43 protein-coding genes are annotated in these 56227 nt (G+C 37.0%); 32 read left to right on the forward strand and 11 right to left on the reverse strand.

Going from position 1 to position 56227, the window contains the following annotated elements; translation table 11 throughout:
• Nucleotides 1–127 precede the first annotated feature (127 nt).
• A complete protein-coding gene (locus ACRD7B_RS16500) occupies nucleotides 128–1105 on the forward strand; it encodes a FecR family protein (RefSeq protein WP_430825702.1) in 978 nt (325 codons plus the stop codon).
• A 72-nt stretch (nucleotides 1106–1177) separates the two neighbouring features.
• Entirely contained in the window at nucleotides 1178–2644 is a 1467-nt protein-coding gene (locus ACRD7B_RS16505; protein ID WP_430825703.1) for a DUF5686 family protein, read from the forward strand.
• Between the two features lie 105 nt (nucleotides 2645–2749).
• Here ACRD7B_RS16505 and ACRD7B_RS16510 read toward each other — a convergent pair whose 3' ends face one another.
• Nucleotides 2750–2989: an acyl carrier protein gene (locus ACRD7B_RS16510; RefSeq protein WP_430825704.1), complete on the reverse strand. Its 240-nt coding sequence runs from the start codon at nucleotides 2987–2989 to the stop codon at nucleotides 2750–2752.
• A 203-nt stretch (nucleotides 2990–3192) separates the two neighbouring features.
• On the opposite strand from ACRD7B_RS16510, the gene ACRD7B_RS16515 reads away from it, so the two are divergent.
• Nucleotides 3193–4359 (forward strand): BamA/TamA family outer membrane protein, encoded by a 1167-nt coding sequence (locus ACRD7B_RS16515; RefSeq protein WP_430825705.1) that lies wholly within the window; start codon nucleotides 3193–3195, stop codon nucleotides 4357–4359.
• A gap of 66 nt (nucleotides 4360–4425) precedes the next feature.
• On the forward strand, nucleotides 4426–4935 hold the full coding sequence (locus ACRD7B_RS16520; protein ID WP_430825706.1) for a DUF4494 domain-containing protein: 510 nt from the start codon (nucleotides 4426–4428) through the stop codon (nucleotides 4933–4935).
• 59 nt (nucleotides 4936–4994) lie between these two features.
• On the opposite strand, the gene ACRD7B_RS16525 is transcribed toward ACRD7B_RS16520, so the two are convergent.
• Entirely contained in the window at nucleotides 4995–6218 is a 1224-nt protein-coding gene (locus ACRD7B_RS16525) for a transaldolase family protein (RefSeq protein ID WP_430825707.1), read from the reverse strand.
• Nucleotides 6219–6388: 170 nt separating this feature from the next.
• On the opposite strand from ACRD7B_RS16525, the gene ACRD7B_RS16530 reads away from it, so the two are divergent.
• From ACRD7B_RS16530 to folK, 14 genes are all read left to right on the forward strand, one after another.
• A complete protein-coding gene (locus tag ACRD7B_RS16530; RefSeq protein ID WP_430825708.1) occupies nucleotides 6389–7606 on the forward strand; it encodes an L-serine ammonia-lyase in 1218 nt (405 codons plus the stop codon).
• Between the two features lie 82 nt (nucleotides 7607–7688).
• Complete coding sequence (locus tag ACRD7B_RS16535; protein ID WP_430825709.1) at nucleotides 7689–8129, forward strand: NfeD family protein; 441 nt, start codon at nucleotides 7689–7691, stop codon at nucleotides 8127–8129.
• A gap of 24 nt (nucleotides 8130–8153) precedes the next feature.
• The gene (locus ACRD7B_RS16540; RefSeq protein ID WP_430825710.1) at nucleotides 8154–9074 is read left to right on the forward strand and encodes an SPFH domain-containing protein; all 921 of its coding nucleotides are present in this window, start codon (nucleotides 8154–8156) and stop codon (nucleotides 9072–9074) included.
• Between the two features lie 322 nt (nucleotides 9075–9396).
• Nucleotides 9397–12567 carry a SusC/RagA family TonB-linked outer membrane protein gene (locus ACRD7B_RS16545; RefSeq protein WP_430825711.1) on the forward strand — a complete coding sequence of 1057 codons (3171 nt, stop codon included), beginning with the start codon at nucleotides 9397–9399 and terminating at the stop codon, nucleotides 12565–12567.
• Between the two features lie 27 nt (nucleotides 12568–12594).
• Complete coding sequence (locus tag ACRD7B_RS16550) at nucleotides 12595–14241, forward strand: RagB/SusD family nutrient uptake outer membrane protein (protein ID WP_430825712.1); 1647 nt, start codon at nucleotides 12595–12597, stop codon at nucleotides 14239–14241.
• A 496-nt stretch (nucleotides 14242–14737) separates the two neighbouring features.
• Entirely contained in the window at nucleotides 14738–17908 is a 3171-nt protein-coding gene (locus tag ACRD7B_RS16555; protein WP_430825713.1) for a SusC/RagA family TonB-linked outer membrane protein, read from the forward strand.
• A gap of 17 nt (nucleotides 17909–17925) precedes the next feature.
• Nucleotides 17926–19536, forward strand: coding sequence for a RagB/SusD family nutrient uptake outer membrane protein (locus ACRD7B_RS16560; protein WP_430825714.1), 1611 nt, complete (start codon nucleotides 17926–17928; stop codon nucleotides 19534–19536).
• 66 nt (nucleotides 19537–19602) lie between these two features.
• Nucleotides 19603–21474, forward strand: coding sequence for a hypothetical protein (locus ACRD7B_RS16565; RefSeq protein ID WP_430825715.1), 1872 nt, complete (start codon nucleotides 19603–19605; stop codon nucleotides 21472–21474).
• A 481-nt stretch (nucleotides 21475–21955) separates the two neighbouring features.
• Nucleotides 21956–22366 (forward strand): hypothetical protein, encoded by a 411-nt coding sequence (locus tag ACRD7B_RS16570; protein WP_430825716.1) that lies wholly within the window; start codon nucleotides 21956–21958, stop codon nucleotides 22364–22366.
• A 13-nt stretch (nucleotides 22367–22379) separates the two neighbouring features.
• Nucleotides 22380–27101 (forward strand): T9SS type A sorting domain-containing protein, encoded by a 4722-nt coding sequence (locus tag ACRD7B_RS16575; RefSeq protein ID WP_430825717.1) that lies wholly within the window; start codon nucleotides 22380–22382, stop codon nucleotides 27099–27101.
• A gap of 330 nt (nucleotides 27102–27431) precedes the next feature.
• Complete coding sequence (locus tag ACRD7B_RS16580) at nucleotides 27432–27932, forward strand: RNA polymerase sigma factor (protein ID WP_430825718.1); 501 nt, start codon at nucleotides 27432–27434, stop codon at nucleotides 27930–27932.
• A 94-nt stretch (nucleotides 27933–28026) separates the two neighbouring features.
• Entirely contained in the window at nucleotides 28027–28746 is a 720-nt protein-coding gene (locus ACRD7B_RS16585) for an SDR family oxidoreductase (protein WP_430825719.1), read from the forward strand.
• Between the two features lie 42 nt (nucleotides 28747–28788).
• Nucleotides 28789–29139 carry a FolB domain-containing protein gene (locus ACRD7B_RS16590; RefSeq protein ID WP_430825720.1) on the forward strand — a complete coding sequence of 117 codons (351 nt, stop codon included), beginning with the start codon at nucleotides 28789–28791 and terminating at the stop codon, nucleotides 29137–29139.
• Nucleotides 29140–29148: 9 nt separating this feature from the next.
• The gene (folK, locus tag ACRD7B_RS16595) at nucleotides 29149–29520 is read left to right on the forward strand and encodes a 2-amino-4-hydroxy-6-hydroxymethyldihydropteridine diphosphokinase (protein ID WP_430825721.1); all 372 of its coding nucleotides are present in this window, start codon (nucleotides 29149–29151) and stop codon (nucleotides 29518–29520) included.
• A gap of 91 nt (nucleotides 29521–29611) precedes the next feature.
• On the opposite strand, the gene ACRD7B_RS16600 is transcribed toward folK, so the two are convergent.
• On the reverse strand, nucleotides 29612–30385 hold the full coding sequence (locus ACRD7B_RS16600) for a hypothetical protein (RefSeq protein ID WP_430825722.1): 774 nt from the start codon (nucleotides 30383–30385) through the stop codon (nucleotides 29612–29614).
• 249 nt (nucleotides 30386–30634) lie between these two features.
• Here ACRD7B_RS16600 and ACRD7B_RS16605 point away from each other — a divergent pair, with 249 nt between their 5' ends.
• From ACRD7B_RS16605 to ACRD7B_RS16615, 3 genes are read left to right on the forward strand one after another with little or no spacing between them, the layout of a single operon-like run.
• Nucleotides 30635–32722 carry a tetratricopeptide repeat protein gene (locus tag ACRD7B_RS16605; RefSeq protein WP_430825723.1) on the forward strand — a complete coding sequence of 696 codons (2088 nt, stop codon included), beginning with the start codon at nucleotides 30635–30637 and terminating at the stop codon, nucleotides 32720–32722.
• Between the two features lie 15 nt (nucleotides 32723–32737).
• Nucleotides 32738–34129 carry a sigma-54-dependent transcriptional regulator gene (locus ACRD7B_RS16610; protein WP_430825724.1) on the forward strand — a complete coding sequence of 464 codons (1392 nt, stop codon included), beginning with the start codon at nucleotides 32738–32740 and terminating at the stop codon, nucleotides 34127–34129.
• A gap of 55 nt (nucleotides 34130–34184) precedes the next feature.
• On the forward strand, nucleotides 34185–34982 hold the full coding sequence (locus tag ACRD7B_RS16615; RefSeq protein WP_430825725.1) for a hypothetical protein: 798 nt from the start codon (nucleotides 34185–34187) through the stop codon (nucleotides 34980–34982).
• A gap of 204 nt (nucleotides 34983–35186) precedes the next feature.
• Here the strand turns inward: ACRD7B_RS16615 and ACRD7B_RS16620 are convergent, their stop codons facing one another.
• The 6 genes from ACRD7B_RS16620 to ACRD7B_RS16645 form a co-directional block, all read right to left on the reverse strand.
• Nucleotides 35187–36635 (reverse strand): monomeric [FeFe] hydrogenase, encoded by a 1449-nt coding sequence (locus tag ACRD7B_RS16620; protein ID WP_430825726.1) that lies wholly within the window; start codon nucleotides 36633–36635, stop codon nucleotides 35187–35189.
• Complete coding sequence (locus ACRD7B_RS16625; protein ID WP_430825727.1) at nucleotides 36635–36895, reverse strand: NAD(P)H-dependent oxidoreductase subunit E; 261 nt, start codon at nucleotides 36893–36895, stop codon at nucleotides 36635–36637. Before ACRD7B_RS16625 ends, ACRD7B_RS16620 begins: the two co-directional genes overlap by 1 nt.
• A gap of 8 nt (nucleotides 36896–36903) precedes the next feature.
• Entirely contained in the window at nucleotides 36904–38091 is a 1188-nt protein-coding gene (locus tag ACRD7B_RS16630; protein WP_430825728.1) for a SpoIIE family protein phosphatase, read from the reverse strand.
• On the reverse strand, nucleotides 38081–39805 hold the full coding sequence (locus ACRD7B_RS16635; RefSeq protein WP_430825729.1) for a [Fe-Fe] hydrogenase large subunit C-terminal domain-containing protein: 1725 nt from the start codon (nucleotides 39803–39805) through the stop codon (nucleotides 38081–38083). Before ACRD7B_RS16635 ends, ACRD7B_RS16630 begins: the two co-directional genes overlap by 11 nt.
• Nucleotides 39806–39813: 8 nt before the next feature.
• Nucleotides 39814–40062, reverse strand: coding sequence for a (2Fe-2S) ferredoxin domain-containing protein (locus ACRD7B_RS16640; RefSeq protein ID WP_430825730.1), 249 nt, complete (start codon nucleotides 40060–40062; stop codon nucleotides 39814–39816).
• A 169-nt stretch (nucleotides 40063–40231) separates the two neighbouring features.
• Nucleotides 40232–42031 (reverse strand): sigma-54 interaction domain-containing protein, encoded by a 1800-nt coding sequence (locus tag ACRD7B_RS16645; protein WP_430825731.1) that lies wholly within the window; start codon nucleotides 42029–42031, stop codon nucleotides 40232–40234.
• Between the two features lie 329 nt (nucleotides 42032–42360).
• On the opposite strand from ACRD7B_RS16645, the gene ACRD7B_RS16650 reads away from it, so the two are divergent.
• The 6 genes from ACRD7B_RS16650 (at nucleotide 42361) to ACRD7B_RS16675 (ending at nucleotide 48291) form a co-directional block, all read left to right on the forward strand.
• A complete protein-coding gene (locus ACRD7B_RS16650; protein WP_430825732.1) occupies nucleotides 42361–43041 on the forward strand; it encodes an energy transducer TonB in 681 nt (226 codons plus the stop codon).
• Nucleotides 43042–43495: 454 nt separating this feature from the next.
• Entirely contained in the window at nucleotides 43496–44161 is a 666-nt protein-coding gene (locus tag ACRD7B_RS16655) for an energy transducer TonB (protein ID WP_430825733.1), read from the forward strand.
• Between the two features lie 164 nt (nucleotides 44162–44325).
• Complete coding sequence (locus ACRD7B_RS16660; RefSeq protein ID WP_430825734.1) at nucleotides 44326–45312, forward strand: DUF4837 family protein; 987 nt, start codon at nucleotides 44326–44328, stop codon at nucleotides 45310–45312.
• A gap of 94 nt (nucleotides 45313–45406) precedes the next feature.
• The gene (locus ACRD7B_RS16665; protein WP_430825735.1) at nucleotides 45407–46423 is read left to right on the forward strand and encodes a tetratricopeptide repeat protein; all 1017 of its coding nucleotides are present in this window, start codon (nucleotides 45407–45409) and stop codon (nucleotides 46421–46423) included.
• 100 nt (nucleotides 46424–46523) lie between these two features.
• On the forward strand, nucleotides 46524–46718 hold the full coding sequence (locus ACRD7B_RS16670; protein ID WP_430825736.1) for a sporulation protein Cse60: 195 nt from the start codon (nucleotides 46524–46526) through the stop codon (nucleotides 46716–46718).
• A gap of 127 nt (nucleotides 46719–46845) precedes the next feature.
• Nucleotides 46846–48291 carry a sodium/proline symporter gene (locus ACRD7B_RS16675; RefSeq protein WP_430825737.1) on the forward strand — a complete coding sequence of 482 codons (1446 nt, stop codon included), beginning with the start codon at nucleotides 46846–46848 and terminating at the stop codon, nucleotides 48289–48291.
• On the opposite strand, the gene ACRD7B_RS16680 is transcribed toward ACRD7B_RS16675, so the two are convergent.
• Nucleotides 48269–49600: a glycoside hydrolase family 1 protein gene (locus tag ACRD7B_RS16680; RefSeq protein WP_430825738.1), complete on the reverse strand. Its 1332-nt coding sequence runs from the start codon at nucleotides 49598–49600 to the stop codon at nucleotides 48269–48271. The two genes, ACRD7B_RS16675 and ACRD7B_RS16680, sit on opposite strands and share 23 nt — an antisense overlap.
• Before the next feature lie 134 nt (nucleotides 49601–49734).
• Between ACRD7B_RS16680 and ACRD7B_RS16685 the strand changes: the two genes are divergently transcribed.
• Complete coding sequence (locus ACRD7B_RS16685; protein ID WP_430825739.1) at nucleotides 49735–50448, forward strand: phosphatase PAP2 family protein; 714 nt, start codon at nucleotides 49735–49737, stop codon at nucleotides 50446–50448.
• Between the two features lie 38 nt (nucleotides 50449–50486).
• Nucleotides 50487–51257, forward strand: coding sequence for a patatin-like phospholipase family protein (locus ACRD7B_RS16690; RefSeq protein WP_430825740.1), 771 nt, complete (start codon nucleotides 50487–50489; stop codon nucleotides 51255–51257).
• Here ACRD7B_RS16690 and ACRD7B_RS16695 read toward each other — a convergent pair.
• Nucleotides 51254–52450, reverse strand: coding sequence for a hypothetical protein (locus tag ACRD7B_RS16695; RefSeq protein WP_430825741.1), 1197 nt, complete (start codon nucleotides 52448–52450; stop codon nucleotides 51254–51256). The genes ACRD7B_RS16690 and ACRD7B_RS16695 overlap by 4 nt on opposite strands.
• Nucleotides 52451–52656: 206 nt before the next feature.
• On the opposite strand from ACRD7B_RS16695, the gene ACRD7B_RS16700 reads away from it, so the two are divergent.
• From ACRD7B_RS16700 to ACRD7B_RS16710, 3 genes are all read left to right on the forward strand, one after another.
• Entirely contained in the window at nucleotides 52657–53133 is a 477-nt protein-coding gene (locus ACRD7B_RS16700) for a hypothetical protein (protein WP_430825742.1), read from the forward strand.
• Between the two features lie 108 nt (nucleotides 53134–53241).
• Nucleotides 53242–55476 (forward strand): TonB-dependent receptor, encoded by a 2235-nt coding sequence (locus ACRD7B_RS16705; RefSeq protein ID WP_430825743.1) that lies wholly within the window; start codon nucleotides 53242–53244, stop codon nucleotides 55474–55476.
• A 25-nt stretch (nucleotides 55477–55501) separates the two neighbouring features.
• Nucleotides 55502–55843 (forward strand): heavy-metal-associated domain-containing protein, encoded by a 342-nt coding sequence (locus tag ACRD7B_RS16710; RefSeq protein WP_430825744.1) that lies wholly within the window; start codon nucleotides 55502–55504, stop codon nucleotides 55841–55843.
• Nucleotides 55844–56227 lie beyond the last annotated feature (384 nt).

Raw genomic sequence — 56227 nt, forward strand, 5'->3', positions numbered from 1 at the left:
TACTGTAATACTTTTTCTGTGTACTCATTTTTCTAAGATATTATTTTGGTCTTAATATCTCTAAAAAATCGTCCGTGTAAATTTAGCAACTCCAGGTAAATTGTTTTAAGAATGTCCTTTACATAGAATGATGAAAGAGAAAGATATAAATAAGGTTGATTGGCAATTAATTGCAAAAGACATTTCGGGAGAATTGTCCAAGGAAGAGCAATTGCATTTAACCGAGGAGCTGGTAGGTAATAGTGATTTGCACGATCAACTAAGTCATTTATGGGATGATGCTAAATATGCCCAAGAATTAAAGACTGTTGATACGGATAAGGCATGGAATCAAGTGAGAGAGAACATGCAGTCGACTAAAGGCGGCTTATCCATTTCTTTGAAACGTTTTATATCAGTTGCTGCTTCTTTAATTATAATATTAGCATCGTATTATGCCTTTAGCTTATACAATACGACTAACAATCAACAGACAATTATTGCTAAAAATGATCAGCAATCAATAAAACTAATTGATGGTACTGTAGTTGATTTAAATATTGGTAGTCGAATTCAATTCCCGAAGGAATTTGATGAAAGTAATAGAACTGTACAATTAGAAGGAGAAGCATTTTTTGACGTAACACGAGATGTAGAAAAACCCTTTATAATACAAACAAAGCAAATTCAGATAAAAGTACTTGGCACATCATTTAATGTAAAAGAAAGTACTTCAAATGGGGATGCCATCGTTGCTGTATCATCAGGTAAAGTTGAGGTGAGGCATGGAGATATGTTAGTAACGCTCGAAAAAGGAGAATCAGCTATTTTTGTTGCTGAAACAAACAAGTTATTGAAGCGGACGATTGAGAACGTTAATTATAAGGCATGGAAAACCAAGGAGCTTGAATTTGATAATGCCAAATTGAACGAGGTTTTTAATACAATCGAGAATGCCTATCACATAAATATAGAATTAGATTCAGCAATTTATGTCGATAGCATGGTGTTGAATGCTACATTTAGTCGTTACACTATAAATCATGTACTTGAGTCGGTATGTGCACCTTTTAATCTCGAATATCGCTTAAGCGAGGGCAAATATAAAATTACAAGTGTTCAATAATTCATGAGAAAATAGTAATTTAATGCACTTGTAAGTCCGTATTACCTGATGTATTTTAACTTATACTATTGAATGAAGAGGAGTTCAGATAAATGTATTGTATTATTGATCTGTTTACTGTGTGTTCACAGTATGTCTCTTAGTCAGGAAGTAAATCTGCGCTTCGATAATATAAAATTAGCTGCTTTTATCGATTCCATTACGGCAAAGTCGGAAATAGATATTGCCTATGATGTGAATGCCATTCCTGTTGATAGTGTCATATCTGTTGATTTTTCAAGAATTCACCCGTTTGAGGCTATAAAACAAGTATTAAGTTCTAATGAAGTACTTGTTACCTTTCTTAATAATCAGATTATTATTGGGAAAGCTTTAAAGACGGAGCGTGATGCTTATCTCAGGCTGAAGGGGAGGGTTATTGATAAGGTTGAAGGCAGTCCTTTACCAATGGTTAATATAACTGTTAAAAATAAGGTGCTTGGAACTATTACAAACAGCAATGGTGATTTTGAGTTTGTTATACCAAATCAACTTAATAAGGACACTTTAGCATTTTCATTTTTGGGTTATGATAATCATTTTATCCCAGTTGAGAGTATTGATAGTGTTTTGCTAGTACGATTAACGAGTCATGATATTCATTTACCTGAAATTGAGGTGAAGTATCAAGAGGTGAATGAGATATTATTTAACGTTCTTGAGAATAAAAAACAGAATTATTGGAATGAGCAAAGTCTGTTAACAGGTTTCTTTCGAGAATCAATACTGCAGGATGCGGAATACGTGCAGGTATCAGAGGCAATAATCGAGATTTCTAAACCAGATTATGGTAAGGCTTCAAGCATGGAGCGGGCTCGATTTATTAAAGGGCGTAAGCAAGATGATTTGCAGAAAATGGAAAATGTGGACTTTAAGCTCGAAGGTGGGCCATTTCAGTTTTCAAGAATTGATATAGCCCGTTATCTTGATTTTTTTCCAAAGGAAGAATCATTATATAAATACGAATATGATGGAATTGATTTTAGGGGAGATGATGTATTATACAAGGTGAAGTTCAAGCCGATAGACGATAATGGGGACTTATTGTACGAGGGTACATTTTTTATACATTCAAAAAGTTACGCCATTGTTCATGTCGATTTTAGTTTGACAAAACGCGCCATACGTTATAGTCGAAAGGCCTTAATTAAGAAAACATCAGGTAAAGTTAAAGCTCGCCCTAAGTATGCCGACTACTCAATTGATTATAGATTTGTCAACGATAAATGGATTTTGAATAAAGTAACTGGAGTCATTATTATTAATATCGTAGATAAAAGGCAGAAAATAAACTCTGATTTCAGGGCTATTTCCGAATTACTTATCAGTAATTGTATTGCTTATAAAGGTGACCGTTTTAAGTGGTCCGAATCCTTTAAAGAATCGTATGTTCTTGCTGATGAGATTGAAGAAACAGATATCGAGTTTTGGGGAAACTACAATATAATTAAACCCAACGAGGCCATCGAAAAGGTTTTTAAAAATAAGCAGGATAACTAGAAGGTAAAAATTAAGGCTGCTTTCAAAATAGTTGATGGGACGATAAATGAGTGGTTTATTGTCTGTTTTGAAAGCAACCTCATGGGATTGGTCATTGAAAAAATCTTATGCGCAATGTCTCTGCAGGTAATCAATTGTAGATTTTACAGAAGTTAATTGCACTATCTCGTCATTTTTTATTGCAAGATCAAATCTTGTTTCTAAGAAAAACAAGAAAAAATTCATGTCTAATTCGTCAGCAAATAGCTCGTCACGAAAAGAGGCATCCTCACTAATTCGCTCTTTTGGTACTCCGGTCTTTCTTAAAACCTTGTACAAATTTCGCCTTATCGCTTTAGCATTCATAGCTTATTGTTTTTTTGTTACATGTATAAGACAATTGTGATTACCTTTGGACGTATGCTTTTTTTGAATTTTTATTAAAAAAATTCAAATCTTACAAATTATTCTATTTAATCATCAGTGAGTGAGTGGGATATGGTGAGTTGTTGGGATGTTCTTTTTTTGAAAAAATATAGATAATAGTGTTTGGCATAAAGATTAAGAGGATGCATCTTGGGTTTTTAGTAATGATTTTAATCGTTACAAGCCATGTTTATGCTCAAGATGATACTTTGAGTTATCGCTTGTTAGATAATTTAGATTCTTTGCGATTTGCTAAAGTTGAACGTGAAGGTTTTAAGATAATGCCATATGTTGCACCTTCGTATACACCAGAGACTGACTTTCTACTTACAGCTGGAGGATTGATTACTTTCAAGGCACAGCGATGGAATAATTTGCTTAATACATCTTCGGTGCCTTTTTCTGTTGGTTATAGTTCAAATGGTTCCTTTACATTAAATATTCAAAATGTTATTTATTGGGCCGATGATAATATTAGAACCATTGGAGAGTTCATCATGAAAGAAATGCCTGATAACTATTGGGGGGTTGGTTACGAAAATGGTTTAGATGAAAGAACATCGCGAGAAACTACTTTTTATACGCGACGTTATTGGCGATTCAATCAACGTTTTATGTTTCGGACTAAAGGAGATATGTTTTTGGGCGGTATCATTGATTTAAATGGAACCAAAGCTTTTGACATGAATCCAGTGATGGAAATGGACGAGTATGTTTTACGAAGTGGTTCGGATGTACTAAACACGGGACTTGGTTTTGTGTTTGAATACGATTCAAGAGATTTTGTCCAGAATGCTTATAGTGGTAAATACTTTAGTGCGAGTATGGTTTTTTTTCAAGAGTATTTGGGCGGTAATACAAAATATCGTGTTTTTGAATTTGATTATCGGCACTATAAAACAATTAAGCGAAAACGAAGAACCTTGGCTTGGCAAGCAAAGTGTCGTTTTAATTTCGGGGGAGAAGTGCCTTGGTCGGATATGGCAATGCTTGGTGGTCCTTACAATATGAGGGGTTATACTTTGGGTCGTTTTCGCGACAAAAATTCAATGAGTCTTACTGGGGAATACAGGCATATGTTTAAACGGAAAAAACTAAATAAGAAAGGGAATTACGATAGTCGCTTTGGCTACGTTGTTTGGATGGCAGCTGGTTCTGTTATGCCATCGTTGGATGTACAAAATAATTGGTTGCCTAATGGAGGAGTTGGTTTAAGAGTGGAAATCCAACCACGCATGAATATTCGTATTGACTATGGAATTGGAAAGAGTGAAACGGGCTTTTATGCTACCTTTTCTGAAGCATTCTAAATATTTTTAACAACAGCCTTTCTTGAAAAATATTCTATTCTATCTTTGTGGGCTAAAATTTGAAATATGCAGAATTTGTTTGAATGTAAAGTAAAGTACGAGAAGATAGATGAACAGTCAGGAACTAATAAAAAGGTTAGTGAAACGTATCTGATTGATGCGGTTTCATTTACTGAGGCTGAATCGCGTATTTACAAAGAAATGGAGATGATGATTCGAGGGGAATTTATTGTAACCAATATTCGAAAGGCTAATTACACCGAGATTTTTCCAAACGACGATGGAGATCGTTGGTTTAAGAGTAAAATTTCGTACGTTTCCGTGGATGAAAATTCAGGAAAGGAAAAAAAGATTAGTAATCAGATTCTTGTGATGGCTAATGATGTAAAGCATGCTTTTGATAAAATACATGAAGGAATGAATGGTATGACTGTTGATTTTGATATCAATGCAATTGCCGAAAGTCCAATCTTAGATTTCTTTCCTTATTTCAAAGGTGATGAGGTGAATGAAGAAATACCTGCTAATCTTCGACCAATTGAGCGAGAAGAAGAAATAAGCTCAACTGAAGAGTAGGGAAATTAAAGAATATTTTAAGCACTGGATAATTTAGGTTTTTATCCAGTGCTTTTGTTTTATATGTATTTCTGAATACGCTTGTCCAATTGTGCCTGATCATGCATAAAGGAATATAGTCCTGCAATATTCAAAAGGCTATCAATGCCTATTTCTCGATTTATTATTTTTTGATTCCATTTCTTATGAATTGGAATTTTGCCATCCTCACGAAGTGTTTGGTGCTCCTTCTTATCCAATTTCGGGAATAAATCGTGACAACCATGGTTGTGAGCGTATTCTTCAAGTTCAGCTGCGGTATTTGGTAATTTTTCGTTTAAATGTAATACTATTTCTTTTTCATGATCTTGAGCCTGCCAAAGGTGCTTCAGTCTTAGCTTTTTTACATCATTTTCATCGAATAATTCCGGTTCAGGTATTTCGTTGATATGAGAGCCGTCAATATTTAGTTTGGCCTTTATTGCCTCATCGGCTACTTTACTCGGGATAGTAAAAATATCGGTGCCTAGCAAATGTTGCAATTGTTCTGGCGAACGAATGCTCGCCGCTATTAATTTTGTTTTGCTGATGTTTTTATTGATTAAGCTACGCAGACAGTGCTGAGTTTCTAAAGTGACCTTCTCTCCAATGTAAAGTCCTTCTCCTAGTTTGTTGTTTTTTAAATAGGCGCCCAAGCGGCCTAAGAAAACATTTGAATATTGGGCTTGCGCTACTACTGACGCAAAAATATTTTGCCGAACGCTAAAGTCAAGAGTGAAATTAACTGGTATGCCTTTGTCGTGTAATTTACGTGCACCAATTAAGCCAGCTGAAGTAAAAGGTACTTTAATGATGAAGTGTTTTGGGCAAATAGAATGTAGACTTGCACCGACTTCAGCAATTTGATTAATGTTGTGTGCGATATCGGTGTGAAGCTCAACGCTGACATTACAGTTGAATATTTTAACCAGACGTAGTCCATGAATGGCATTTAGGCAAAAGGCAATGTCTTGAATATTATATTCTCCTTTATTCTCTTTTATGTGTTTCGCAATAACAGGAATTGTGTTGTCATAAATGCCTTTTTGTACTTCATTATTCAACAATGTATTATTGGTTGTCAGTGCAGAGAATTCTTCAGCCCAGATTTTTTTAGCCGAAACTATATCGCCTGTGTCGAGCCATAAAGAAGTTCCGGAGTGGAGGTATTTGTCCCAGTAGTTAGAGGGTTTTGATTGAAACACAGTGTCGTTAAATTGTTCAGAAAGCTTAATGATTGTTGATTTGGGAATGGGGTATGACATGTTATTGAGGATTGGTGTTGTATAAAATTAGGAACTACTTTCTGAAAATCAAATAGTAAATTTCTGTTTTATAACATGATTAACTATATAGATAAAGATTTCATTAAAGTGATGAAAAGCATGTGTAATATCCATATTGCTCCTTAAATTTGACAAAAATATCAGTTGTTATGATGGAATCAATTCGCGAAATCTATAAGATAGGAAGTGGGCCTTCAAGTAGTCATACTATGGGGCCAAAGAAAGCTGCCGAAATGTTTTTGGAGCGTCAGCCAGATGCAGCCAGATACGAAGTGACTTTATTTGGTAGTTTAGCAGCTACGGGTAAAGGCCATCTCACTGATTTTGCTGTTGAGCAAGTATTTGCTGAAAGAGTTTTGAAGATTAATTGGCAGCCGCATGTTTTTTTGCCACGTCACTCAAATGCGCTTTCATTCACTGCTTTTAACGATATGGGCATTGAGTTAGATAGCTGGACAGCATACAGTGTTGGAGGAGGAGCTATTGTTGATGATTTCATACAAGAAGAAACATCTGCCATTTATGAATTAACAACTTTAGATGATATTTTAAAGTGGTGCGAAAGCAATGGAAAGCATTTGTGGGAGTACGTTGCTGAGGTTGAAGGGGAAGAGATTTGGTCTGAAATGGAGAAGGTGTGGACGGTGATGAAAGAAGCTGTTCAAACTGGTTTGGATGAAGAAGGTGCTTTGCCAGGTGCATTAAAGCTACCCCGTAAGGCGTCAGCCTATTATACAAAAGCTAAGAATTTTAGTGGACGCATGGAACGACGTTCAATGATATTTGCATATGCGTTAGCTGTTTCGGAACAAAATGCTGCCGGAGGAACCATTGTTACTGCTCCAACATGTGGAGCAAGTGGTGTATTGCCAGCTGTCTTGTATTTTATTCAAAAATATTACGACGCATCAGATAAAAAGATATTAAGAGCATTAGCTACCGCTGGTTTAATTGGTAATCTGGTAAAACATAATGCGTCAATTTCCGGCGCTGAGGTTGGTTGTCAAGGAGAAGTTGGTACAGCATGTGCCATGGCTTCGGCTGCTGCTACTCAATTATTCGGTGGTAGTATTTATCAAGTTGAATATTCTGCTGAGATGGGTATGGAGCACCATTTAGGTTTAACATGTGACCCTATTGCTGGTTTGGTACAGATTCCTTGTATCGAACGAAACGCTTTTGCGGCTGCTCGTGCACTTAATCATAACACCTATGTACTATTGTCCGATGGACGTCATCGTATTACCTTCGATGAGGTGGTTAAGGCGATGAAGCAAACTGGACATGATCTGCCTAATATTTACAAAGAAACTTCTACAGGTGGTTTAGCTGTTTTTCATCAAAATAAAAAAGAAGAAAAGGAGTAGTTATAATTCCGTAATTCTGCTGTTATTGTTTTGTAGTTGATGTTATTTCCGTAAATTTAAGTGCTAATTAAAACCTAACTTTATGGAAATATTATCTAATGTAGCACTGGTCTGGTTCATTGCCGGAGTCGTCTTATTGCTTCTCGAATTTGTAATACCTGGTGTATTTATTCTTTTTTTCGGACTTGGTGCATGGGTGACAGCTCTATGTGTTTATTTATTTGAACCATCTCTGGGGATACAGTTTGTCATCTTTAGTGTCACTTCTATTATTAGCCTTATTTTGCTTCGAAAGCTTATTTTGAATCGCATGACAATGAAAACCGTTCGAGGTTCAGATCCTGATGAGGAATTTATTGGTTATTCGGCCTATTGTATTGCCGAGATTGATGAAGGACTTAACGGTAAAGTTGAATTTAAAGGGACGAGTTGGTCCGCTGCATCAACTGCCAATGTCAAAGAAGGTCAGAAAGTGACTATCAAATCAAAAGAAGGTTTACAATTAAATGTGGAACCTGAATAATCATTAACTCTAAACTTTTAAATTATGGATGCTCCAACTATTGTAGCCATTGGTCTTGGCGTAGTTGTATTTATTATTCTATTATCTTGTATTAAAATTGTTCCTCAACGTTCCGCCTATGTAATTGAGCGTTTAGGAAAGTATAATGGAACCTTGTTGGCTGGTTTTCATTTTCTAATGCCAATCATTGATAAAGTTGCGTACAAGCACACTTTAAAGGAATCGGCCATTGATGTGGCTTCGCAATCATGTATTACAAAAGACAATATTGCTGTAGAAGTTGATGGTGTATTGTACTTGCAGGTAATGGATGCCAAGAAAGCTTCATATGGTATCGATAACTATGGCTTCGCTGCTATTCAAATTGCTCAGACAACGATGCGTAGTGTCATAGGTCGTTTAGATTTGGATAAAACGTTTGAAGAGCGTGAAACAATCAATACGAGTATTGTTAATGCGGTGGATAAGGCAAGTGATCCCTGGGGCGTAAAAATAGCGCGTTATGAAGTGAAGAATATTACGCCTCCACAGAGTATTAAGGATGCCATGGAGAAACAAATGCGTGCGGAACGTGAAAAACGTGCTATGATTGCCGAATCAGAAGGTCAGAAGCAAGCTAAAATAAATGTAGCAGAGGGTGATAAACAAGAGTTGATTGCACGTTCGGAAGGTGAAAAGCAAAAACGTATCAATGAGGCTTCAGGTAAGGCGTCGGAGATAGAAGCAATTGCTAGTGCCACGGCGAAAGGAATTAAAGAAATAGCTTTGGCCATAAATGAAAAAGGCGGCATGGATGCGGTGAACTTGCGAGTAGCTGAACAATACTTAGGCGAGTTTGGTAAATTAGCTAAAGAGAATAATACAATGATTATACCTTCTAACTTATCTGATGTCTCCGGTATTATTGCTACGGCAACTTCTGTTTTGAATCAGACGAAGAAATAACTTAATCGACATGTGATTTTTAGAGCCGAAGCTTAATAGTTTCGGTTTTTTTAAAAAAAAAACATGCGACCTGTTAAAAAGTGTCTAAAAGCATGTGAAATTTATGGTGATGTTTTTGTGATAAATTGATATTAATGTGGTGTATATATGTGAAAAATGTTTTAAAATAAGGACTTGGTAGTTTGATGTGTCAGTCTATAGCATCTGATCTTGATTTTTATAACTGTTAAAATTTGCTTAAAACACCTCGGTTTTGTTACATTTGCAGAGCAATTAAACACGTAATTAATTTTTATAATTTATTAATTAAAATCTTTAGTCTATGAAGAAAGTACTTTTAGCACTTTCGTTTGTGGTTATTTGTGGTTTGCAGTCATTAATGGCTCAAACAACAGAAATAACTGGAACAGTTACTGATGCAGGAGATGGGTTTCCTATCCCAGGAATTTCTGTATTTGTAAAGGGAACAACGGTTGGGACAGTTACTCGTCCTGACGGAACGTACGCTTTGGAGGTACCGGAAAATGCAGAAACTTTGGTTTTCTCATTTATTGGGATGAGTACCCAAGAAATTCTTATTGAAGGACGTTCAGTAATTAATGTGGCAATGAAAAGTGATGCCGAAGATCTTGATGAAGTTATTGTTGTAGCTTATGGTACCGCAAAAAAGTCATCTTTTACTGGGTCAGCAGGTGTTGTTGGAGCAGAAGAGCTTGAAAGTAGAACAGTTACTTCCGTAACTCAGGCCTTAGAAGGTGCTACAACCGGTGTGCAGGTAACTTCGGGTTCGGGTCAGCCAGGTAGTTCACCTGAAATTAGAATTAGGGGTATTGGTACTCTAAACGGTACGGCCGATCCCTTGTTTATTGTTGATGGTGCAACTTACGAAAATGGTTTGGAGAATATTGATCCGAATGACATTGCATCTATGACAATTCTTAAAGATGCATCCTCAACAGCACTTTATGGTTCACGTGCAGCCAACGGTGTTGTGTTGATAACAACTAAAAAGGGTAAATCAGGAGCTGGTTCAAAAGTTAATTTTAATGCTAGTGCCGTGGTTGGTGTTGTTACTCAGGCAATACCATATTATGAAACTGCAAACCCTTCGGAGTATTATGAGTTGATGTTTGAATCTTACAAGAATAGTTTAATTTTTGGTAAATCAAACATGGATCCTGCAGATGCTGCGATTAAAGCTTCAGCAGAGATTTACGATAAATTAAAGTATAATCCATTTAATGTAGCAAATGATCAAATTGTTGGTACTGATGGGAGAATTAATCCTAATGCAAGGGTTACAATGCCGGGCTTGAACTGGTATGAGCCTTTAGAGCAAACCGGTAAACGTCAGAACTATAGTGTTACAGCTAATGGAGGTGGTGAAAACCACGATTTTATGTTTTCTATTGGTCATCTTGATGAAACGGGGTACATAGTGAGTTCTAAGTATAAACGTACAAATGCTCGTATGGACGTTAATGTTACACCAACGAAATGGTTGAAACTGGGAACTAATATTTATGGTTATGCTACAGAAAAAGGATTAGCATCGGGTACTACTGGTAACACAAGCTATGGTAATCCTTTTTATTTCGCGCGTAATATGGGGCCTATTTATCCTGTATGGCTTGTTGATCCATCAACACATGAATATATTCATGATGTTAATGGTCAGCGAATCTATGACTTAGGTGGTGGTTATAATGAGTTTGAAATTAACAAACGCCCTGCCGCAGCAAACCCTGGTCGTCATATTATTGCTGAGCTTGATTATAATGATAATTTGGCTAAAACTAACGGAATTAGTAATCGCTCATATGCGACTTTCAACTTGTACGAAGGTTTGTCTTTTACCATGCGTTACTCATTGGATATTCTAAATTCTATTGATTCTGAATTTGAGAACGAGATTGTTGGAGATGGTGCACCTACAGGACGCTATAGCCAAGATAGATTTACAAGAACAACTGAAACATTCAATCAGATCGTAAATTACGCTAAGTCATTTGGAGAGGGGCATAATTTTGACTTTATGGTAGGCCATGAGAGTTATGATCGTAATTATTCAGACATGACAGGAATGAAAACTCAGATGACTGCCAAGGGGATTTATGAGTATGATAATTTTGTTACACCAACCGATTTATCAGGGTATTCATCCGATTATCGACTTGAAAGTTATTTGGGGCAGTTGAAATATAACTATATGGATAAGTATTATTTCTCAGCCTCATTCCGTCGTGATGGATCTTCTCGTTTTCACCCGGATGAAAGATGGGGTAATTTCTATTCGGTAGGAGCTTCTTGGCGAATGGATCAGGAACAGTTTATTCAGGATATCTCTTGGATAGATCAGTTAAAACTTAGATTATCGTATGGTGAGGTTGGTAATGATAAAATTGCTGGATATTACGCTTATCAAGCTAAGTATGGTTTTAGGCCAAACGCTGGTGAGCCAGGTTTAAATTGGTCTGATGTAGGTAATACTATTCTTACCTGGGAAACAAGTGCAAGTTATGATGCGGCATTAGAGTTTACTCTCTTAAATAATCGTATGCATGGTTCACTTGAGTACTATAGACGTAATTCAGTAGATTTATTGTATGAAGTGCCACTAGCCTTATCTCAAGGTTTAGCACAGCAGCCAAGAAATGCTGCGACAATGGCTAATTCAGGATTTGAAATTGGCATTGGAGGTTCTGTTATTAAAACGGCTAGCTTTACTTGGGATATTGACCTTCAAATGTCAACATTGAAGAATGAGATAACTGAAATTCCTGACCCATATATTGATGGATCTAAGCGTTGGTCAGAAGGACATTCTGTTTATGACTTTTTTACTTACGATTATTATGGTGTTAACTCTGAAACGGGTGCAGCTTTATTCCACGTTTGGAAAACTGATGATAAAACTGGTGAAACGGTTCCTCAGTACAATGAAGATGGATCGCCTGTATTATCAGAAAACTACTTAGATTCAGAGCAAGGATATACCGGAGACTCATCTATTCCTGATTTATTCGGGTCTATTGGAAATACCTTAAGTTACAAAGATTTCAGACTGACATTCTTGTTCACGTATGGAATTGGAGGCAAAATAATGGATTATTCTTATCGTGACTTAATGCATGAAGGTGAATATGGTAATGCTATTCATGTCGATCAGCTTAAAGGATGGAGAACGCCTGGTGAATCAAATGACATTCCTCGTTTGCAATTTGATAATAGTTATTTGGCTCCAACTTCAGATCGTTGGTTAACTGATGCAAGTTATTTATCATTTAAGAATATCAACTTAAGCTATAATTTCAAGCAGAAGTTTGTTAGTGATTTAGGTATTAAGAGTTTAAGGGCTTTTGTTACAGGGGAAAATTTATTTATTTCTACTGCTAGAAAAGGTATGAATCCACAGCAAAATTTTGGAGGTACTACTAGTAACGTGTATTTACCAAGTAGAGTTTTCTCTATTGGTGTTAATGTTGGATTTTAATTGAGATTGATTTAAAAAAATAAAGTTATGATGAAATATATTAATAAACTCATATTAGGGTTATTGGTTGTTGCATCTGTTGGTTGTTCTGATGATTTTCTAGAAACAAAACCAACTAATGCAGTTTCACCAGGAGATGCTCTTACTTCTCCAACCAGTTTGTTGGCGTCGTTAAATGGTATGCATAGAACTATGTACTCTCAATCTCCATTAGAAGTTGGTTCAACCAATTATACATATGCAGGAGAAGGTTTTATTATTCCAATGTTAGAATTTCCTGCAAGTGATGCTTTACATACTACCTCGGGTAATGGTTGGTTTAGAAGCCAGTTGAAATGGATTGTTCATACTAACCCTAATCGTGGTGAAGTTGAATGGGTGTGGCATCATTACTACCATATGATAGGTAGTGCCAATAATATCATTAATGCATCTGAAGATATATTTGAAGATGAGTTGATGTCTAGTATTCTTGGACAAGCCAAAGCTTATCGCGCTTATTCTTACTTTAGATTAGTTCAGCTATTTGCTAATAGTTATGCTTGGGGTAATCCATCTACGGATCCTGGGGTGCCAGTGATGTTAGAAACGGCATTGCCTTATGAAGGAAAACCTAGAGAAACGGTAGCGAAAGTGTATGAGCAAATTGAAAAGGATTTAACTGAAGCAATTGCTCATATGGAAAACGCTCAGAATATGCCAAATAAATCACACCTTAATATGAATACTGTTAAGGGTATTGCTGCGCGTGTTGCTCTTGTTAAAGGCGAATGGAGTAAAGCAGCAAGTTTCGCTAATGAGGCTAGAGCCGGTTATGAATTAATGGGAGAAGCTGAATATAAAAGTGGATTTAATGTGATTACTGGCACGGAAGTTATGTGGGCTGGTGACATTATTAGTGACCAAACAACATATTATCGTGCATGGTTTTATTTTATTGGGACTAACTTTAACGGTACACAAAACAGAACCAACCCTAAGATTATTAATACTGAGTTGTTTTCTCAAATCGCTGATACTGATTACCGTAAGGATTTGTGGTTACCATTAGCACCGAATACCGTTGATGGATGGTCGAATGACCCTAATTATAATGAGGATGAAAATTCGGATAGATTTTGGGCGGAGTATGATAAAGTTATAGAAACTTACGGAATGACAAGTCGTTTTGAAACGTATCCTCATATGTCGGTTAAGTTCTTAAATGCAAACCCTGGAACCATTGATCCGGATGATGTGCTGTATATGCGTGCTTCTGAAATGTATTTGATCGAGGCTGAGGCCTTAGCTCGATCCGGAGGAAGTGATGCTGAAGCTGCCAAGGTTTTATTTGACCTTGTTTCTGCCAGAGACGAAGCATACGTTCTATCTACTAATACAGGTGATGCCTTAATTGAGGAGATTAAACTACATCGTCGAATTGAATTATGGGGCGAGGGACGCCGTTGGTTAGATATGTTGCGATACGATGAAGAGTTAAATCGTGAGGGAACTATTAAGGATGAAGATGGAAACTTAATTGGAACTGGTGCTGATTCTGGTTTATATGCTGATGGTTACAAACAAGATAAGCCTTCGGTTAATGTTAATTGGATTTATCAGATACCGCAAGGTGAGATAAATGCAAATATTAATATGACTGAAGATGATCAAAATCCATCTGCACCTTTGTAGGTAGGTTTTCTTATAAAGAAATATTTTAATTAAGTGCAACTAGATTTTTCTAGTTGCACTTTTTTTATGGTGTAGTTCGTTATTATTAATAACGTTCAAGGATTGGTGCAAGAGGGGGAACAATCTCTCTACTTACTTGATGTTTTTATAATATAAAGTAAGTAGAGTTTTATTTTTGGTTCTAAACAAATTGTGGTAGCTAGGGTCTAAAGAGAGTTAATTGTTAAAAAATGCAAATTTATTTTAATTAAAAACAACATATTGATTCCTGTCGATTTGGAGGTGAAGATTTAAATATTCTTTTAATTTGTAACTAAAGCAGCTTTCAACGCGCTTAGACTGAAAGAAAAGTGTTGCTCGTCATAAAACAGCATGATGCTAATCATGGTTAAAATATGATGATAGCATACAATTATTGTTACTTTTTATTAATTTAGCGGCATAATTGTAACAAAACAATTAATTGTCCTATTTATTAATTTTAAACCTTTAGTCTATGAAGAAAGTACTTTTAGCACTTTCGTTTATGGTTATAGTTAGTTTGCAAGCTTTAGTAGCTCAAACAACAAATATAACCGGAACTGTGACTGATGCAAGCGATGGTAGTCCCATACCAGGTGTATCAGTATTTGTAAAAGGAACAACTGTAGGTACGGTAACACAACCCGATGGAGTCTACAATTTATCTGTTCCAAATGATGCCGAAATTTTGGTGTTCTCTTTTGTTGGAATGACTTCGCAAGAGATTGCTATTGCAGGTCAGACTAAAATTGATGCTGTAATGAGCAGTGATTCTGAAAACATTGATGAAGTTATCGTAGTAGCCTATGGTACTTCTACAAAAGGATCGTATACAGGTTCTGCTGCTGTTATAGATGCTGAGACAATAGAAAAGCGTCAGGTTTCCAATGTTTCTCAGGCCTTGTCAGGAACTATGGCAGGTGTTCAGGTGCTTAGTAATAATGGACAGCCTGGTGAGGATGCAACCATTCGTATTCGTGGTGTTGGATCTATTAACGCTGGCTCTGATCCTCTTTATGTTGTGGACGGGGTTCCTTTTGATGGTGATTTATCATCAATTAGTTCCTCAGATATTGCATCGATGACTGTATTGAAAGATGCGGCTTCTACTGCATTGTATGGTGCTCGTGGAGCAAATGGTATCATCATGATTACAACTAAGAAAGCCAAATCTGGAAAAGTTGTTATAAATTTTGATGCGAAGTATGGTATGAATTCACGTGCTGTTGAGAATTACGAAGTTTTAACAAGCCCACAGAATTATATTGAGAATAGCTATCAAGCTATTTACAATGCTGGTATTTATAATTTAGGTTATTCCCCGGCTGACGCTAATATTTATGCCAACTCCAAAATCATGACAGGTTCTGAAGGTGGTTCGGGATATCAAATATATACTTTACCTGATGGGGAGTATTTAGTTGGAAACAACGGTAAATTGAATCCTAATGCGACTTTGGGTTATAGTGATGGAGAGTATTATTATACTCCTGATGATTGGGCCGGTGAAACATTTAAAAACAATCCTAGACAAGAATACAATCTGTCTATCTCTGCTGGAACCGACAAGAATTCATACTACCTTTCATTTAATTATTTAGATGATAAAGGTGTGATAGATGGTTCTGGTTTCTCTCGTCTCTCAGGTCGTTTGAGAGGTGATCAGAAAGTAACTGACTGGTTAAAAGTTGGTGCTAATGTAAGTATCAATAATATTCAGAGTGATTATCCTGGAGAACAAGTATCAACAACCTCTAGTGGTAATGCTTTCTTTATCTCTAATTACATTGCTCCTATATATCCGTTGTACGTTCGTGATGCTGAAACGAAAGGTATTTTATTAAATAATGGTCGTAAGATATATGATTATGGTGACGGACAGAGCACTAACATGGACCGTGCGTTTATGTCGATAGCGAATCCAGCTGGTGACTTAACGTATAATAATACTGACATCAAAAGTGACGTAATAAACAGTTCATGGTTTGCTGAAATTTCACCTATTCAAGGTTTAAAAATTAATGCACGTTATGGTTTGAATGTGAATAATGAACGCTATTATGACCTAGGTAATACTTATATGGGGCAAAGTGCTCCTGATGGATCAGCATACCAACAGAATTCTAGGACTTTTGGTTTTAATCAGCAATATGTTGCTAATTATCAATTCGCGATACAGGATCAACATCAGTTTGATATTACAGCTGGTTATGATGGGTATAAGTATGAGTATGAGCTTGTTTACGCAGCTGGAAATAATTTATATAACCCAGAGAGTTATTACGTAGATAATGCAATTGACAACATCAGAGGTGGTGGCTCGAAAGACAGTTATGCAACCGAAGGTATATTTACTCGGATTAACTATTCATTACAAGATAAGTATTTCTTTAATGTTGCGTATCGTCGTGATGCATCATCTCGTTTCCACCCAGATAACCGTTGGGGTAACTTCTTTTCGGCTAGTGGAGCTTGGTTAATCAGTAATGAGTCATTTATGGATGGTTTACCTTGGGTTAATATGTTGAAGCTAAAAGCTTCTTATGGTGAGCAAGGAAACGATGCTATCGGAAACTATTACGCCTACGCTGATCAATGGAAAGTAAGTGGAGCTGAGGGGGTATTTGCTGATGGAACTTTGGATTATAAGGGTAATAAAGACATTACATGGGAGACATCCACTTCGTATAATACGGGTGTTGATTTTGCCGTGCTTAATAATAGTTTGAGTGGTACAGTTGAGTATTTTGGACGAAAATCATCTGATATGCTATATTATGCCCCGGTAACCGGTATCGCTGGATATAATACAATTCCAATGAATATTGGTTCGATGACCAATTCGGGTTTAGAACTAGACCTTGCTTACACAATCATTAAAAGATCTAATATACAGTGGAGTGTGAATGCAAATGCCACTTTCATTAAAAATAAAATAAATAAACTGTCTCCTGAGTTAAATGGTGAGTTAATTGATGGAGCTCGTATTTATGAAGAAGGTGAGTCTATGTATCGTATGTTTTTAGTGGAGTATGCAGGGGTTAATGCTGAAACCGGGGAAGCAGAATATTGGACGACAAATGATGCCGGCGTACGTGAACGTACAGCTGATTATTCGCAGGCAGCTGATCATAAAATTGCGACTGATGACCTGTTGTCAACAGTTTATGGTGGATTTGGCACCTCGGTTAATGCCTATGGTTTTGATGCATCTGTATTGTTTTCATATCAATTAGGAGGTCAGATTTATGATTCGGGTTATGCTCGTTTAATGCATAGTGGAACTCCTGGTAGTGCTGGTCAAAACTGGCATAAGGACATTTACAATGCCTGGACACCAGAAAATCCAAATACGGACGTGCCGCGTATGAATGCAAACGATCGTTATGCAAGTAGTCAATCAACTCGTTTTTTAACAAGTTCAGATTATCTAAGCTTGAATAATATAACCATTGGTTATACACTTCCGTCTAACATTGTATCTCGTTTAAAAGTGCAGAAATTACGTATTTATGTAGCGGCTGAAAATGTAGCACTTTGGTCAAAACGAAAAGGATTAGATCCACGCCAAAGTTTTACTTCTGCAACAACAGCGCGTTATACGCCTATTCGTACTATTTCGGGTGGTATAAACTTGGTGTTTTAAAAACTTAAATAAGTGATATGAAAAAGAAATTATTATATATGTTAGTGGCACCCGCCTTATTGTTTTTTAGTGGGTGTGAGGATAATCTAGATACGATTCCTGAAGGAGATGTTATCACGACCGATCAGAAATTGGAGATCTATGGTCTTGATCCGTCAAAGGCTTCGGCCGGTGTGACAGGTATTTATGCTCAGTTTAGTCAGTATGCTCCTAATGAAGATGCACTTAATCGTGTAAATCATCATGACATTGGATTTCCGTCTTTAATGATGTTCTCTGATGCCAATGGTAATGACATGGTGCAAGAAGATAATGGATATAACTGGACAACCAGTAGCTTAGAGTATTCTGACCGTGTTTATACTTCAAGAGAGTCACAGATTATATGGAATAATCAATACAAAATTATTGCAAATTGTAATAATGTGATTGCAGCGATTGATCCAGCAACAGAGGATCCAACGTCTAAATATTTTTTAAGTCAAGGTTTGGCTACGCGTGCATTCAGTTATTGGATTTTAGCACAATTGTACCAGTTTAATTACGAAGGTAACCAAAGCAAGCCTTGTGTACCTATTGTAACAGATAAAAATGCTACTAGTGTAGCTTTTGAAGGTGCTGGTCGTTCAACAGTCGAAGAGGTTTATGAATTAATTATGACTGACATTAACTCTGCGGTTGATTTATTAACCGATGCTGAGGCTGAGGGTGTTGTGCGTGATGATAAACGTTACGTTAGTTTAGCTGTAGCCTATGGTTTACGTGCTCGTGTGAATTTAACAATGCATAAATATGCTGAAGCTGCTGCTGACGCAACAAGTGCTATTGATAAATCAGATGCATCGCCTGCAAGTATAGATGATGTTAGTAAACCTGCATTTTGGACGGTTGAAGAATCCAACTGGATGTGGGGTATAATGATTGCGGAAACGGATCGTGTTGTGACTAGTCAGATTGTGAATTGGATATCTCACATGGGATCATTTAACTATGGATATGCAAACTTTAATGGTGGACGCCAGATTAGTAAAAAGCTTTATGCTTTAATAGGTAATTCTGACGTACGTAAAGGTTGGTGGTTAGATGAAAATAAATTATCTGACAATTTAACTAAAGAGTTTGCTGAGACGATGGAGGATTATGGTTATGCTGCTTACACCCAAGTGAAGTTTGCTCCTTATTCTAATGTCCTAAAAACAAAGACAAACTCCAATGACCTTCCTTTGATGCGTATCGAAGAGATGTATTTAATTAAGGCTGAGGCGGAAGCCATGAGTGGAGGCGATGGTAAAACAACGCTTGAGACTTTTATTAAAACATACCGTGATCCTGATTATGTTTGTTCTGCTACTGGTTCGGAAGCTGTGCAGGAAGAAGTGTTTAATCAGCGACGCATTGAATTATGGGGTGAAGGTTTAAACTGGTTTGATATCATGCGTCTTAATAAGGGAGTTGACCGTAGAGGAGCTGGTTATCCGAATGCTACTATGGTATTTAATATTCCTGCTGGCGATGATGTTTTGCTATGGCGTTTACCTGAGGCTGAAATTCAAGCAAACCCAGCTTTGAGCGAAAGTGATAATAATCCTTCAGCACCAGATCCGCTGCCGGTTCCTGATGAAGAGTAATTATGTTTTACATTTTAATTTGATTATATGAAATTTAATAAATTATATATAGCTATTCTCTTCGCGATGACTACATTATTTGTAGGATGTAGTGAGTGGGAAGATACGGTTACACCAAGTCCACAAGCCCCAGAAGGCTGTCAAGGGGTGTTTTTTCCAAGCTCAAATCAAGCAGTGTTTGAGTTAGAACCTGCGGATGCTTTAGAGCTTACTCTAACTGTTTCGCGTACTTTATCTGCAGGTAGTGTTGATGTACCTATTATCGTTGAAACTAATAAGGATGACGTATTTGTTGTACCTTCAAGTGTAACGTTTGCTGATGGTGAGACAGAAGTTGATTTTAAGGTAACTTTTCCTCAGGCGGGAGAAGGTATAGCTTATGATCTTAAACTTGCTGTTGAAGGTGATAATTACATTAATCCTTATGGATCTGCTAAACCTTATGTTACTACAATGGTCTCACGTATTAAGTGGGAAGATGTTGCGGAGCCAATGGTATATGTAGATGGCGCTATTGCTGCTTTGTTTGGTGTAGGATCTCTTCCGATGTATGTGGAAGCACAAAAAGCACAATTAGGTGCATCGGTTCGTTATCGCTTTAAAAATGCATATGATGTTGCAACTGGACAAGATGCTGATGGCATCTATGACGGATATCCTTATAATGATCCTGGTGATTTTGATGAGACAAAGGATTATTATACAACTATTGAAATTTCAGATCCTTCAGGTACATCTGGAGATGTAGTAATGAGCGGACATGAAATTGGTGTTGACTGGGGATATGGAATAAAGTCGATAGGATCTGTTGATGGTGAAGTTGGTCAGATAAAAGATGGTATAATTACTTTTGGTTCTGGTGCACTCTATTTAAGTTTACCTGATTATAATGCTGGAACCAAGTATCCTTCGTCTACTCCTACGACGATATATACAACTAAAGAGGCATTTATTGCAGCTAACCTGAAGATTGAGGACTTCAACGATGTGGAGTACACGACTATTGTGGGTGAAGTAAGTGAATTTGCTTCAATGGCATTAAATGATAGTTGGGAGCAAACAATTGCTAAGGCAGTTGATGCAGATCCAGAAAATGACGAAAGTGATTATAAAGATCTGTATTATCTTGCTGATTTATATGCTGAAGGTAAAGGTTTGGCATTTTATTATAAAAATGATGCTATCCTGATTCCTGAGATGCAACCATTGGGAATTAATGTTTTTGGTGAGCCTGTTTATATATCACAAAGTAGAGACATTAAATCATCGGTTATTGTTGGGGATAATGGTGTAACGGAATATACTTTAGGAGTTGTTTTCCATTACGAGGATGGAACCATCGTTGGTGAGTTTGCTGAGAAGCAATATTACGCTAAAGTTGAGCCTTCTTATGACATCAGTGCTTTTATTGGAGATTTTGTAATGACTGGACCGAGCGCTCTTACCGGAAGAGATGATGCTAATGTACCTGTTGTAATTGCTGAAGGTACGGAAGACAATAGTCTTGTAATTACTGGGCTGCAATATGCTGAAGAGGTTTTGGCTACTTTCGATCCTGCTACTAGTACTATGTCAATTGCACCGCAAGTGCTTGCTGATTTTGGAGATTACGATGTTGATTTGCAAACTATTAATAATGATGGTGATGTTAGTACAACTGCCGTTTTAGCATTTAAGTCTAGTATACAGGGTAAATTATCTACTGCTCCTACGAGTGAAGCTTTCGGGTATTTATTAAATTCAAATTTAGCTGGTGGTTTTATAAGTGGTTATTATAACTTATTGTTCACGCCAGTTGCTAGTTCTTCTGCAAGTGTTAAATCAACAAGTTCTGAACATTTACAAGTTTCATCTCCGATCTCATCCATAGAGAGAACAGTGAAACCTAAGCATAATTTTAAGATTCAAGGAAAACTATCTCCTAAAACGATAAGATAAAATGTTTCAGGAAACGTAACTTTCTAATTTAAATAGAATTTAATTGAGAGAGGGTGTTATTTGCTAACACCCTCTTTCTTTTATGTGGAGCTTTAGTATTTGTACCTTTATTCAGTTGTTGCCTATAGAAAATTGCCCCTGCTCTGGCAATGATATTCCCTGATCTTGCTAAAGGGAAAAACCTAATAGTTGGTGGTTTTTTCTAGATAAAATAAACTTCGGTCTGTTTTTGATTTATACAGGTTCTAATCATCCAAACTATTAGTAATAAGTAATTTTTGATCGAATAATAGATGTATAAAGCGAGTCATTGTTAATGCTGTTTTTGATCTTAATTTTAAATTAAAAGGGCACTGTGTGACGCGTAACCTTAACGAAATTTTAAGTATTAACTGTAGCGAATGTATTAGTCAAGTTATTGTTAATGAATACTATTTTTTTACCTTTACACCGCTCTAGTTATAAAAAAAACACATATAATATGAAGGCACTAAACCTATTGTTTATTTTAGTTATTCTTGTAAGTTGTCAGACAGTAAAAAAAACTACTGACGAAAATAAGCTAGATGAGGTAATAAAGGCGCATTTTAATGGGGATGTTACAACAGTTGTTAATACTTCCGAAACATTTTTTATTATCAAACAGACCAATAAAACGTCGGAAGAATTACCTGTTAATGCGCTAAATTATAGTATATATGATGTCCAAAAAGGGACTATTGTTTATACCGAACGAAAATATAATGCCAGTGTTAAATGGTATAATGATTTGTACGTTGTAATAGAATCTCGCCCAGGCGTTAAATCATTAGATGAGGATATTGATAATGCAATGAAACATTATTATATCAATGTGAAGACTTTAGAGAAATTAACACAAAAACCCAATTAATAATTAAACCTACATGAGAAAGATTTACTCAGCTTTAATTTTCCTATTAATTATCGGATTAGGGATGTTTTTTATGCGTTCAGAGGATAAAGCACTCACCAAGAATACGCTTAAGACTTCCGAATTATTAATCCAGGAACAGATCGATGCTAAAATTGAGCGTCGCAAAAATGGATATGCAAAACAAGACAAACCAGATAAGTTCCTGGAGCATATTTATAAACTTAAAACAGGGGGAGACCCAAATGTTGAATACAAGTTTAATAATGCCCTAAGTGAATTAAAAAGAGCAAAGTTGAAGTCGGCGCAACTAAAAGCTTCAAAAGTTCTTGATTGGAAGCAACGTGGGCCAGGTAACGTTGGTGGTCGTACACGTGGACTGGTTATTGACCCCGATGATGCCAGTGCCAACACTTGGTTTACAGGGCCAGTTGGTGGAGGTGTTTGGAAAACAACAGATGGAGGTCAGAGTTGGTTGTGTTTAACTATGGATTGGCCAAATCTATCTGTGGCTTCATTGGTTATGGCTGAATCAAACCATGATGTATTATATGCGGGAACAGGAGAAGGATTTGGTAACGTTGATGCGATTAAAGGAAATGGTATTTTTAAGTCAATAGATCGTGGAGATTCATGGGTACATTTGACTTCTACTATTGACAATTCAGATTTCTCTTATGTGAGTCGTTTAGTTATTGATCCTGTTGATGAAAATATTGTTGTAGCAGCTACAAATACTGGTATTCAAAGAAGTACCGATGGTGGACTAAATTGGCAATACGTTTATAGTGCTGAAGAAAAGGTTCAGGACTTAAGAGCTAAGCCTGGGGATTTTAATACTTTGTTTGCTACAGATAACAATATTGGTATACTTACTTCTATTGATGCGGGAAAATCATGGAAACTTTCTAAAGAAATTAAAAGAGGTAGGATTGAATTGGCAACTTCCACTATTAATCCAGATTATGTTTACGGTTTAACAAGTTCATCTGAACTATTTGTTTCCGTTGATGGTGGAGATAATTGGGAAGAGACAACAGTAGCTGAGAAAGTTGAATTTTTAAGTGGTCAAGGTTGGTATAATAATACTTTGGCTGTTAGTCCCGATGACGAAACTAAAATTTATGTTGGGGGGCTTGAGCTTCATAGTGTAACACTTGGTGACGAAGAAAATACGACCGGAACTAGTGTGTTTGATGTCCAATTAGAAAATACTTCCTTCTTATCATGGAGTGATATCGGTGGAGAGTATGTAGCTGGTGGTATCAAAATGGAATCTGATAATAATACATTATACACAGATGTAGAAATTACTTTTGGATCAGGTATCTCGCAAAAGGCACATCGATTCATAACAACTTCAACAGCTTCTATTCCTGCATTAGCTGATATGGTATATCAGGACTATGTTGATGTTCCTTTTAAAGTTATTGATAAAGCAAGTGGCGAGCAGTTAATGGTTTCGTTCCGCGATGATGTTGAAGATAATGTTTTTGAACCAGGAGTAGATACAAAAGAACAAATTTATATTCATGCAGTTGCTTATGATGCTTCAAATGCATCATCTGATATTGCGATGAGTGAAGGAGCTGGTTATAATCGATTCCTAGTGTTGAATCCAGTTGTTTCTGATACTTACACTTGGGATGGGGCTAACTTGCCAACAGCGAGCATTACGCTAGATACGTATGCTTTAAAAAGGAGAGCTATCACATCAAACAAATTAAGCGTTTGGTACCCAAGATCATCAAGTCGTTATTCGCATGCTGATCATCACAATATTGGTATCACTAAAAGTGTTGGCAATCCTTTCCGAATTGTTAATTGTAATGATGGAGGTGTTTTTATTTCTGATGATGGTGGAGTGACTTGGGAAGAAAGAACTACAGGATATGTTACGTCACAGCTCTATGGAGTTTCAAAACACCCTGGCAAAAATATCTACATTGGAGGTATGCAAGATAATGGTACGTGGATATCGCCTGAGGATCCTGATGAAGCAAGTGTTTGGGATAATGCATGGGGTGGTGATGGATTTGAAACCGCTTGGAATGCAAGTGATCCGGACAAATTGGCCATGTCTATTTATAATAATGAAATTAAAATTACATATAACGGTGGTCAGTCATGGATAACTGCTGATATTGGTGATGTAGGTAATGATGCTCCTTTTGTTACAAGAATAGCAAACGAAATATCGAATCCTGAATTGATGTTTGTTGGTGGAGCATCTGGTGTTTGGCGTTCGCCAGATTTTGGAGAGAATTGGAGTTTGGTTACAATGCCTAGTGGTACATGGAATTATGGTAGTGATTTGCCTCATGTAGCTATTAGTCCGGTTAATAGTAGATATGTGTGGGCTGGTAATGCCATTTCAGGAAGTAATGCATTGGCTTATTCAACTGATGAAGGGCTTAGCTTTTCCGTTATGGGAAAACCAACAGGTGTAGGTGCGTATATTGCTGATTTGATAGCTCACCCTACCAACGAGAATGGTATTTATGTGTTATTTTCGCAAAATGGTCATCCAAAAATTATTTATACCGAAGATAAAGGTGAGAATTGGACCGATTTATCACAGTTTAGTGGTGGTACAAGTACTAACGGATTTCCGAATGTAGCGGTTTATTCATTGGTTGTTATGCCGCATGATACTGATATTCTTTGGGCTGGAACTGAGATTGGAATATTTGAATCGACTGATGGAGGTCAAAGTTGGCATTTTGCTGATAATGGATTTCCTGCTGTATGTATTTGGGATATGAAAATTGTTGGACAACAAGTGGTTGTTGCAACGCATGGTTTGGGTGTCTGGACACTTGATGTTCCGGAAATACCAGCGCTACTTAAAAAGCCATATATTAAAGCAGGTAAGAATCCAGAAGGAAAGATTGCTGTTAATTTTGAACTTGAAACAGAATATGATCTTGTTGAATTATACTTCAATGGTGAGCTTGCTAAAACTTATGAAAATACTACTGTAGGCAGTTTTAGTGATGCAGTTGAATTTTCGTCTACAAGTCAAACAATAAGCATTGAGGCAAAAGGTAAGTTTGAAACGCAAAGCGCCATCTCTAATGTTATTACGATGGATAATTATGTGGTATATGCGCCTGTTCAAAAGTATGTAAATCCGTTTACAACAAAGCAAGATGATTTTACAGGCACAGGATATACTATCTCAAATGAGTTATTTGATGATTGGGCGATTCATACGTCGCATCCTTATGATGTGGATCAAAATCTGGTATATCAATTGAATTACCCTATTGAAGTGATGGCAGATGCAGGTGCAGCTGTTTTATCATATCGCGATATAACACTCGTTGAAATGGGCTTAGCTAATTCAAGTTTTGGAGATAAAGAATTCTGGGACTATGTAGTGGTTGAAGGTACAACTGATGGTATTACCTGGAAGCCATTAGCCGATGGATATGATTCAGGTGCTTTTGACGAGTGGAAAGAGTTTGCTGGATCGAATATAAATGCTAAACCAAATTCTACCGATTTATTTAAACAGCATTCAATTAACCTACATGATTCTTTTAATGCAGGTGATTTAATCTTAATTCGTTTCAGAATATACTCCGATGAGGCTACAACGGGATATGGATGGGTTATTGATGATTTAGTTATTCAGGAATCGTCAACTGAGACTCAAAACCTCATACTAAGAGGTGGAAAAAATCCTCAAGGAGTTGTTGCCATAGAAATGCAATTGAAACAAGCTTATGATGTAGTTGAATTGTATGTTGATGGTGTATTATTTGAAACATATAATACTGTTGCTGCTGGGACGGTTATTGAAGAACTAGAAGAAGCTCCTACGAAAGATAAATTTGATGTATCTGCAAAAGGATACGTAAATGGTCAAATGCTTGTGTCAGATTACATTGAAGTTGATAATTTCGAGGTGGGTGAGGCTGTTGAAATGTACCTAAATTCATTTGAAGAAAATCAATCTGACTTTATAGGTAGCTTTGAAATTAACAACTTATTATTTACTAATTATGCCATTCATTCAACACATCAATATGTTGAAAATACTGATGATACGTATACTTTAAGTACTCCGATAATTATTTCAGATGATGTTGATGTTGCCAAGTTGATATACAAGGACATTGCTTTTGTGGACGCGGGTGAATCTGGATCGACCTATGGAGACGCTGGTTTCTTGGATTATGTTATAGTTGAAGGATCTAAGGACGGTGTTAATTGGTTACCTCTTGCAGATGGTTATGATGTAGATTACTCTACTAAGTGGACAGATTTTACTGATGGAGATATCTCTAAGGTGCCAAATTCGTCAGATTTATTTGTTAGCCATTCAATAAGTTTACACGATACATTTGCTGCTGGAGATGTTATTCTTGTGCGATTCAGATTGTACTCAGATGATGCATCAGTAGGATACGGTTGGGTAATTGATAATCTGCGTATTCAGGATGATGGAACTGGTATTTTTACTACAAAGAAACCAGAAGGCACGATTGATGTTTCACCAAATCCGGCTAAGGATTATCTTAACCTTAAATTAGATACTACTAAAGATGGAGAGGTAACAGTTTCGATCTATGACATGTCTGGAGCTAAGGAGTTGGAATTGAATCTCTTTAAGGATGTGCAGAAGTGGAGTCAAAGAATCGATGTGCAGAGGTTGAAGCAAGGAATGAAATTGATTACTATTGAAGTGGATGGAGATGTCTTCTCTCAGAAATTTGTGAAGGAGTAATAAGATATTTATATTTTACTTGAAAGGCCTGCTATTAGCGGGCCTTTTTCGTTTTTGCTTGTCTAAGTCCGTGAGTGATTCATACCCAGTTTGGATTATTCACTCTTATTTATATTGAACTATTTTACTGTTAGCAAGGTGTTAATTAGTATAGGGTTAGTGCTAAAATTATTTAGATATTAATAGTTAATAAAAGATAAAATCATCTTTTATTATTGCATAGTGTTGGATTTTGATTTATATTTGTTGAACAATTTCAGAAAAAGAATTAACGATCTGAAAATGTTAGAAGTATAATTTTAGAGTGCAACAGCAAAAAAAATAGACACTATGACCGCTATAACGTTTGATCAAAAATTGTTGAGTTTACAAGATAAACTATTGTATTTCGCCCTAAGTCTGACGGCTAATGATAGTGATGCAAGAGATTTACTTCAAGAAACGACATTGAAAGCATTAACTTATCGTGATCAGTTTGTGAATAATACCAACTTCAAAGCTTGGGTATTCACAATCATGAAGAATACCTTTATAAATAACTATCGACGCGATCAGAAAACCCGAAATACCTTTGACAGTACCGAAGATGCAATTCGCGTAGCTTACAAGCATAATTATGCATCAGAAACGCCTGAGAATGCTTATGCTGTCATGGAAATGTCATCAAAGGTTGAAAAATTAGATGATGATTTTAGGGTACCTTTTAAAATGCATACTCAAGGTTTTAAATACAAGGAAATAGCCGATAAGTTGGATCTGCCTATTGGAACTGTAAAGAGTCGCATTTTCTTTACGCGAAAGAAACTTCAGGAGATGTTAAAAGACAAATAGATATAAGGTAAAGAATTGTTTTAGAAACCGATGTTAATTTTTATTATCATCGGTTTTTTTGTTTAACTTACTTCATACATAAAATAATCAATTGATGTTTAAAAGAGCGTTTATTACGGGAGGAGCCAAACGTATTGGAAAAGGTATAGTTGAGTTTCTGGCATCAGAGGGGTGGAGTGTAGTGATACATGTTAATAAGAGTGTAGATGCAGCCAAAGAGTTGGTGGCTGAATTGAACCTAAGGTTTCCAAATCAAGAATTCAATATGGTTAGTTGTGATTTGGTGAATTGGAAAGAGTCTGCTGATTTTTTTGAAGATATTATAAATAGTTTTGGACCTGTTGATTTGTTAATTAACAATGCCAGCAGATATGATTCTGGGGCTATTTCAGAGGCGACTACTATTCACCTGGAAGAAATGCAGGCGATACATTATTTCTCACCATATATGATGGGAAAGGTATTTAAAAATAGAATGAAACAAGGTCAAATTATAAATATCCTGGATGCCTCCATATGCTCCAATGCAACATCGTATAGTGCCTACCTGCTGGCTAAGAAAAATATGGGAGATTTTACAAAAATGGCAGCACTTCAGTGGGCACCTAACTTTCGCGTAAATGCTATTGCACCCGGACCAGTGCTTCCTGCCAACAGTCCGGATAGTTCAACGTTTGAATCGGCGGTTCAAGCTACTCCTCTACAGAGGGAAGTTAGTTTGGAGGACCTTTGTACGGCTTTAACATATTTAATTAATGCAAATAGCGTTACTGGGCAGATACTCTTTGTTGATTCTGGCCAACATTTGCTTTAAGACTGGTTTGTATTTACTTGAGAATTTCATAAATCTAAGCTTATGGGAACTTTAAAAATCAAGAATCTATTACTTCGCACCTGTGTTGGCTTTAATCCTCACGAAATTGGAAAGCGTCAGGATTTAATCATTAATATTACTATCAAATACGATTCGGATAAAGAAGAAAAAAGTGATAAGCCCGAAGACGCCTTGGATTACCGAACAATCACAAAGGAGATTATTGAGAAGGTTGAGAAAAGTAAATTTAATCTTATTGAAGCATTGGCACGCCTTGTTTTGGACACAATAATGACCTATGAGCGTGTGTCATATTCAGAAGTGGAAATTGATAAAATGCATGCTTTACGATTCTCTGAGAGTGTTTCTATTACTTTAAGTGCCCAACGTTAGTGATAAATTATGAATAGTGTAGTAATTGGTATTGGTTCAAATATAAATGCAGCTAAGAATATCGACTTAGCGCTAAGTGATCTGACTAAGTTAGGACAGATAATGAAGCGGAGTCAGTTTATTCAAACAGAGCCTATCGGTATTACTAATCAAGCTGTATTCACCAATGGAGCTGTATTGATTCGTACAGAATTAAACCAGGGTGATTTAAACAAACAATTAAAAAGCATCGAGGATCGCCTTGGAAGGGATCGAACTCGTCCTAAATATGGGCCACGAGAGATTGATCTGGATATAATTGTTTTTAATAATGTAATTGTTGATGATGATTACCATCAAAGACGCTTTTTGAAGAAGGTGGTGGATGAAGTATGGCTCTAATCAAGTTTGTAAAATAAGCAGAGCCGGCTCGCCAGAACCAGCTCTACACCTTTATCACCATTATTAACCTAACCATTGCTAGGCAATGTCTTTATATCTTGAAACCCCGGCTTATATTTAAAGTAAACCAAAGTAGATTATCCTTGTGTAAGGTTTCCTCTATTGTGTATTGATAATTAATAGAGGTTGACAAAGATACCTTCTTGATTTTAAAATTAGCTGACAATTGTTGTAAGAAGAAGCCCCATCCTGGTATAATGTTAGGGTTGATTGCTCCACGATTATTGCTAATCACTGACTTAGCGCCTAAGTTTAAACTTTTGAAAGATTTGTTAAACTTTATTAAAAACTCATGAATACCAGCATCTCTTAGAATATCTCTTCCTGAACCAAAGGTTTGATAATAATAAAAGTCATATCCCGCCGTCATAGTTAATGATTCGTTAGCATTTAAAGTTATCGGTTTATGTATACCCGCATTGTACTTCATGCCATTGTAGAAGTCAGGTTCTACAGCTGGGTTTTGCGTGTTGGGATTAGCCCAATAGTCCAGATAGCCATGTAAATTCATTTTCCAATTGCCCTTGTTTGTAAAGATGTCGGAGCTTTGGTTCACAATTATATTCCACTCATCGTTAAACGAAGTCTGGCGATCGTAAGGTAGGCTAAACCATGCAAGAATATCCGTGCCTGTACTTAAACTATATGTAGCACTCGGTTGAAAACAAGGGAGGTTGCTACTTAATGTACGACCATGTGCAATGTAGTTTGATGCCGTACCCATATCAATGGTAAAGCTTTGTTGTGCTTTTAGCTGAGCTGCTGTTATTGCTAACACTGCAAGCAAAACGATTCTTCGTGTCATAGTTTTATCGAAATTTTAGGCTGCAAATGTAAGTGCGAACCATAAGGCAAACAATGACTTAATACGGCCTAAAAACATGATAAAAATCTGCCATCAAAACATTGATGAGAACACTGATTTTGATAAAATACATTGTAAGTATTCAATTCTTTTTTATAAGCACTGCAAGTATATTAAGGCATGCTTCCATTTCGTAAAATCTTTATTACTTTTAAACCACAATGCCATTCAACGTCTAAGCCAGATCAAATGATTAATTGTTTAAAAAGATGCTTTCTGATAACGAGTTTTGTCTTTTGTTTGTCGATCATATCAATTAGTGCACAAACCGAGGAATCTAAAGTCTTGTTAGAGCAATTAAAAAATGCTTCAGCCAAAGAGCAGGTTGATATTTATAATCAACTATCGAGAGCTCACCTTTACACCGACCCACAACGTGCTATAAATTATGCTCAGAAAGCTTTGCATATGGCGATGCAACAAAACGATAAGCGAGCCGAGGCAGAGGCCTATAATAACTTAGGGATGGGTTATTATTTTGTCAATGATTATGAACAACTTCTGCAATCGTATCGTAAGTCGCTTAGTACCTACCGAAATATCGGTGATATCAGAAGTATGTCAATGTTGTCATCTACTTATTTTCGATTGAAGCAGTCAGATAAAGCATTGAAGAGTTACAAGCGCTCCCTTAATCTCTATATTAAAGAAAAGGATTGGGATAATATTTCGGAAACGTATAAAAAAATGGCAGATGTGTATAAAAACATATCTGATTTTCCGATGGCTTTGAATTATTATAAAAAGGCATTGGCCATAGTTGAGCAAGATGAGTCAGACGATGCCCGAAATGAAATGGTTTTGTTACTTGGTAACATTGGTGAAATATGTTTTTTTCAAGAAGAGTACGATACTGCTTTGGTTTATTTTCATCGCATGAAAACTATATTGGAAGAAGTAGGTGATCATCGGAATAAAGCTATACTTCTTAGTAATATGGCCAATTCGTATTTCTTCAAGGGAGATTTGGATGAATCTTTTAAAAATTACCGGGAAGCTCTTGAAATTCAGATAAAACAAAATGACCATTGGGAGGCCGCTATGAGTTTGCTTAATATTGGTCTTATTTATTCAAAGCGAAAAGAATTCAACTTAGCAATAAATAGCCATAAAAAAAGTATTGCATTAGCTCAGAGTATAACCGAAGCCAATGATCTTTTGCGTGATAATTATTTGGCATTATCTGAAATATATGATGCTTTAGGTGATTTTAAACGTGCTTATGATTATCGAATCTTGTATTCTACTTTATCTGAGTCTATGATGATGGAAGAGAATATTACACAATTCGTAGATGTGTTGGCTTTACAAGAATTAGAAGAAAAGAAACGAGAGAATGAAATATTGCAGGCAAAGAATAAGAATTACTTACTGGAGCTCGAAAAAGAGAATCTTGGACGCTGGCGCTTATCTTTTGGTTTTACTATTCTAATTATTTCCATATTAGTATTCGTTATTTACTACCGCTATTATTTAAAGCGAGAGGAAATAAAAAACCTGGAAGAACGTATAGCAGATGCGCTTAAAAAACAAGAAGAACAGCAGCAGATAATTATGCATCAATCAAGTTTGACCTCACTTGGTGAGTTAGCTGCCGGTATAGCACATGAAATCAATCAACCGGTTCAAAATATATCCTTATCAGCAGAGAGTATTAAGTATGAGCTAGCCGAGAGTGATTTTAATAAAGACTTTCTAAACCAATCGGTAGCTGAGATTTTTGAAGATATTGTTAGAGTAAGACAAATTGTAGACCACATCCGAATTTTCAGTAGTGGACAAAAGGATGAAGTTGAAGAAGATTTTTGTGTGACCGATTGTGTTAAGAGTGCGGTGTCAATGATAGGCAACCAGTATGCTAATCACCATATTAAACTTGAATTAAAGTTGGCTGAAACTTTGCCAATGGTGCTTGGTAATCCGCATAAACTGGAACAAGTAATCCATAATTTACTTTCAAATGCAAAGGATGCTGTTGAAGAGCGACATCAGAATGATTCGGATTGGCAAATGGAAGTGGGCATTCAAACTCGATTTGAGGGCGAATCAGTTTATCTCGAAATAATTGATAATGGAATTGGGATTGCAGCAAAGCGGCAAACCGATATATTTTTACCATTTGTTACTAGTAAACAACTGGGTAAGGGCACGGGCTTAGGTTTATCCATTTCTTATAGTCTGGTGAAGGAGATGGATGGGCGCATTGAAATAGAAAGTAAGCCAAATGAGGGGACAAAAATGAGTGTTGTTTTGCCTGTATCAAAGCATGAACGATAAAAAGACTAAACTATAATGAACGAATTAAAAGTGTTGATTCTGGATGATGAATCAAGAATCACCGAAAAACTAAAATACCACCTGGAGAAACGTAAGTTTAAGGTTTTTACGGCTAATACACCTGCCGAAGGATTTAAAACCCTTGAGGCAGAACGACCGGGCGTATTGATATTAGATGTGATGTTGCCGGGGATGAATGGATTGGATATTCTTACAAAAGTAAAAGGTGAATATCCCAATCTTGAAATAATCATGATTAGTGGTTATGGTGATATGGACATGGTGATTCAGGCCATGCGTCAAGGCGCATCTGATTTTATTCGTAAGCCTTTTCAGATTATGGACATTCAGTTGGCCATTGAGCGTACCGAGAAATTTTTACAATTGCAATCAAAATTGGAAGCGGCTGAAGATAGAGGAGTATTGGTATCGAAGCAGTTGGAGAATTTGATTGAGAAGGATTTTGTAGGTGTTAGTCCTCAGATTAAGCAAGTGCTAAAGATGGCATTAAAAGCCGCGGAAGACGGCGATGTGAATGTGTTGGTAACGGGCGAAAATGGAACTGGTAAAGAAATTATCTCGCGAATCATTCACTACGGAAGTCCTCGCCAGAAACAAGTCTTTGCACCGGTTAATAGTTCAGCTATTCCATCTGCTTTGTTAGAAAGTGAGTTTTTTGGACACGTAAAAGGTGCCTTTACTGATGCGCGTGAGGAAAAGAAAGGCTACTTTGAATTGGCTAATAAGGGAACCTTATTCTTGGATGAGATTGCTGATATGCCATTTGCGCTTCAGGCAAAGTTGTTACGCGCCATCGAAGAGAATAAAATAAAACGCGTAGGTAGCAATGTTGAGATTCCTGTTGATGTGCGTATTATTTCAGCTACCAATAAAAACATTGAGCAGCTCATCGATGATAATGAATTTCGAATTGACTTGTTCCACCGAATCAACACCATCGAAATAAACATACCACCTTTGCGCGAGCGTAAGGAAGATATACTACCTCTTTTAAATCACTTTGTAGCCAATTTTGCAAAGAAGAAAGGGAAAGAGAAATTGGGTGTTTCGCCTGACTTGGTAAAGAAACTGGAAGCCTACCATTTTCCGGGTAATGTGCGCGAATTGCGTAACATGGTTGAGCGTGCTATGATACTATCAGATAATGATACGCTTGAGCCGGATGACTTTTTGTTGAAAGGTGAGAATACGCAGAAGGCAAGTGCCAGTCCAGTGGTAAATGCTGGTTTCAATATCGATGATAATGAACGCCAATTGATTGAACAGGCTCTGAAACAATCTGACCTTAATCAAACGAAGGCAGCAGCTTTGCTAGGCATTAGTCGCGATGCCATGAAGCGAAAAATTAAAAAGTTTGGGATAGAGATCGTGAAGGATATTGGGTAAGGGTGGGGCTAAGTGAAGTTTGGAGAAATTAATTAATCCTGTCATATTATAGAGAATGAAGATATTTAAAATAGTAATCTGGATAGTTAGTTTTACGCTTTTGATCTTGATAACTCAAATTGGTGGTATTGCTTTAATAATTAGTAGTTTGATTAATAAATATTGGAATAGGAGATTCATTCTTAAATCTATCCTCTTATTTTCAACTGTTTATTTATTATTAACTTACCTGTTGGTGCCAATTCTGGCACCATTATTTGGTCGCGAACGTATTAGGCATTCTGATAAAATCCGGCCAGGAATGTATTTGACAGTTTTATTGAATAGGAATTATGTGGTTCCAGAAATAAATGAAATATTAAATGATGCTGAAAATCAACTAAAAGGAACTGAAATTTGCATCAACTATCTAGATGCTAATTTTCCTTTTATCAATAAGTTTCCATTACCTCCACATCTAAGTCATAACGATGGAAAGAAAATTGATTTTGCACTTGTGTATCAGGATGAAGAAGGTAAGATATCTTGTAAGACTAAGTCGGTAAGTGGTTATGGTGTATTCGAGGAACCGAGAAAATCTGAACCAAATCAAATTAGGAAATGCTTAAATAACGGTTACTATCAATATAGTTTTCCAAAATATTTCACTCTTGGAGAAATTAATAAAGATCTTAACTTTTCTGAAAAAGGTACGGCCTTATTAATAAAAGCCTTATTAAAGAGTAAACCGGCAAGTAAAATCTTTATAGAACCACATTTGAAATATAGGCTTGGATTGAAAGATAATAGGATAAGATATCATGGATGTAAATCAGTTAGGCATGATGATCACATACATGTTCAGGTAAAATAAATAATTATCCCTTATTCTGCTATAATGCTTTTTTAAAGTTTATCGTTGTTTATACTAATATGACTCATAAAGTTGTTGATTAAGAGTTTTTATTTTTATTGACAATACAGCGTAAAAAAAACCTCATCTAAGCACCGTTGTGCCCGATGAGGTCAATAACCAATGGAATGTATATAAAAAACAACTAAAGAGGCTAACCTTTAGCTATGCTAATTCAGTAACTAATTCGTTCATGGCCTTGATAAGTGTTTGTTGGCTCACATTGCTGGGAGCCAGATTAACAGGGCCATTGATGCAACCTCCTTCGCAGGCCATTACTTCAATGAACGAAGCTTTAGGTGCTTTGCGCGGATACGTTTTTAAAAGCTTAATCGATTTTTTTGTCAGGCCATCAATCTGTTGCGTTGCCAGGTTATTATCCTTAGCCAATACTGATTGTATGGCACGTGTTACGCCACCTGAAGCTGCATAACCTCTGCTTTCGGCATTAACACTATTTGATACGCATGATTTGTCGTCCATGTTAAGTACATCAATCTTTAGTGCTCCCCAAATGGCACCAAGCTCTTCGGTGGTTAAAACGTAATCAATATTTTTACTTTCAAATGCTTCGCGTCTTTTTGCAAGGCATGGGCCAATAAATACGACTTTATGATCAGGAAATCTTTCCTTAATCATTCGGGTTGTATATACCATGGGTGATGGGGTGTGGCTCACATAGCTTTGTATTTCAGGAATGTGTTTTCTTGTTAATGCCACGTATGAGGGGCAACAAGACGTTGTCATAAATGGTGCCCCCTCCGAAAGTCGTTCTTGCAATTCTTCCGTTTCGTTTTGAGTAGTTAGTTTGGCACCTTCGGCTACTTCAATTACTTCACTAAAACCAACGGCTTTAATAGCTTTTAATATTTGCGATGAATTGGCTTTAAATTGACTCAATACCGCTGGTGCAACCATGGCAATGGTTTTTTCTTCTTTGTGTTTGATGTTGTAGAAGAGGTTGAGGATTTGTGATTTCTCTGAAATAGCTCCAAAGGGGCAAGCCATCATGCATTTACCACAGTGAATGCATTTGTCAAAGTCAATAATTTCAATGCCTTCCGCATTTTTACGTATGGCTTTTACCGGACACGATTCTTCGCAAGGTACAGGTAAATAGGCAATGGCATGAAAAGGACACGCCTTCTGGCACAAACCACAGTTGACACATTTCTGATGGTCAATATTGGCTTTGCCATTTATAACGGTAATGGCATCTTTGGGGCAATTTACCTGACAAGGTCGACCTTCGCAACCTTGACACAGATTACTAACCGTGTAGTTTACTTGAACGCATGAGCTACATGCCTCATCAACCACGGTTAAAAAGTCGCCTGTGAGGCTATGTCCTTCAATGGCTTTTTGTGCATACTCTTTAAGAGGTGTTAATTCATCTTCTTCATCTGAAATGTTAAAACCAAGCATCGCCATTATTTTGTATTTAATCACAGCTCTGTCTTTATGTACACAGCAACGAATGGGTGAGTTGGTGCGAGGGCGCATTTCAAGAGGAATACGATCTATTTTCTCAAATAATTCATCATCATTGAGCAACTTAATGAGTCGAACGAGTAGTTCTCGTTTGGTAATTACAGCGTTGTTATAATAGGTCATTAATGAATGGTGCTAAGTAGGTGGTTTATGATTTTTTGTATGCTTGCTTTTGGCATTGTTTCGCCATTGATAAGCACACAAGGGTGCGCTTTCTCAGCATTATCTTCGCAATTGCCCAGACAAGGAATACCTTCGATGCTAACACGCTCTTTTAGTTCGACAGGTAGTTTTTCATTGAGTAAATGAATTTCGGCACCTCCCATTATGTAACACATGGTGCCACAACATATCTGGACTTTATAAGTTTGTTTATCTGTCATTGCTGATGCTATAAAAATTCAATTTCAATTTTCTTTAAAAACTTTTCCTCCAGTATGGAAGCAATCTTTTTTATCACGTTACGTCTTATTTCCAATTCAACTGGTAGGTTGGGATCCTGATGGGCATTATTGATCTGTGTACCTGCCAATATTAGTATGGAGTCACTGCCTAAGAGTAGTTTTACCATTTTTTCGGCTGGGCCATTGCCTTTTACCACATTGTGTTTGATTTTTTCCAGAATTGACGACACCTTACCCAAGGTTAAAATGCCTTCGGTCATCAGATCGATACCTTCCATACAAGCAACAGGTGGCAATCCTGGTTCGTAATTGTCCAGCTCTACGGAAATATCTCGCTTTAACTCGCGCGAAATAATTTTTGATGTTGTCCCACCGCAAACAATCGTTTTGCCTTCGAAGCTGGCTATGCGTTCGGCCAATACAGCATCATAATTTTTATAGTAAGGCGGACCAGATGCCAGTAGTAATTTGCGGGGCTCGCGGCAATAAATAACCTGACAAGTGGCGTCATCCTTAAGTTCATTGGCATCATTAGCCTGGGCACGTTGCATTATTTTTCGCGCCAATCGATGGGCTGATATCTTGGTTTGCTGGCTGATTGTTTGTTGTATAAAATGGCGTAAGCCATCTTCGCCCCAGCCAAAGGGCGCGCGTTTGCTTCCCATTCCCGATTGGGTTATACCATCAGATACCATGATGATGCGATCTTCTTTATTGAGCTTTATGTTCGAATAAAAAACTTTTGCCGGGCGACTATCGGGACGAGTTATGGTTTTTACTGTTTTATTAATTTGTATGAATTGCCCTTTTCGGTGTAGTAAAACCGATGGATTATCATACTCAACGATGCTTGCATCACCAAAACAATTGACATCAACAATTGAAAACGTTGAATAACTTATTTGACGCTTTGAGTCAATGGGCAAGGTCTTCATGATAAAATCAGAAGTGCGTTCGGGTGGATTGTTTTTTGCTGTGAACTGCAAAGCCATGCTTGTGGTCATGGTTGCGAGTATGTTGGCTTTTACACCCGATCCTAAACCATCGGACAAAACCGTGATTAATCGATCTTCCTCTTTAAGCTTACGCGATTCGCATGAGTCGCCACACACATTCTGCAAAGCCTTGCTTTCCTGACTAAATTCCGCTTCTATGTAAAAGTGCCTATTGTGCATCTTCCAGTTTTTGAGCGTCTAAAATAGAATTAAGCAAAGAGTCGGTAAACGAGGCATTCTCACCTAGTAAGAAAGCAATCTTTTGAACCGTTTCCATATTCTTCTTAATCACTTCCCGTGTGCGTTTCTCAACAATTTCTTTGTGAAATTCGGGCTGCTGTGTACCTTGTATTATACCGGTTACCAGTTTGTGCTTTTGAATATTAAAGATGGATAATTGTAGATGTTTACCGTTTTCCTGAATGGGTAACTCGTAATATTCTTTACCAGTCACCAGAGCAGTTTGAAATAATTTGCCAAATGTGCCTAGTTTATTTAAATCCGCTCCACGCATACCCGGGTTAGCTTCGAAACACATTTCCATGTCATTACCCAATTGACGGGCAAAGCTGGCATTCATCTCAACTACTTTTGATTGATCATCAACAATGACAACACCTGATGGAATTTTTTGCAATAGTATGGTTGCTTTATGGTGGGCAACCATTCTCATGTAAGAAACACACATGCCTGTTTCGGCGTGCTTGCTAAGAAGCGCATGAGCAAAGTCACGACAGGTATCGTATCCACAACCGCTGCAATTCAGTTCTTCACTTACATTTGCCTTTCCTATGCTCAGCAAGGCTTTATTAATATCTTCAGCACTGAAATCTTGTGGTTTAACCGTTTCAATGTTGAAAAAATCGCGTTCTATATTTAAATTATCCTCTTTGGTAATATCTGTTGAATCTGATTGTAGCCTTTGCTGGTAGTGTTGATTAAGTTTAAGGTGTTTAATGGCAATGTCGTTTTGCGTGCTCATGCCTGGACCATTCAAACAACCCGTTTCGCAGGCTAATAATTCTAAAAACAGAGGACTCTCTTTTCCAAATTCATCTAAATTGTCGAGTACATTACGCACCATGTTCTGACCAGTGAAACTCATGAAGGTGCTATCTCCACTGTTGCCGGTTTGCTTTATTGTATCAATCATACCGCCATCAAATGGGTAGATAACACCCTCACGAGCTTCATAAGGTTTCAATGTGAATTTATGTTGATTATTCAGAGCCTCTAATGATATGTTTTCTGATTCGAGCCAGTTGTTTAATTCTTTAAAGGTGATGGCTACATCAACCAAATCAGCTGAATCATCCGTTTCTGATTTCTTTCCAATGCAAGGCCCAATAAAAACAACACCAATGTCATTTCCGTACCAACGGCGCAGTTGACGCGCGTGTGTTAGCATTGGCGACATGTACGGCGTGATGGACATGGTGTGTTGTGGGTAGTATTTACGAATCAACTCAACAACTACCGGGCAAGCCGAAGAAATATATACGCCTGACTGACGTGCTTTAAGGTAGTGGCTAATTTGATTTGATACTTCTTGGGCACCAATGGCTGTTTCCGAAACGCCATCAAAACCTAATTGATATAAGGCATCAACAAGTACCTTCTGATTATCGCCATATTCCGAGGTGAAAGATGGTGCTAATGAGACGTATACTTTTTTCTTTCCCTTTAATAATAACTTAACACGCGATAAGCCATCTCTTACTTTTTTTGCGCCCGTTGGACAAATAGCAACACAATGGCCACAATATATACACATCTCGTTAAGCACCGATGCCTTATCGTCGCTCACCTTAATTGCCTTGGTCGGACATTCTCTAATGCACTTATAGCAATCTTTACAATCGTTGGTTTCGGTATATATTGGTTTTAATTTCATTTGCTTTATTAAAGGTGATTAGCCAATATAGAGTGTATGTTACTTTGCGTAACGCCTTCGTATTCGGTTTCGTCAATTTCGATAACAGGTCCTTTGTTGCAGGTCTCACTACAAAGGTGACCTCTGAAATCGATGCTTGCATCCAAGCCATTTTCATCCAAATAGTCTTTGATGAGTGTTAGGTTATCAGCATTTCCACGAGAGTAGCAGGAGCTACCAAGGCAAATAAGTATTTTATGTGTACCTGTTGTTGACATGGCTATTAACTTTGGTAAGTCTAATATCCAAAGCTATGCCACTTAGTGTATGTGTCAGATTATGAAGGGGGAAGGAGTTGGGAGTTTTAGCTTATTATTTTTTACGTGTTCGGATTGTCCTAAAACTGAACGATTATAAAATTTTAATGTCCTAAAGTTGATCAGTGAATTATTTCTGAACGATTCGTGTTGGCAAGGTGATTTTGTGTTTTTGGGCTTTCAAATACAGCGTATTTCGGCTAATGCCCAACGTTTTTGCCGAAAGTGTAATGTTGTAATTCAAGTGTACGAGCGTTTCTGAAATTAACTGACGCTCCATTTCTTGCATTGTTCTGAGTTGAAATGTTTTTGTGTCAGAAGTTTTCTGATCCACTTGATCTTTTTTCTTTTCTTCTTCTTTTTTAAGCTTGAGGTTTTCAAAGGAAATATTGCCATCGAGATTGACATACTGCTCCACTGCATTTTCAAGCTCTCGTATATTTCCGGGCCAGTCGTAATCCAGAAATTGTTGTAGGATAGAGTAGCGTAACTGTGGAATCTCCTTTTGTAGACGAACAGCCTTTTTGTTCAGGAAGAAGCGTATTAAGGATGGCAGGTCTTCCATTCGTTCACGTAATGCAGGTATTTTTAATGGTATTACACTCAGGCGATAATATAAATCAAGTCGAAAATTACCCTTCTCAACTTCGTCTTTTAAGTTTTTATTTGAAGCAGCAATAATGCGAACATCAACCGGAATATTTTTATCTCCGCCAACACGTGTTATGGCACTTTCTTGGATGGCGCGTAAAAGCTTAACCTGAAGTTCTGGTTTCATGTCGCCAATCTCATCTAAAAATAAGGTACCCCCATTGGCCAATTCAAATTTACCCGGATGACCTCCTTTTTTTGCTCCTGTAAAAGCGCCGTCGTCGTAGCCAAAAAGTTCGCTTTCGATGAGGTTTTCACTGATGGCAGCGCAGTTGATGGCAACGAAGCCATTTTCACTACGGCTACTGGCATTGTGCATGCTTTGCGCAAATACCTCTTTACCCGTTCCGCTTTCAGCTTCAATAAGCACGGTGGAGGGGCTATCTGAAATATTTTGAGCATAGTCAACCAATTTGCGCATCGTCTTACTTTTGGCTATGATGTCTTTAAAAGTAAAACGGGCTTGCATTCCGGTGTATTTATTAACCAGATGATAAACATTTTCTAATTCACGAATGGCAATGACTAGCCCAATTAGCTTCGTTTGTTCTTGATCTAAAATTGGGCTTACAGTGACATTGTATTTGATGCGCTGATCAAGTGTATTTATGGCAATTTCTTCGTTAACGAATTTCTTGCCAGAACTCACAATCTGATAAATATTAGTCCAGCTCGGTATTAATTGCTTGATATGAATATTTAGTAATTCGCGACGGCGGATATTTATCCATTGGCATGCCAGGTTGTTGGCGTATAATAACCTGCTTTGTTCATCCACCGAAATAATTCCAACTTTTAAAGCATTCATGATGGCAAAGGTGAACTGGTGAGTATCGTCCATCTTTTTCTGCATCGAAGCATCCTTGAATTTAGCTTGAATACTTGTATTGATTGCCGACATGGCCATGTTTAACCATGGAAAATCAACATCAATAGAAGAAATTAAATGGATTTGAAAAGGTAGTTTTATTTGTCTATTCTGAAATTTAAGAATATTATAGACCAGTTTACCTGCACTCAATAAGCCTTCATTTGGCAATTCATTGCTCCAGACAATGTTTTTACTAATGCTATTCCAATTATCGCCTTTGTTTAGTTTTAGCTTGTTAAGTTTAGTAGTATTCGAATAGATTTGTGTAATAAGGTTTTGCTCGTTTACAACAACAACCTTAAAGAAAGTACCTTTCATATTAGCAGCAAACTCATTAAGTGCTTCGTGCAAATTCTGCATCGAATTATCAGTGCTTACATTTCTATTACCAGGAACTTTTGTCGACATATGTGGTATTTTCTATTCGGTGTACAAAATTACTCATTTTAAATGAACCCTAGATAATTATTTCTACAGCATATTATCGCCCATGTGGGCGCAAAACGTGATGTGATAAATTGACTAGCTAGTTGTTCTTAATTTATTGACTTGTGTTTTAATGGTCAGTTAATGAGTGTTTAGGGGTTGCATTGTGTGGTGGAATTTCTGTGCTGTTGCTTTTTTGGTATGCCGCTTGATTCTCATTAAGCGTTGATGTGTCAAGCACATGGTTTCCGATCAGGTGAGCTGATGAAATTATTTAATGGCACGAGTATTAATTTATAAATCATATGCCAATGGAAGTAAAAAAGAGTAAAAAGGCAGACCTTGAGAATAAACGCTCTTTGTTTTTTCAGATGGGATTGATAATTACCCTCGGTGTTGTGTTTGTTGCCTTTGAATGGTCGACAACGAAAGTTGATGGTAAAGGTCAATTCTGGGTAGAAGAGGAGGTTGTTGAAGAAGAAGCGCCTCCAATTACTGTTCAAGATGAAATAAAGCCGCCTCCACCTCCGCCGCCTCCAGTTGTTTCTGACATACTAGAAATTGTTGATAATGATGTTGAGCTTGATGAAGAATTAGAAATTGAAGATTCAGAAAGTGATGAAGATTTCGAAGTTGATTTAAGTCAATTGGAAGAAGAGGAAGAATCAGGGGATCCGCTACCATTCTATGTTTTGGAAGATAAGCCAGTATTTCCAGGTGGCGATGCCGCTCTTCTTAAATATGTGAATCAAAATGTACGCTATCCTGTCATTTGTCAAGAGAATGGTGTTCAGGGAATGGTTACTGTATCTTTTGTTATTGACGAAAAAGGTAAAGTAACAAATGTTAAGTCCTTGCGTTCTCCTGATCCAAATTTGGAGCGGGAAGCCGTCAGAGTAGTAAAAACACTACCTGATTGGAAACCAGGTAAACAACGCGGAAGACCGGTGAAAGTTTCTTTCATGGTGCCAGTACGTTTTGTATTACAATAATTATCTAAGAGTATTTTACTGTTGTTCCTTAATTTTTCAGAGTTGATGAACGCATCAACGCAACATTGAGCAATCTAGGCCTTGACCCCTTAGAAAGCTCCCGAGATAACGATCTCAATTTTTTTAGGTAATAAAAAATAAAAACCGGTCGGTTCTGAATGACCCTGCAACTTCCGATATTATATCGACAAACAGAACCAACCGGTTTTTTATGCTTAAAACTTAAACAGTTTCTCAGTAAACGCCCCATTAAAATCGCCCCATTGGGCGCAAAAAGTCATCAAAAACAAACTCTGTAATTGTGTGTGAAAATGATAGTTGTTTGTGTAAGTTGTATGTTATTAGGTGTTTGTGGATTATTTTCCTCCTTAAAATAAGTATTTGTTGATTTTGGTACAGCCATTGAATTAAACAAACCATCGCTATTAGATTATTAATTCTAAAACCTCACATTATGAAAACGAAAAAATATAAACATGCAGATTTGGAGAAAAAAAGAAGCATCTTTTTTCAGATAGGGATCATCATTTCTTTGGCTTGTGTTTTTGTAGCCTTCGAGTGGAGTTCGAGTGAAAGTGGTCTGTCAATTGTTGAAAATGATGAAATATGGGATGATCCTGAAGAGATGATGCCAATCACTAGAGAAGTAGAAAAACCAAAACCGATAAAACCAATTCAACCGGAGGTTCTTATTATAACAGATGATCCGACTGTAACAGATGTCATTCCTGATATTATTAGTGAACCAGAGGATATTAATTGCGCCATTGAATTACCTCCAATGGTTGAAGAAGTTGAGGATAACAAGGTTTTCGTTCGTGTGGAGCGCATGCCTGAATTTCCAGGAGGAGATGCCGCGTTATTGAAATTCATAGCTTCTAATGTAAAGTATCCGGTTATCTGTGCCGAAATTGGTGTTCAAGGCAGAGTTTATGTTGCCTTTGTGGTTAGTAAAGATGGTAGTGTGACTGATGTTCAGGTTGTAAGAAGCCCGGATGCCAACTTATCAGCCGAGGCACTACGAGTTGTTAAAATGATGCCCAAATGGAAACCGGGTAAACAAGGAGGTAAACCAGTGAATGTATCGTATAACATTCCTGTTAATTTTCGCCTTCAGTAATTCATATCAATAGTATTCCCTAACCGATATATTAACCAGTACTGTGCAGTATCGTGTAACATAAATTGTTAATCCGTGCCTAAAGTGATAGCAATACAATAAACAAACGAACTGCACAGTACATTTTTCTTTGTGCTATGCGAAATTATCTTTCAAAATCAAGTATGAGTTTTATAACTCTATCAATTGTTGTTACTGTTATATTTATTGTTGCAGCTTGCACTTCATCCGGATCGAGTTTTAAGCCGAGACCACTGGGTGCACCTGGTGAGTTGCTTTTGGTAATTGATAATGTTAATTGGTCATCACAGGTGGGCAATACCTTGGGGGATATGCTCGATGATACTTTTCCGGCATTGCCGCAAGAGGAAACAATGTTTAAGAAAACACGCATTAATTTTTCCCAGTTTAAACGCCATTTTCGAACCTATCGTAATATTCTTTTGGTTTCGGTTCGTAGCGATACGCCTGTTAATAAAGTTAAATATAGAAAGAATGAGTGGGCCTTAAATCAGCAGGTTGCCGAAGTTGTTGCCAAGGATATGGAAAGTTTGCAAGAGTTGTTGATGCAAAAATGGCCTACCATCAAAGGCTTCTTTTATGGGGGCGATATTAATTCACTGGTGCAATCCTACATAAGAACATTTGAACCCTTGGCTGTTGATGCCATTACCAGCAATTACCCTTTTAGTATGCATTTTCCCAAAGGTTTTGAATTAAAGAAACAAGATGAAGAGTTTACCTGGCTTTCAATTGATCGTTTGGAGAGTCACCTGGGTGTATTTGTTTACCGTTGTTCATTGGATTCGCTCGAAGGGGATAAAAGTGTTGATTTGCTTCGTTTTAGAAATAATGTACTAAAAAGGCAAGTGCCAGGTGAAAACCCAGGTTCTTTTATGACAACTGAAGAAAACTATCCGGTTTTAGTGAATAAGAGTACGTTTGGTGGAAAAAAATGGGTTGAGCTCAGAGGCTTGTGGAAGGTTCAAGGCGACTTTATGGGTGGGCCATTTGTCGATTATTTCTATATCGACGAAGAGAATAATCAACTCTTAATGCTTGAAGGATATGTGTATGCACCATCAAAACCTAATAAAGGGATTTTTGTGCGCGAAGTGGAAGCGGTTTTGAAATCATATAAAGGAGTGTAATCTATTTCTTAATTTGGCTGTTAAATAAAGTTAATCATTCGGCGCTACATTTAAATAATTTGATGGACTGTTGGGAAAGCTTTATACTTACACCATGAGAAAAATAATACTGGTACTTTTTGTTGTGATTTTGAGTTTAGATGTATTGGCTCAGCAGAGCGATGTGGATAAACTTATTGAACAAGGCATTGCATTGCATGATCATGGTTTGTACGAAGATGCACGAAGTAAATTCAAGCAAGCTCTGGCGATGGATAAAACAAGTATTAGGGCTAAGTACGAAATGGCGTATTCATCCTCAGCTATAAAACTATGGGACGATGCTTTGCATTATAGCCGTTTGGTATTGGCAGAAGAAGGTGAGTATGAACTGGAAGCCTATTTAGTATTTTGCGCAGCTCTTGATAATGTTGGGCGCGACAAACAAGCCATTAAGTTTTACAAAAAAGCGATAAAGAAATATCCCGATGAGCATTTATTGCATTATAATATAGCACTTACGTATTTAAATCAAGGGGAAGTTGATTTGGCTCAGGCAGAAGTGCAACGGGCCATTCAATTGAATCAATACCATATGAGTAGTCATTTGTTGTTGTCAAAAATAATGGGATCAAGAGGTGATCGTTTAAAGCGAATGTTACCACTGTACTTCTTCTTATTGTATGAACAAGATACTGAGCGCAGTATTGAGGCACTTGATGATTTGCAGGCATATTGGCGCGGTGCAGCTATGCAAACCGGCAACGAAGTGAAAGTGCCCATAAGTAATTTGTCTTCAACTTCAGGTTTGGCAATGGCTAATATGGGTTTGGGTTTGATAGCCGCCACCTATATGGTTGATGATGAAAAAAAGAAACTTGAAGAGCCCTATAAATTAGCTCAGCAAACAAGTGAGTTGTTTAAATTATTGGATGAAGTTAAAACGGGAGAATTAGATTTCTTCGATATCTATTACGTTGATTTTTTTAGTTTGCTGATTAATGCCGGACATGTTGAGGTTTATAGCCATTACATTAGTAATTGTATGCATAAGGATAAAGTTTTATTATGGGTGACTGAAAACAACTCCGAGTTTAGTTCGTTCATGGAATGGATGAAGTTACAGGAGTAAGCAAACGTTAAATTTGTCAAAAAAGGCATCACTTTTTGTATCAAAAAAAGAAAGTGCGCGTAGTAGTAGGTATAAGATGTGCAATTTATAAAACAATATTATGAGCAATATTATTACGAAGCATTTCCAATATACCGGTACAGATGATTTTGATGAGTCTTTGGATGATCAAATAAATAAGTTTTTGAAGAAAGAAGGAATCACTAGCGATCAATTGATTGACATTAAATATAGTGGGCATTCTGATCAAAGTGTTGCTGTTTATTCAGCCTTGATGGTATATAAAACGAAATAGAGATTTTTTAGCGTCTATCTTCATATAATTGGTTGGTAGGCTTTAATATAGAAAGAGGGTGTATTTGATACACCCTCTTTTTGTGTTTTAAAGAAAAAGCTGTAGTTTGATATTAAAATCAAGCTTCATGACCATAATATTTCTGCTCTACCTAATTCTATTAATTGTAATTGTTGCCTTTAGTGCACGCAAGTCAAAAAGTAATAATGATTTTGTTATTGGAGGCAATAAGCTTTCGGGATACTCACTAGCTTTATCGGAGCGAGCCACAGGGGAATCAGCATGGCTTTTATTGGGTTTAACAGGCTTTGCTTTTGCCGAGGGAATGGCAGCATTGTGGGTAGCAATAGGGTGTGTTTCCGGAGTTTTTATAATTTGGTTTTTCATGGCTCAACCGCTGAGAAAATATACCGAACGCCATAAAGTGATGACTGTGCCATCATTATTTATGAAACGTTTTCCTGGGAATGATCGATTAATTAGTCTCTCAACGTCGTTAATCGTTGTGTTCTTTTTTATGCTTTACATCGCATCGCAGTTTGCTGGGGCAGGTAAAATATCCGATAATACATTTAACATCGATCCATTTTGGGGAATGGTACTTGGTGCGGGTCTTGTCACCATCTATACAATGTTGGGTGGTTTTATAACTGTGGTAGCTACCGATGCTTTTCAAGCCTTGTTAATGGTGATAACCTGTGTTGTATTGCCTGTTGTAGCTTATTTTGTAGCGGTTCAGGCGGGAGTTGATGTGCAACAGGTATTGACACAGCTGCCTGAACATTACATTGATGCCGGAGGTGCAGGGATGTTTTCTGTATTATTGATTTTAAATGGTTTAAGTTGGGCTTTCGGTTATACGGGACAGCCTCAGTTATTAACCAGAATGATGGCGCTGCGAAGTGATAAAGAAACCAGACAAGGTCGTACTGTTGCTGTAATATGGACTAGCTTAGCCTATGTTGGTGCATTTGCCATTGGTTTGATTGGTTATGTTTTGGCCAAAAATGGATTATTAGGAAATGTGATGAGCGATTTGCTTGCTGACTCTGAACGAATAATGCCAACTATGGTTGTTACCCTGCTTAATCCTCTATTGGCGGGTATATTATTGTCGGGAGCGGTTAGTGCAATGATGAGCACAGCTTCTTCTCAATTAATGGTTGCTTCTACGGCTATTGGCGAAGATGTGGTGAATAGTTTTACAATGCAGAAGTTTATCCCAGAGAAGAAATTACTTTTAAACAAAGCGCTTATTTTAATAGTAGGTTTACTTGCTTTTATGTTTGCCATATCACTCGAAGAAACGGTGTATAGTTTGGTTTCTTACGCATGGTCAGGTATTGGTTCTTCATTTGGTCCAGCCGTTATTCTGTTGCTTTTCTGGAAACGTTTTTCGCTAGCTGGCCTAATGGGATCCTTAATTGGCGGTACAGTCTCATCCATTGTTTGGAAAACCTTCTTAAGCGATCCGACTGGAATTTCTGAGCGTTTATCAAGTTTTGTAATTGCCTTTATATTGGCTGTTTTATGTTCACTTATCTGGCCAACTAAGTATTCAGAAATTTCTTAAACCATAGCCCAGAGTGTTTTATGGTTCGTTCCTGAGTTTCAAAATCGGTATGTATTAATCCAAAGCGAGGTTCAAAACCTTCGCGCCATTCAAAGTTATCAACCAATGTCCAAACAAAATAGCCACTCACCTTAATGCCTCGTTGTTTGGCTTTAAGTACTTGTTTGAGCATGCTTTTGTGATATTGAAGTCGTCGTGCGTCATACACGTGATTATTCACTTTGTGGTCTGGGTAACAGACGCCACTTTCGCTAATAATGATTTGTTTTATTTGTGGGTATTTTGAATAAAACTTTAAGAGTTTATATACGCCTTTCGGAAAAACGTCAAGATTCATAGCGTTTAAATTTGCCTTTCGTTGAGTGGGATGCACTTCGTTGGCAAATAGAATTGGAGGATTCAGGCTGTGCTTTGCAATCACTCTGAAATAATATTGAATGCCTATGAAATCAAAATCAAATGCCATTTTTTCATTATCACCATCTTTGAAGTAGGCGCGGATGGTGTTTAAGGTTGGTATGGCATCACAAGGGTATCCCAAACCCAAAAGTGGCTCAAGGAAGAAACGATTTAACATAGCTTCCATTCGTTTGGCAGCTCTTACGTTTTTGGGCAGCTTATTAATGGGTTTAATATACGAGCAAGATAAGGCTATACCAATATTAGCATTTGATTGAAAACGTCTGATAACTCGTCCGCCTTCAGCAATACTCATAACAACATGATGTGCCGCTTTCATGAATGAAACAATTCCTTTTCTTTTTGGAGCATGGTATCCCATAAAATAACCAAGCCCTACAAAGGTCATTGGTTCGTTCATGACAATCCAATTGCTTACTTTGGAGCCAAAGTTATTTATGCAAACTTCCACATAATTGGTGAACCATGTTATGCTTTCGCGGTTGATCCAGCCGCCTTTGTCTTCTACTGATTGAGGCAAATCCCAATGGTATAATGTGACGTATGGTATGAGTTCGTTTTCGAGGCAGCAATCAATAACGTTGTGGTAGAACTCGATTCCTTTTTTATTGATTTCTCCAGTACCATTAGGAATAATGCGAGACCAACTGAGTGAGAATCTGAAAATTTTGAGACCCAGTTCTCTAGCTGATGCAATGTCTTTTGCAAAGTTGGTGTAAAATGCGGTCGCTTCACCTATTTGATCACTGTTATTTACATTATCTGTATTAGCAGTGAAGGTATCCCAGATGGAAGCTTTTTTGCCATCCTTTAAAGCTGCACCTTCATTTTGAAACGCACTAATGGTAGTGCCCCATAGAAAATCGTCCCCGAAATCATCTTTATCCATATACACAATCGAGCTGCTAAAGTATTGCCTTATTAAATGCAATCTGTTAAGGAATGATTAAGCTTTGCAGAAGAATTAAAATCATTTGTTGTTTTTTATGTTAGTAATCTCGCAAGCTCACTTATTTTTGTGGTATGATTAATCGAGTACTACTATTTTTTGTTCTTATTGCACATTTCGCTTTTGTTAGTGGGCAACTGCAGAATGATCTTTCGTACCCAAAGGATGAAAAGGTTCAATTTAATAAGAATGTAACTAATGCATCCTTAATTGTTGTAGGAAGTGTTGCTCTAACCTTGGTGTTAGATAAGCCCGTTAATGATTGGTTTCAAAATAATCAAACGGATTTTGGGGATAAACTCACTGATGTTAGTAATTTCTTTGGCGAGAAATATTTCATTGTGCCCGGTGTTGGAGCTACTTGGGGAGTTGCTCATATAATTAAAGATGAAAAGTTAAAGCGCACGTCCTGGAATGCTATGAAGAGTATTGCAACTACAGCGCTAGCTACCGAATTATTTAAATATTCGCTTGGAAGAGCACGTCCCTTTATGGATGAGGGAGCCTATTCGTTTCATCCGTTTAGTGGCGAAGATCATTACAAGTCTATGCCATCAGGACACACATCATTGGCGTTTGCAGCTTTTACACCTTATGCCGAAACCTATAGCCGTTGGATATATATTGTGCCTGCTTCTGTTGCTATTGCCCGAGTGTATAAAAATAAGCATTGGTTGTCTGATACAGTCTTAGGAGCTGGTTTGGGTTTTTTAAGTGGTTATATTTTTACGCATTATCCATCTAGTAAAGTGCAATTGTCATCCAATGGAGTTGTTGTCTATTTTTAATTAGTTTTACGTTTGTTAATAGTATGGATAAAGCAACAATGAAAATAGGAATAGCATTAAGTGGAGGAGCTGCACGTGGAATAGCTCATATAGGTGTATTGAAAGCTTTGGAAGAGCACGGTGTTTTTCCCGATGTTGTAGCTGGTACTAGCATGGGAGCTATCGTTGGATTGTTTTATACAGCTGGGTATTCACCTACCGAAATGCAACAGATATTACGAGATGAGAAATTTTATAAAATACTCGGATTTAATTTCTTGAAAAGCAGTTTATTTAACTTGAATCCTTTAAAGGAAATATTCGAGGAGAAGATTAAGAAGAATGATTTTTCGATCTTAAATAAGAAATTATTCGTGGCGGTTTCTAATCTCAATACAGGGCGCGTTGAGATTATTAGTCATGGGCAACAGTTGTTCGAGTATGTTATTGCATCAGCATCAATTCCATTTGTATTCCCTTCACAGAGCATAAATAATCAAACATATATTGATGGTGGACTTTTTAATAACCTACCGTCCGAATGTCTGATGGGAAGATGTGATAGAGTAATTGGTGTTCATGTTAATTACAGTGGCATTGTTGATGAGGTGGAGGGTTCAAGAGCCATTGCGGAACGTTCTTTTTTCTTGGCTTTAGAGCAGAACGTTAAATTAAGCCGTAATTATTGCGACTTTTATATTGAACCTCGGAAGCTCCGAAATTATCATTTTTGGGATTACGATAAAGTAGATGAATTGGTTGAGATTGGTTACAACAAGGCCATAAAAACCATTAAACAATTTATACTTCCCGAGCTCAAAGGAGTTTAAGGAATAAGTCCCCAGGCAGCAAACTGCTGGTTCTCATGAAAAGAAGTCAATGGTATAAAACCTTTGTAAATTAAGCCACCTCTTAATACAACTGGATTTTTCTTGATTTGATCTTTATAAAACTTTGCAGCCTCTCCCGGTTTAAATGCTTCAATTTTCCAGGAACCTTGAGCTTTAGAATGGATGCGTTTTTTTAGAGCTAAATTGATTAAGCCCATATTACATCTTAGGTTCGCTTCAATTAAAGGATAAAACTTTAAATCACCACTTTGTGTTTTGAAAAATAAGGCATCTACTCCAACGGGCCCTTTGTATTTATTATGGAGATGAATAGCCTTCATCGAATTAATGATCATGTTAGCTACCTCACCAATCCAGCCTTCAGTATCTGGTATGGTATTTTGCAAATGATTAGGTGTGTGAAAATACTCTTTATCAAAGCGTCCCTGTGAATCTGCATCGAAATAGTTAATGCCTAAAAACTCATATTCATTATTTTCATTAATAATAAATTGCAGCGATGCATCTTGTACTTTATCAAGAATTGCTTCAGCTAAAACAAATTGATGTTGCCTAATTTTTGATGTTAACCAAGGTTCAGTAATAGACAGGTCTTTTTTATTGCGAACAAATATAAGTCCTCTGCCCGATGAGCTCCACAATGTTTTTAAAACTATTCCATTGGGATTAAGAGCTAGCATTTTTTCAGCATCTGCTATTTGAATGATTTTTTCGGGAATACTAATTGGATGGATGAAATCATGTTTAGCTTGTTTTAGCTTTGATAGCTCTTTTGCTAATTTATAAGTAGTTATTCTACTGAACAGCTCTTTAGTATCTTGATTAGAGAAGTTGGGCCAATATTGAGTGGTAGTTTTAGTTTTGCTAAACTTTTTCGTTATCAGTTGGCTCCATCCCCATGGGTAGATTTGGTTTTGATGATTTGTTAATAAAGCGTTTTCCTGTTTTAATACTTGTGGATAATCAAAATTGAGAGAAGTCCAGAAATTCTTTAGTTCATTAAGTTCGCAATTACATATTATCTTATCCTTATTTGATCCAAGAAAGGCCATTAAGGGAGATATGTCATTTTCGAAAATACGGAGGTTTTCAGGTGCCATATAACTATTTGTTCCATTCTCAACAGCCATGTCGCAAGTTGGATTGTAGATGAAGCATTTAGAGAATGGCATATATTTGTGTTTTTAATTTTTTACAAAAATAGGATAGTTATCTTGATTTTTAACATCTAAATAACACACTCGGGTCAATCGGTGTAAATAATAGGTAGACAGTGTAATGTGGATATGAGGGGATGTGTTTTGACGAAAGTCATGTCACGGTTAAGCTACATTTTTTTGATACTCTTTATTTTTTGTGTTGTTTTGCTTTTAGAGACATGAAGAAGAATGTATTAAAATATCACTTTCTTAGTTGGGCGCTACTTTTTGTAATGCTTCCATCCCTAATTGGGGTAAATATTTTTAAGCATCATTGTTTTTCGTGTAATGAATATGAAACAGTTGCTACCATCATGAAGGTTGAGCATGAACACATGCATTCACATGGTGAAGCGACGCCTTGCTGTTGTTCTCATGAATCAATGTCTTGCTGTGAAAGTGAGGAATTTCAACATGAACATTTTAAAGGTACTAGTTGCTGCAACGAAGAATATAAGCGGATTGAAGTTAACGTTACTGTTTTCAACTCAATTCAAAAAAATAAAGTTGCGGAAATCGATTTGTTTTATCCGTTAGATTTGCATCAACATAGCTGTTTGATTGCCGATTCTAAAAAAAGTTTCTTCTATCAAAATGTAAATCTCTATGTGCCGGATGAACCATCCTTGGCCGAGAACTGCGTTTTCCTTTTATGATTCACTAATCATTTATTTTAGTCTCCATAATCTGGAGCAAGTTTAGAAACAATCTTTAGTATTTAAGAGGTGATTGAAATTGCAATCCCTTGAATGAATTAGTGGGAAATGAATAAAGTAATCATGGGGCTGTTTGCTCTAATTGTTTGCTCAATTACATCAGCTCAAGTATCAGATGAGTTAAAAGGTGTAATTAAAGCAAAGGAAAATGGTGAAACCATTGAATTGGTTGGTGCTAATGTGTATTGGTCTGGAACGCAAACTGGTACAATTAGTGATGGATCGGGGAGATTTAATGTGCCTAGAGTGTCGGGGAAGAATTTTTTGGTAGTTAGTTATATCGGATATGTAACTGATACCATTGATGTGTCGAATAAGAAAAATCTTAAGATTGAGTTATTACCTGATCAACAATTGGACGAAGTTCAAGTGGCAGGAAAGAAGCCAGGTGCTTACTTGTCACGATTGGATCCCATTGCTACAATTAATGTTACGGGTGAGGAATTGTGTAAGGCGGCATGTTGCAACCTTAGCGAGAGTTTTGAAACAAATGCATCGGTTGATGTAGCTTATTCTGATGCAGCAACGGGAGCTAAACAAATTCAATTATTGGGATTATCTGGAAATTACGTTCAAATGATGACGGAGAATATGCCAAATTTCAGAGGTTTGGCTACACCATATGGGCTGACGTATATTCCTGGTACCTGGATGGATGCCATACAGATATCTAAAGGAACATCAACTGTTGTGAATGGTTTTGAAGCTTTAACTGGTCAAATAAATGTGGAATATAAAAAGCCGCTCGATTCTGAAAAGTTCTTTCTTAATTTATTTGGCAGTGATATGGGACGTGCCGAGGCTAATGTGAACGGTTCGATTCATGTTAACGATAAGATGAAAACCGCTGTTTTTGCTCATTACTCAAAAGACATGATGTCAAATGATTTAAATGATGATGGATTTCGGGACGAACCTTTGCTTAGTCAGCTCAACCTTATGAATCGTTGGGATTTTAATAATAAGAAAGGATTTACTTCGCAGTTGGGACTTAAGTTTATCGATGAAGAACGTTTGGGTGGTGAAATGGAGTTTGATGACAATAAACCATCTGATGAGTATTACGGAATTAAGATTGATACGAAGCGACTTGAGGCTTTCGGTAAGGCAGGTTATATTTTTAAGGATCAAGTTAGCAGTATTGGCCTGGTGGCTAATTGGTCGCACCATAAGCAAAATTCATTTTATGGATTAAAAACTTATGATGCCACACAGAATTCGTTTTATGCCAATTTATTATTTCAATCAATCATAGGTAATGAAAACAATAAATTTACAACTGGTTTAAGTTTTCAGGGTGATATGTTTGATGAGCTACTTCAAATGGATTATCGCGATGGAAACACAAGTAATAATTACCTGAGAGATGAATTCGTTCCAGGAATGTATTTCCAATATACATATAGTATACCTGAACGTTTAACGTTAATAGCTGGCGTCAGAAGCGACTTTCATAATATTTATGGAACATTATTTACACCTCGTTTACATGCCAAATATAACATTGCCCCCAAAACCATATTAAGGGCATCGGCTGGTAAGGGATTTCGTAGTCCTAATGTATTGGCTGAAAATAGCTACCTGTTAGCCAGTTCCCGACAATTGCTTATTGCAGATGATATCGATATTGAAGAGGCTTGGAATTATGGAGCCAATATTACACAGTATTTTGATGTAGCAGGTAAAGAGCTAACTTTTAATATGGAGTTCTATCGTACAGATTTTGTCAATCAGCTGGTAGCTGATGCTGATCAGAGTGCACGTTTAATCTCCTTTTATAATTTAGATGGAAAATCTTATGCGAATAATTTCCAGGTCGAGGCAAAGTACGAAATGTTACGTGGACTCGATGTGGTTGGAGCCTGGCGCATGAACGATGTTAAAACAACATATAATGGTGTTTTGATGGAGCGCCCACTTAATAGCAAATATAAAGGTTTGCTTACCTTATCGTATGCAACGCCTTTAAAGAAATGGCAGTTCGATTACACTCTGCAGTTTAATGGAGGAGGTCGTGTTCCAACTACTTTGGAGAACTCCCCAGTCAACCAAAGACCAGATCGATTTGAACCATATCAAATAATGAATGCGCAAGTAACCAAGTTCTTTCGCAAGTGGAATGTGTATATTGGCGCAGAAAATCTAGCAGACTTTAAACAGCCGAATCCAATTATTGCAGGCGATGATCCTTTCGGTTCTGAATTTGATAGCTCATTAACTTGGGGGCCTGTATTAGGAAGAAGGATTTATTTTGGCCTTCGTTATTTTATAGATAGAGAATAGTAATAACCAGATAAATAAAAATCCAATGAAAATTTTAAAAAGTGTTTTGATGATCGTTTTGTGCTTGCTTGCTTTTTCGGCACAAGCAAAAAATGACAAAAAGAAAACTGAAACAGTTGTTTATAAAGTAGAGATGGACTGTCAGAGCTGTGTTAATAAGATTAACAAGAACATGGTTTATGAGAAAGGAATCAAAGATCTAAAAGTCGATTTCGAGAAGCAAACTGTAGCTATTACTTATAAGGTGGATAAAACCAATGGTGAAAAATTGGTTGCTGCATTCAAAGAATTAGGATTTGAAGCTTCCGAATTAAAGGAGGGAGATTGTTCTAAGGCGACAAAGAAAAAGTGTTGCGGAGGACATTAAAGCAGAATAATATTAGTCGTTTAAAAAGAGGTTCGCAATTGGAGCCTCTTTTTTTTCTTTCTCTAACCCCCACGTATCCAGTCCCTAAAAACCCCTGTAAAAACTTTCTTCAAAAAACCTTTCAAAGTAATTTGGACTTGTCAAAAACTATCCGTTATTTTGCACCCGCTTTGAGAGAAACACATGGTTGATTAAGGGGCACAGAGGCAGCAATGGCTGCTGAAAAGGAGTAACATTTTGGAATGATTTTTCGGATTGAAGAAAAGGATTTGGGTCGATTTTAGTACTTAAAAATAAACTTCAAAAAAAGCTGAAAAAACATTTGGAAAGGACGGATAAAAGTTCTTACCTTTGTCGCCGCTTCCCGCGATAGCTATCGCGGCG

Origin of the sequence: Carboxylicivirga fragile (genome assembly GCF_050589805.1) — a bacterium.
GTDB classification, from domain to species: Bacteria; Bacteroidota; Bacteroidia; order Bacteroidales; family Marinilabiliaceae; genus Carboxylicivirga; species Carboxylicivirga fragile.

Bases quoted from the DNA above. Each gene is read 5' to 3' on its own strand.
- ACRD7B_RS16565 (WP_430825715.1), top strand. From the start codon at position 19,603: ATGACTACATTATTTGTAGGATGTAGTGAGTGGGAAGATACGGTTACA.
- ACRD7B_RS16655 (WP_430825733.1), top strand. From the start codon at position 43,496: ATGAAAACGAAAAAATATAAACATGCAGATTTGGAGAAAAAAAGAAGC.
- ACRD7B_RS16515 (WP_430825705.1), top strand. From the start codon at position 3,193: ATGCATCTTGGGTTTTTAGTAATGATTTTAATCGTTACAAGCCATGTT.
- ACRD7B_RS16680 (WP_430825738.1), bottom strand. From the start codon at position 49,600: ATGGATAAAGATGATTTCGGGGACGATTTTCTATGGGGCACTACCATT.
- ACRD7B_RS16535 (WP_430825709.1), top strand. From the start codon at position 7,689: ATGGAAATATTATCTAATGTAGCACTGGTCTGGTTCATTGCCGGAGTC.
- ACRD7B_RS16700 (WP_430825742.1), top strand. From the start codon at position 52,657: ATGAAGAAGAATGTATTAAAATATCACTTTCTTAGTTGGGCGCTACTT.
- ACRD7B_RS16675 (WP_430825737.1), top strand. From the start codon at position 46,846: ATGACCATAATATTTCTGCTCTACCTAATTCTATTAATTGTAATTGTT.
- ACRD7B_RS16645 (WP_430825731.1), bottom strand. From the start codon at position 42,031: ATGTCGACAAAAGTTCCTGGTAATAGAAATGTAAGCACTGATAATTCG.
- ACRD7B_RS16665 (WP_430825735.1), top strand. From the start codon at position 45,407: ATGAGAAAAATAATACTGGTACTTTTTGTTGTGATTTTGAGTTTAGAT.
- ACRD7B_RS16580 (WP_430825718.1), top strand. From the start codon at position 27,432: ATGACCGCTATAACGTTTGATCAAAAATTGTTGAGTTTACAAGATAAA.
- ACRD7B_RS16520 (WP_430825706.1), top strand. From the start codon at position 4,426: ATGCAGAATTTGTTTGAATGTAAAGTAAAGTACGAGAAGATAGATGAA.
- ACRD7B_RS16660 (WP_430825734.1), top strand. From the start codon at position 44,326: ATGAGTTTTATAACTCTATCAATTGTTGTTACTGTTATATTTATTGTT.
- folK (WP_430825721.1), top strand. From the start codon at position 29,149: ATGAATAGTGTAGTAATTGGTATTGGTTCAAATATAAATGCAGCTAAG.
- ACRD7B_RS16575 (WP_430825717.1), top strand. From the start codon at position 22,380: ATGAGAAAGATTTACTCAGCTTTAATTTTCCTATTAATTATCGGATTA.
- ACRD7B_RS16690 (WP_430825740.1), top strand. From the start codon at position 50,487: ATGAAAATAGGAATAGCATTAAGTGGAGGAGCTGCACGTGGAATAGCT.
- ACRD7B_RS16545 (WP_430825711.1), top strand. From the start codon at position 9,397: ATGAAGAAAGTACTTTTAGCACTTTCGTTTGTGGTTATTTGTGGTTTG.
- ACRD7B_RS16540 (WP_430825710.1), top strand. From the start codon at position 8,154: ATGGATGCTCCAACTATTGTAGCCATTGGTCTTGGCGTAGTTGTATTT.
- ACRD7B_RS16590 (WP_430825720.1), top strand. From the start codon at position 28,789: ATGGGAACTTTAAAAATCAAGAATCTATTACTTCGCACCTGTGTTGGC.
- ACRD7B_RS16600 (WP_430825722.1), bottom strand. From the start codon at position 30,385: ATGACACGAAGAATCGTTTTGCTTGCAGTGTTAGCAATAACAGCAGCT.
- ACRD7B_RS16650 (WP_430825732.1), top strand. From the start codon at position 42,361: ATGGAAGTAAAAAAGAGTAAAAAGGCAGACCTTGAGAATAAACGCTCT.
- ACRD7B_RS16630 (WP_430825728.1), bottom strand. From the start codon at position 38,091: ATGCACAATAGGCACTTTTACATAGAAGCGGAATTTAGTCAGGAAAGC.
- ACRD7B_RS16605 (WP_430825723.1), top strand. From the start codon at position 30,635: ATGATTAATTGTTTAAAAAGATGCTTTCTGATAACGAGTTTTGTCTTT.
- ACRD7B_RS16685 (WP_430825739.1), top strand. From the start codon at position 49,735: ATGATTAATCGAGTACTACTATTTTTTGTTCTTATTGCACATTTCGCT.
- ACRD7B_RS16625 (WP_430825727.1), bottom strand. From the start codon at position 36,895: ATGACAGATAAACAAACTTATAAAGTCCAGATATGTTGTGGCACCATG.
- ACRD7B_RS16555 (WP_430825713.1), top strand. From the start codon at position 14,738: ATGAAGAAAGTACTTTTAGCACTTTCGTTTATGGTTATAGTTAGTTTG.
- ACRD7B_RS16505 (WP_430825703.1), top strand. From the start codon at position 1,178: ATGAAGAGGAGTTCAGATAAATGTATTGTATTATTGATCTGTTTACTG.
- ACRD7B_RS16525 (WP_430825707.1), bottom strand. From the start codon at position 6,218: ATGTCATACCCCATTCCCAAATCAACAATCATTAAGCTTTCTGAACAA.
- ACRD7B_RS16620 (WP_430825726.1), bottom strand. From the start codon at position 36,635: ATGACCTATTATAACAACGCTGTAATTACCAAACGAGAACTACTCGTT.
- ACRD7B_RS16570 (WP_430825716.1), top strand. From the start codon at position 21,956: ATGAAGGCACTAAACCTATTGTTTATTTTAGTTATTCTTGTAAGTTGT.
- ACRD7B_RS16635 (WP_430825729.1), bottom strand. From the start codon at position 39,805: ATGAAATTAAAACCAATATATACCGAAACCAACGATTGTAAAGATTGC.
- ACRD7B_RS16560 (WP_430825714.1), top strand. From the start codon at position 17,926: ATGAAAAAGAAATTATTATATATGTTAGTGGCACCCGCCTTATTGTTT.
- ACRD7B_RS16610 (WP_430825724.1), top strand. From the start codon at position 32,738: ATGAACGAATTAAAAGTGTTGATTCTGGATGATGAATCAAGAATCACC.
- ACRD7B_RS16550 (WP_430825712.1), top strand. From the start codon at position 12,595: ATGATGAAATATATTAATAAACTCATATTAGGGTTATTGGTTGTTGCA.
- ACRD7B_RS16695 (WP_430825741.1), bottom strand. From the start codon at position 52,450: ATGCCATTCTCTAAATGCTTCATCTACAATCCAACTTGCGACATGGCT.
- ACRD7B_RS16510 (WP_430825704.1), bottom strand. From the start codon at position 2,989: ATGAATGCTAAAGCGATAAGGCGAAATTTGTACAAGGTTTTAAGAAAG.
- ACRD7B_RS16585 (WP_430825719.1), top strand. From the start codon at position 28,027: ATGTTTAAAAGAGCGTTTATTACGGGAGGAGCCAAACGTATTGGAAAA.
- ACRD7B_RS16530 (WP_430825708.1), top strand. From the start codon at position 6,389: ATGATGGAATCAATTCGCGAAATCTATAAGATAGGAAGTGGGCCTTCA.
- ACRD7B_RS16500 (WP_430825702.1), top strand. From the start codon at position 128: ATGATGAAAGAGAAAGATATAAATAAGGTTGATTGGCAATTAATTGCA.
- ACRD7B_RS16640 (WP_430825730.1), bottom strand. From the start codon at position 40,062: ATGTCAACAACAGGTACACATAAAATACTTATTTGCCTTGGTAGCTCC.
- ACRD7B_RS16710 (WP_430825744.1), top strand. From the start codon at position 55,502: ATGAAAATTTTAAAAAGTGTTTTGATGATCGTTTTGTGCTTGCTTGCT.
- ACRD7B_RS16670 (WP_430825736.1), top strand. From the start codon at position 46,524: ATGAGCAATATTATTACGAAGCATTTCCAATATACCGGTACAGATGAT.
- ACRD7B_RS16705 (WP_430825743.1), top strand. From the start codon at position 53,242: ATGAATAAAGTAATCATGGGGCTGTTTGCTCTAATTGTTTGCTCAATT.
- ACRD7B_RS16615 (WP_430825725.1), top strand. From the start codon at position 34,185: ATGAAGATATTTAAAATAGTAATCTGGATAGTTAGTTTTACGCTTTTG.